The organism is Parvibaculum sp. (assembly GCF_039973015.1).
In the GTDB taxonomy this organism is placed as follows: Bacteria; Pseudomonadota; Alphaproteobacteria; order Parvibaculales; family Parvibaculaceae; genus Parvibaculum.
Genome location: NZ_JBDWLT010000007.1, coordinates 115,344 through 170,222, shown reverse-complemented (window position 1 = coordinate 170,222; position 54,879 = coordinate 115,344). Strand labels below are relative to the sequence as shown.

Genomic DNA, 54,879 nt, shown 5'->3' with positions numbered 1-54,879 from the left:
ACGAAGATCGCTGCGACCACAGCAAGAAACATATACATCAGCGAGCCTCGACGGCGGTGACGCGCTTACCCATATCGGCAAACCCTTCAGGCGCGGCAAAGTCCTCGGTCAGAGCGTGGACAAGGAAGCGTCCGTTTCCGCTCTCCACGGTCACCGTCCCCGGTGTGAGGGTGATGGAATTGGCAAAAATCACGTGTCCCATTTCCGTCTTCTGTGTGCAGGGAACGGCGATCAGCTGCTGGCTGATCGGCATCTCGCGCGCAAGGATCACCTTGGATACGGCAATGGAGGACTTGAACACTTCACGGCCGAGCCAACCCCAGTAAAGGAGAAGGGAAGGGCGCAACTGCAGCGGAACCGCTTCATCGTCGAGAAGCTTCATGCGCGAGGCCAGGTAGACTGTGAACAGGCAGGAAAGAATGCCGAGCGACAGCAAGAACGGCTTGAAGTAGCCGGACAAAACCAGCCAGAGCGCGAACAACGCAACCAGTAACCCGACGGCCTTTTTCATGATCTCCCTGCGGATATGTGGCCCGAATGGCCATAGAGGTTCGCCGGTTGCCCGGTCATTGTGCCGGTACCGAACGAATGCGCGGCGGACAAAGCCTCCATTGCCCGATGCGCCGGAAACCCGATTTGACGATTCCAATATGCAATGCAGCCGATGGGAGGGCAAGAAAGACCGGATTTCCTTTTGCCGATATCGCATATTCCTGCGCACTTTCAATGCTCAGGCAACGCTGTTATAGTTGTCATAATAAAGGGGGGTCCTTGGGGAGGGAACCACGGACCATTTAGGAATTCCGGTACGGTCAATATTGAGGCCATACCTGTATTGACTGTCCGGAAGTTGATCGTGGTGGGGATGGAAGAGCGTTTAGAAAGTGCGGCGGGCTCCGTAGACGTGTCTTTCGAAGTCACGGGCGTCGTCAAATGGTTCGATGCGGTCAAAGGGTATGGTTTCATCATTCCCGATGACGGGCGGGACGATGTTCTCGTCCACTTGTCTTGCCTGAAGCAGGCAGGGCATGAAGGGCTGGATGAAGGCACCACCGTTACTTGCGAAGCGGTGCGCCGGCCCAAAGGTAATCAAGCCATCAAGGTTCTCGAAGTCGATGATACAACAGCGGTCAAGCCGTCATCATCGGGCGCGGCAACGCGTGCTGCCGGGCAGGTTGTGCCCATTGGCGACTTTGAGGTCGTGACGGTGAAATGGTTCAACCGTGCGCGCGGTTACGGTTTCGTGACCCGCGGCGAAGGCACCCCGGATATTTTTGTCCATATGGAGACGCTGCGCCGATTCGGCGTACGTGACCTCATTCCGGGTCAGCAGATGAGCGTTCGCTTCGGCGAAGGCCCCATGGGGCTGATGGTCGCCGAGATGCAGCAGGACGACGTGCAGGGCAACTGACCCGTTTCATCTCCTTGCGAGCCCATGATATAGGACGGCGATCCACCGCCCGGTGGTGCTGCGCATCCCCACACCCGAATATGGCCCGATGAGCGAAACAGAAGACGACAATGCGCCGGACGGCTTCGTCCTTTCGACGAGCCGCGGCCCATATACAAGCCATAACGGGCCTTTTTACCACAAGGTGACGCCTGAGGGATTCGTTCACGGCGTCCGCGTGAAAAAGCGCCATTGCAACTCGCGGGGCATCACGCATGGCGGCATGCTGATGGCTTTCGCAGACGGGCTTCTGGGGACGGCGGTTTGGCGGGAAACGCAGACGATTGCGCTAACGGTTCGCATGAATTCGGATTTTCTGTCCTCCGCGCGGCCCGGCGAATGGCTTGAAGGCAAAGCACGGGTGACGCGGGCAACGAAGTCCATTGCGTTCTGCGAGGCGGACCTCTATGTCGGCAACCGGGCGGTCCTCAAGGCGAGCGGCGTTTTCAAGCTGATGCCCAGACACAAGACCAAGGATTGAGTGTTTGCCCTAACGGGTGTATTTGCTCGGCAATGTCGGGGCGTAGCGCAGCCTGGTAGCGCATCTGGTTTGGGACCAGAGGGTCGGGAGTTCGAATCTCTCCGCCCCGACCATCGAATTTCAATCATATCCGCACAATGAAACAGGCGATCCCGACGGGATCGCCTGCGAATGCGCGATGTCTTTCCTACCGCCTCAGGCGGCTTCGGGCATGGCAATGCCGAGTTCGGCCGGGGCCAGCCACCAGGCCCGGGCCGCAAGCCGCTCTACAGCTGCTGCCGGCCAGACAGGGGCCCCCTGGCGCAGGATCGGGCCCGTGAGGTCGAGGATGCACTCGATATCGAGCGTGTTGAAGCCTTGAACGGCAAGCAGAGATACGGCGGTAGCGCGGTCGAGATAGCGGGGGGGAACATTCATCTTAAACTCCTTCATCGCAGAAGGACTGCGGCAATCCTGATTTTGCGAGTCGCCTTGGCTGTGGCGATGATCTTGTTATCGCTTGCAAATTCGTCGCTTTTGGGGCGATAAGAACAAGGTTTCGCGACGGTCCCCGCTTCAGGGACCAGGAGTTTCGAGGGATCCGATTTGGCACGCGCTCGCATCTACAAACCAGCCAAGACCGCCATGCAGTCCGGTCGGGCCAAGACCCGGAAATGGGTGCTCGACTTCGAGCCAGGCAGCGCGCGCAAGGTAGAGCCGCTAATGGGCTGGACGAGTTCGGGTGATACCAATGCGCAGGTGACGCTTCGTTTCGATACGAAAGAGGAAGCTATTGCCTATGCGAAGAAGCACGGCATCGAATACCAGGTTTTCGAGCCGAAAACCCAGCGCCGTTCGATCAAGGCTTATGCCGACAATTTCAAGTTCGGCCGCCACAGCCTCTGGACGCATTGAGGCCGCTTGCCGGTCCCGTAGCTCAACCGGATAGAGCATCGGCCTTCTAAGCCGAGGGTTGCAGGTTCGAGTCCTGCCGGGATCGCCATTGCGGCCTTCACCCTTCCACGTCGAGCGCGCGCAAAGCCGAGGCTTTGAGGGATTGGCGCAGCTTGCCATAGCCCTTCCAAGGGGCAGCGCGCCGCCTGGAGAATGCCGTTTTTACTGTCATCTCATTCGCCGCTTTTACCTTTGCAAGCTCTGCCCACGATAATGGCCATGCGACGGGCGCGCCTGCACGCGCGCGAGGCGAGTAGGGGGCGATCGCGGTCGAAGCGCGATCATTTCGCAGATAGTCGATGAAGATGCGGCCCTTGCGGGCGGCCTTGCTCATCTTCGCCACGTAGCGCTCCGGTTCCTGCACGGCCATGCGCGAAGCAACCGCTGCGGCGAAGGCTTTCACCGTTGGCCATTCATGGCGGCGGACAAGCGGCGCTACCACGTGGATGCCCTTGCCGCCGGTGAGCATCGGGAAGCTCTGTAGGTCAAGCGCATCAAGTACATCGCGGGTTTCGCCTGCGGCCTTCTTCACCTCCTCAAACGAGACCGCCGGGTCGGGGTCGAGATCGAAGACGAGCCGGTCGGGCCGTTCGATATCATCCACGCGTGAGCCCCAGATGTGGAACTCGAGCACACCCATCTGGGCTGCCGAAACAAGGCCTTTCACGTCCGTGATGTAGAGATACTTCTCGCGTTCCTTTGAGCCCTTCACCTCAAATTCCTGAAACCCGTCGCCAAGACCCGCGCCGGCGTGGCGCTGAAAGAAACATTTCTTCTGCCGCCCCTCGGGGCAACGGACAAGACTGACGAGCCGGTCTTCGATTTCCGGCATCATCACTTCGGCCACCTTTTCAAGATAACGGGCGAGCTCGATCTTGGTGATGCCCTGCTCGGGAAAAAGGACGCGGTCAGGATGCGAGATGCGGACGCCGGCAACCACGGGTGAGTTCTGTTTGTCGGCAGGCATATCCTCGATCTCCTCGACGGGGGTGGCTTCCTCACGGATCACGGCTGCGGCTTTTTTGTCCTCACGCAGGCCAAGATAGCGGGCGTGGCGGACCAGGCCATCTTTCGTGAACCCGGCAAATCCGATCTGCGCGACAAGCTCGGGCTTCAGCCAATATGCCTTGCGCGCAATGGATGCGGGAACCTCGCCTTTAACCGGAGCGGTTTTACGCCCGAGTTTATCGAACATGGCCGAAAGGCGATCCAGTTCGTCATTGGAAAAGCCGGTGCCCACGCGGCCCGCATAGCGAAGGTCTTTTCCCTCCCGCACGGCTAGCAGAAGTGAAGAAAACGGACGATTTCGCGTCGATGGCGACCATCCGGTGATAATGAATTCCTGTTCGTGCCCGCACTTGATCTTGAGCCAGGACTTGCCACGGCCTGAACGGTAGGGATGTTCGGCGCGCTTCGCGATAATGCCTTCGAAGCCTTTTCCGCACAGGGTCTGATACATGCGACCGCCATCGTTTTCGATGTGATCCGTATAATAGACCGGCCCCTTTTTACCTTCGGCCCCCAACAGCTCTTTCAGCTTTTTCTTGCGCTGCGAGAGTGGTTTCTTGCGCCAGTCCGTACCATCCGCATAAAGAAGATCGAAGACGAAATAGGAGAACGTGGCACCCTTTTCCTTCAGGGCAGCTTGCAGGGCGCCAAAGCTCGACCGGCCATCCTTGTCGAGGACTGCGATTTCGCCGTCGAGTAGCACACCGTTCAGGCTGAGCTCCGCAAGGGTTTCAGGCAAGGCGCCGAAGCGGTCCGTCCAGTCGAGTCCGCTCCGCGTATAAATGCGAACCCTGTCGCCGCTTACCGATGCGAGCGCGCGATAACCATCGAACTTCATTTCGAAAAGCCAATTCTCGCCGGAGGGAATATCATCCACCAGCGTGGCAAGTGCGGGCTTCACGAAGCGAGGGAGTTTTGCTCTTTTTCCTTGCCTTCTTGCGGGTTTTTTCGACGAAGCGCCGTTCTCCTTTCCATCGCGGGCCGACCATTCGCGTCCGGGACTTTCGGCGATTTCTTCATTGTTTTTTCCCGTGACTACGCTCGTCCTGTATTCGCCGACGACATCTTCGTCCTCGCTCGCCTCGTCGTCACGCTCCTTGATGAGCAGCCAGTTTTCCCGTTTATCGTTTTTCTTTCCCTTGAAACGAACCAGTGCCCAGCGTCCCTTCAGCCGTTCGCCCCGCAGGTGGAAAGCGAGCTTTCCCTTCTCAAGGCCTTCATGCGGATCGCCGACCGGCGCCCATTCACCGCGATCCCAAAGAAGCACAGAGCCGGCGCCGTAATGTCCTTCAGGGATGACGCCTTCAAAGGTGATGTAATCAACGGGGTGGTCCTCGGTGCGCACCGCCAGGCGCTTGTCGGATGGGTCGAGACTCGGGCCACGCGTTATGGCCCAACTCTTCAACACGCCGTCAAGTTCGAGACGCAGGTCATAATGCAGTCGCCTCGCGTCATGCATCTGGATTGCGTAACCACGCCCTTTGCGCCGGGTCTTGCGGCCTCGCGGTTCCGGCGTCTCGTTGAAATGGCGCCTGGCATGGTAGGCATCGAGGCTCGATCCCGGTTTTCCGCGCGCCATCTGCTCAGCCCGCTTTCCGTCTGGACGAAGAACTCTTCGATGCGGAACTGCGCTTCGATGACCTTCGGCTTGTGCTCTTTGCCTTGCTGGATTTGGTACTACCGGATCTGGCATTACTACGTACGGATCGTTTCAGCGCATCGACAAGGTCGATAACCTGCGCCCCTCCGGTAGGCGCTTCGTCTTCGACTTCGACGTGCTTTCGGTTTTTTGCCTTGGCGTCGATCAGTTCACGTACGGCTTCCGTGTACTGATCCTTGAATTGACGAGGGTCGAAAGGTGCGCTTTTCCGTTCGATCAGCTCCTCCGCAAGCAAGAGCAGCTCCTTGTCCAGCTCTTCGTCGCTCATCTCGGTGAAGTAGGGGGAGGCGCTGCGCACTTCGTCGGCAAATCGGAGCGTTTCCAGCAGGAGACCGTCGCCGCAGGGTTTCAAGGTTGCAACATGTTCCCGGCCGCGCATGACGAACTGGCCGATTCCGACCTTTCCGCTTTCTCTCAAAGCATCGCGGAGGACGCGGTAGCCTTCCTCGGCAAGTTCATCTTCCGCTACGACGTAGTAAGGGCGGTCGAACCACAGAGGGTCGATCTCGCCTTGTTTCACGAACTGGACGAGATCGAGTGTCTTTTTCGTCTCCAGTTTCAGGTCTTCGATCTCTTCCGGGTCGATAAGTACATACTGGCCCTTTTTGAGTTCGAAACCCTTCACGATTTCGTCGGTGTCTATCGGACCGATACCTGGAACGACCTTCTCGTAGCGGATGCGTTTTCCTGAAGGCTCATGTACCTGGTGGAACTGGATCCGGGCGCCACTTTTGGTGGCCGGAAAGATTTTCACGGGAATGGAAACAAGTGCGAGCCTCAGATTTCCGCTCCACACCGCACGGGCCGAGGAAAGAGCACTGGCAGGGGACTTGTGCGAGGTTTTCCGGCGCGACGTTGCCTTTTTTGCGGTGCTTTTTCTGGTGGTGCTTCGTTTTGCCATTACGTGAATCACTTTCCTGCCATTGCCTCACTGAGGCAAAACGCTGCAGGGAAGGCGCGGTTCCGGCGGTCGGCTTGCGCTGAAAGGGCTGCAAGCCGGGTGATTGCCCCGGTACTGCCTTATTTCTCCTTAATCGTTCGAGGGCCGGGAACCTGACCAAGCTGTAACTTGAGAATGATGGCGGGCTTCCTGATCATCGAGGCAATGAAAGGGCTTTTGAGGGGCGCGAAGACACCCGGAAGCATGGAGGAGGAAAATTATGCATCGGAATAGAAACGCAGTTGCCGCTCGAGGCCTGAACAGCCAGGCGCGGGTAATTGGCCTTGCGTTGCTCGTCGTTCTGGCGGGGCTGGTCTTCTCGATGAGCATCGGGGCGGCCGGGGCCAATGTCCTTTCCGATCCGAGCAAACCGGACCCGTCCATCGCAGGTGCGCCCAACGAAGCATCCGGGCAGGATCTCTATCAGCGCGGCTACTACCCCGAGGCGCTTGCCGAATGGGATCGCGCGGTCGAGAAAAACAAGGATGGCGGCGCTGCGTTTCAACTTGCCGAAGCCTATTTCGACGCTGCGGTCGTCGAACGCGATATCGTGAAAGCCGTGAAGTACTACACATTGGGTGCCGAATGGGGCGATGCCCGTGCTCAGGAAGATCTGGGCACGCTGTTCGACAAGGGCTGGGGTGTGAAGAAGGATCTCTCCAAGGCGGCGAAATGGTATGAGGCCGCGGCGAAGCAGGGCCATCCGAGCGCGCAATACAACATCGCCACCATGTATGAAGAAGGGGTGGGCGTCGAAGCGGACAAGGTGAAGGCCTATATGTATTACCAGCTCTCGATCGAGGGCGGCTTTCCCAAGTTTGCAACGGAAGCGCTGGAAACACTTTCCACCGAGATGAAGCCAACTGAGATCAAGGAGGCGACCAAGCTGGTCCGCGCCTTCAAGCCGATGACGGCCGGGGAAAGCGCCGCGGCGACAAAGGTGACGGTGAAGACTTCCGCCGGTGAAGACGCCAGCACGGAATAGGTCGCGATGCAGGTGCGGACGGCAAAGCCCTGGCCTTGTGCCGGGGCTTTTGTTTTTTCGCGCGGTGCCTGTTCGCTTTCGCTATCATTCGCTTGAGAGACAAGTGGAGGCGGCATGACTGATGTTTGGTCGAACTGGTCGGGATGGGTGAAGGCCTGGCCAAAAGCGCTGGCGGCGCCCATGACGGAGGAAGAGGTTGCCGAGGCTGTGAAAGGCGGTGTCGCGCCGGTTCGCGCCGCTGGCCGCGGCCACTCATTCACGCCTCTGGTGGAGTCCGACGGCACGATCATGACCCTGTGGGGGCTGAACGGCGTCGTCGATCATGACGAGGCCCGGCAGACGGCGCGCATCAAGGCGGGCACCACGATCCGCGATCTCGGGCCGGAGCTCTTCGAGCGTGGCCTTGCGCTGATCAATCAGGGCGATATCGACCGGCAGGCGCTTGCGGGTGCCGTCGGAACGGGTACGCATGGCACGGGGGGAGCGCTCGGCTCGGTATCGGCGGCTGTCGAGGGCTTCAGGCTGGCGGTCGCGAACGGAGAGATACTCACCTGCAATCGCAGTGAAAACCCGGATGTCTTCAATGCCGGGCGCGTGAGCTTCGGCAGTCTCGGTATCATGACCGAGATCACCATGAAGTGCCGCCCCGTCTATGCGCTGGAAGAGACGGGCGGACGCATGCCCATTGACGAGGTTCTCTCCCGCGCGGCGGAACTTCGTGACAGCGAACGGCATTTCGAGTTTTTCTGGTTTCCCTTCGCGGACCAGGCGCTGGTGAAGTTCCTGAAGGAAACCGATCAGGAAGCGCGACCGCGCCGCCGCCGCCCGGACGGCGAAATTGCGGCAAGCGACAAGACGATGATGCGCGCCTGCGAGGTTTCACGCTATCTGCCTTTCTTACGTGGACCTTTGCAGAAGTTGCTCACTTCGGCGAGCGGTTCGCGCTATTCGGGCGGTGGCGAAGGAGAGGAGAAAGCGAAAGTGCGCTGGTCGCACGATGCCTTTCCGAGCGACCGCAATGTACGCTTCAATGAAATGGAATATGCGGTGCCTGCCGAGAAGGGGCCGGACTGTATTCGCGAAGTCGGCGATTACATGCGCAAGTGCGGGATCAACTTTCTTTTCCCGCTCGAGTTTCGCTATGTCGCGGCGGACGATGCCTGGCTCAGCCCCTTCTACAATCGCGACAGCGTCACGATTTCAGTGCACCAGTATCACAAGCAGCCTTACAAGGAGCTGTTTGCTGGCGTCGAAGATATTTTCCGGCGCTATGAGGGACGGCCGCATTGGGGCAAGCTGCACACGCTGGGTGCGGCGGACTTCGAAACACTTTATCCGAAGTGGAACGAGTTCCAGGATGTGCGGCGGCGGCTTGACCCCACTGGCAAGTTCCTCAACGCGCATCTGAAGCAGATTTTCGGTGAGGTCTAGCTGGTTTCGACGATGGCGACGACTTGTCCTTCCGAAACCGCGTCTTCCTCGGCGACGAGAATTTCGACAATGCGGCAATCGGCAGGGGCGGAGACGGGGATCTCCATTTTCATTGATTCGAGGACAAGGATTGGATTCTCTTCGTCCACATGATCGCCCGGTTTCGCTTCGATCTTCCAGACCTTGCCGGTGATCTCGCTCTTCACTTCCCTGGTGGGCACGGTCTTCTCCCTGCTGTCTTTACCGATCAAGATCGGCCATGCGGTTCTCGCTTGCGCTTCCCGCGATGGCGACTGTCTTTATCAGGCCCCATACAGGCATACCGGTTTCAAGGTTGAGCAGGCGCGCAGCTCTGCCTGTCACAAGGGCGTGAAGGAGCGTCTCTCCCTCGCGCGTCCTGATGCTTACATCGACCTGACCCGTGCCTGCCTCTTCCAGGGCCTCGATGTTTCCTTCTATCACGTTTTGTACGCTCAGGCCGTGGGGGGCGGCCGTCGCGATGGTGACGTCACGCGCGCGCAGGCGCAGCCGGACGGATGCACCTGCGGATTGAGGCAGGCGCTGCACGAAAAGGTTGAAACCATTTCCGGCGACTTCTGTCAGGTTTTCGGCGTCGTCATGGCTTTCGATACGGGCATTGAGGATGGTGCCAAGACCATCGTCTCCGCTTTCACCGAGGATAAGGTTCTGCACGTCGACGCGGTTCAGGACTTCCGCCATGTCGCCCTTGGCCGCGACACGCCCGCCTTCGAAAACGACGACGCGGTCGGCGAGACGGACGACTTCTTCCATGTTGTGACTGACGAAGATGACCGGCAGGCGAAGCCTTTCATGCAGCGCTTCCAGAAAGGGCATGATCTCGCGGCGTCTTGCGATGTCGAGATTGGCGAGCGGTTCGTCCATGAGAAGCAGATGCGGGGCGGAGAGCAGCGCACGTCCAATGGCAACGCGCTGCGCTTCGCCGCCCGATAGTCCATGCGGGCGGCGGTCCAGCAAGTGCCGAAGGCCGAGCAGGCCGATCACTTCCTCGCGCGGGATCGGCGTATCGGGACCGCGGCGCGTGAGGCCATAATCAAGATTGCCCGCGACGGTGAGATGCGGGAAGAGCCGCGCTTCCTGAAAGACATAGCCGATGTGACGCTTCTCGGGCCCGATGAAGATATTGCGCGCGGTGTCGGTGTAGATATCGCTTCCGAGCGCGATGAGGGCGCTTTCAGGACGGCTCAGTCCGGCAATTGCCTGCAGCGTCATCGTCTTGCCCGCGCCCGAGCGGCCTATAATGCCGGTGACGCCGGGCGGGGCGTCGAAGGCGACGTCGAGGGTGAAGTCTTCAATCTGCCGTTTGATCTCGACCGAGAGCGTTGCGTTCATGTCGCGCGCTCCGTTCGGGTGCCGAATATGCGGCGGCGCATGCGAGCGGCGAAGATCTCGGAAGCGGCAAGCGCTCCTATGGCGAGGACGACGGAAAGCACGAGCAGGCGGAGTGCGCGTATCTCGCCGCCGGGTGATTGCAGCGCGCTATAGAGCGCGATCGGCAGCGTTTGTGTTTCGCCCGGAATATTCGCAACGAATGTTATGGTGGCACCGAACTCGCCAAGGCCACGCGCGAAGGCGAGCAGCAGCCCGGTCAGCAGTCCCGGCATGATGAGCGGCAATGTTATGCTTCGTAAAACGTCCCATTGCGTTGCGCCGAGGGTGCGGGCCGCCTGTTCGAGTTTCCTGTCCACTGCATCGAAAGAGAGCCGCAGCGCCCTCACGAGGAGCGGGAAGCCCATGATGGCGGCCGCAAGCGCCGCACCCTTCCAGTTGAAGGCAATCGTCAGCCCCAACGTTTCCTGCATCCATTGGCCGAGAAGGCCACGGGTACCGAAGGTGAGGAGGAGCAAATAGCCGGTGACCACGGGCGGCATGACGAGCGGCAGATGAACGAAGAGGTCGAGGGCGAATTTGCCGGGAAAACTTTTCCGCGATAACAGCCATGCGGCCAGCAGCCCGAAGGGCAGGCTGAGCAATGCACCGGCGAACCCGATCTTGAGCGAGAGCCAGAGGGCTTGCGCCTCCGCCGGGGTGAGCAGCATGTCGCTCATCTGTCAGTTGACCGGTGTTTCAAGCGGCGTGAAGCCATATTCCGCAAAAACACGCGCACCGGCGGGCCCCCTGAGATAGGCAAGGAAGTCTCGCGCAGTCTCGTTTGCGCGCCCGGCGACAAGGGCAACGGGATAGCGGACCGGATCATGCGTTTCTTCCGGCACTGCGGCGGCGATTTCGACATCGGGAGAGATGCGCGAATCCGTACGGTAGACGATACCGGCGCGCGCTTCACCCCGCGCGACCCAGACAAGTGCAGCGCGTACGTCTTCCGCTGCGACGATGCTTGTCACAACGCCGTCCCAAAGGCCCATTTGCGTGAGTGCCTGCTTTGCATAAATGCCGGCGGGAACGCCATCAGGATTGGCGATGGCCAGCCGCTCTCCAGCGAGCGCGGCGGCAAGGTCCGTATCTTCATCGAAGCTGAAATCGAGCTTCTGTCCTTTCTGTACGACAAGAACGAGCTCATTGGCGAGAAGATCGCTGCGCGTACCGGGCATCACGAAGTTTTCCTTCTCCAACTCGTCCATCCAGCTTTCATTGGCCGAGAGGAAGATGGAGGCCGGTGCACCCGCCTCGATCTGTTTGGCGAGTATGGACGAACCTGCGAAAACAGCCGTCACCTTGCACCCGCTTTTCGTCTCGAAAGCTTGCGCTATGCCGGTCACGGCGTCGGTCGTGCTGGCCGCCGCGAAGATGAAGACGGGCTCGCAGGCGAGTGCTTGCTTAGACCCGAAGGCCATCAGGAGTGCGAGGCAACATAGCGTCACGCGCATCGATTTCTCCCTCAGCTTTCTGCCACGCGCAGCCGCTCGAAACCTGCTTCGAGATCCGCAATGAGGTCGTCGATGTCTTCAAGGCCTGCATGGAAGCGAAGGATCTGGCCTTCGGCCTTCCAGCCCGTCGCGGTCCGCATCTTCTTTGGATATTGCGGAATGACGAGGCTTTCGAACCCCCCCCAGGAATAGCCCATGCCGAAAAATTCGAGCTCGTCGAGGAAAGCAGCCAGCGCCTTTTCGGAACAGGGTTTCAACTCCACGGAAAAGAGTCCGCAGGCGCCGGTGAAGTCGCGCTTCCAGATGGCATGACCGGGATCGCCGGGGAGCGCCGGGTGAAGAACGCGCGCAACTTCCGGGCGCTGCTTGAGCCATTCGGCCAGTGCGACACCGGTTTTCATATGGCGTTCGAGGCGCGTGGACAGCGTGCGGATGCCGCGAAGCACAAGATAGACGTCGTCGGGCGCGGCGCACTGGCCAATGGCGCCGTGTGTGTCCAGCATTTCTGTCCACGCCGCTTCACTCGTCGTGATCGAGCCCATCATCACATCCGAATGGCCGCAGAGATACTTCGTCACCGCCTGGATCGAGACGTCGACGCCATGTTCGAAAGGCTTGAAGTAGAGCGGTGATGCCCATGTGTTATCGAGCATGACGGTGACGTCTTTGCGGTGCGCCACCTCGGCAATGGCCGGAATGTCCTGTACCTCCAAGGTCACGGAACCGGGCGATTCCGTGAAGATCACCTTTGTCTCCGGGCAGATGAGCTGTTCGATGCCGGCACCGATTAGCGGATCGTAATATTCCACGTTGACGCCGTAGCGGGTCAGTACCTTGTCGCAAAAATGGCGCGAAGGCTGGTAGACGCTATCCACCATCAGCAGATGATCACCGGCCTTGAGAAAGGCGAGGAGGGCGGTCGTCACTGCCGACAGGCCGGAAGAGGTGAGCGCCGTCTTGTAGCCGCCCTCCAGCTCGGCAATCGCTTCTTGAAGCGCAAATGTTGTCGGAGTGCCCCGGCGGCCATAGGTCACCGGCTGGGTGCGGCTCTTCACGGCTTCAAGCGTCGGGTAAAGAACAGTGGAGGCGTGGTAAACTGGCGGGTTGACGATACCGAAGTTCGCCTCCGGGTCGCGGCCGGCCGTTACGATCAGCGTATCCTGTTTTTTCTTCGTCATTCGCTCCGCCGCTGCCGATATCCGGATTTGATCCCGGCATTTAAGGGGAAAACAGGGAGCGAAGCAAAATCCCGTGAACTTTGCCCCGGGGGTTTGCGATGCCGGGCGCGGCGGGTAGTCTGGAAGAATCATAATCCGCTTTGCGAGCGTCTTCGCAACCATCCCCAAAGGGAGACGAATGAAGAACCCTCTGGTCGCCCTGATCGTCGGAATCCTGATCGGTGCCGGCGGTCTCTATTTTTTCCTGCCCTATGACCCCCTGTTGCTGATCAGCCAAAATGCGCAGGTTGCCTCCACGCAGGGTGGCGAGGGCGAGGACCGGGCATCGGCGGGCGACACGCTTCAGCGGGTGCGCAATCGCGGGTTTCTGCAATGCGGCGTCAGCCAGGGGCTGCCGGGCTTTTCCAGCCCCGATGAACAGGGCAACTGGTCCGGCATCGATGTGGATTTCTGCCGGGCGCTGGCCGCGGCCATTTTTCACGATCCGGCGAAAGTCCGTTTCCGGCCTTTGTCCGCGAAGGACCGTTTCACGGCGCTGCAATCGGGTGAGATCGACATTCTCTCCCGCAACACGACCTGGACCATGTCGCGCGATACGCAGCTCGGCTTCGATTTTATCGGCGTCACCTATTATGACGGGCAGTCCTTCATCGTGCGCAAGGATGCGGGAATCGATACGGCAAAAGACCTTGCGGGCGGTACGATCTGCACCGAGACAGGCACGACGACCGAGCTCAATCTGGCCGACTTTTTTCGGAGCCGCGGGCTGAGCTACAAGGTTCTTTCCTTCGAAAAGAACGACGAGGCCGTCGTGGCCTATGACCGCGGCCGCTGCGATGCCTATACGACTGACGCCTCCGGTCTCTATGCACAGCGTCTCAAGCTCACCAACCCGGACGCCAACAAGGTTCTGGACGATGTCATTTCAAAAGAGCCGCTTGGCCCGGCCGTGCGTCAGGGCGATCCGCAGTGGGAGGATATCGGGCGCTGGACGCTTAACGCGCTGCTCAATGCGGAAGAACTGGGCGTAACCTCGGCCAATCTTGACGACATGCTTGAGAGCGACAACCCGCGCGTGAAGCGCCTCCTGGGCCGTGAAGGTGCCTATGGCGAGGCCATCGGGCTTGCGCCGGACTGGGCGGTCCATGCAATCCGGGCCACCGGTAATTATGGCGAGATGTTCGAGCGTAATGTCGGTACGCAAACGCCACTCGGCATAAAACGCGGTCTCAACGCTCTCTGGACGGATGGTGGTGTGCAATATGCGCCACCGGTCCGCTAAGGGGCATGAGCATGGGGCAGGGGCATAGCAAGGGAGCGCGCCCGCGCAGTGCGGCACCGCTCGGATGGAACAATCCGCGCGTCCGCTCCTTCGTCTATCAGGCGTCGGTCCTCATCGCCGTCATTTCCGTTGTCTGGTTCTTTGCCGCGACAGCGCAGGAAAACCTCGAACGGCTGAACATCTCGTCCGGCTTCGGCTTTCTCGACAATACGGCCGGCTTCGGCATCATCCAGACCCTCGTTCCCTATAGCGAGCAATCGAGTTACGGCCGTGCCTTTATCGTCGGCCTGCTGAACACGCTCGTTGTCGCCGTTATCGGCATTGTGCTGGCGACGCTGCTCGGCTTCCTGATCGGCGTTCTGCGGCTCTCGAACAACTGGCTGATTGCGAAACTCGCCGCCGCCTATGTCGAGATCATGCGCAATATTCCGCTGCTGCTGCATCTCTTCTTCTGGTACTTCGCGGTGCTTCGCCCCTTACCGGGCCCTGCCGACAGCCTCAATCCGCTGCCCGGCGTTCTGCTCAACAATCGCGGGCTGATCCTTCCCGCACCGATTTTCGATGCGGGCATCATTGCTTTTCTGGTTGCATTCGCCGTGGCGCTCATCGGCGGTGTCTTTCTCGTCCGCTGGTCGCGCAAACGCCAGCGCGACACCGGTCAGCTATTCCCTGCCTGGCGTGTTTTTGCCGCGCTTATCGTTTTTCTTCCCGGGCTCACATGGCTTGTTGCGGGCGCGCCCTTCCATCTCGATTTCGCGGTCGAGGGCGCCTTCGACTACACGGGCGGCATGCGGCTTTTGCCGGAGTTTGTCGCTCTCGTTCTCGGCCTTACACTCTATACGGCGGCTTTCATTGGCGAGATCGTTCGCGCAGGCATTCAGTCTGTCGGCAGGGGGCAGCGCGAGGCGGCAGCTTCTCTCGGCCTCAAGGAAGGCACGACGCTTCGTCTCGTCGTCATTCCCCAGGCCCTCCGCCTCATCATTCCGCCGCTTACGAGCCAGATACTAAACCTCACGAAAAATTCCTCGCTCGCGGTCGCCATTGCCTATCCCGATCTTGTCGCTGTCTTTTCCGGCACGGTGCTCAACCAGACGGGGCAGGCGATCGAGGTCATCACGATCACGATGGCGGTCTATCTCACGCTGAGTCTTCTCACATCGCTTGCGATGAACTGGTACAACGCGCGCGTAGCGCTGCAGGAGCGTTGAACGATGGCGATGGAAGATGTGACAGGCCGTCCGCCGCCCAAAAACCAGATGCGTATGTCGCCGGTTGTCTGGGCGCGGCGCAATCTGTTTTCGAGCATAGGCAACACCATCCTTACGCTGGTTTGCCTCTATCTGCTCTGGCTTGCGATTCCGCCCTTTCTCGACTTCACGATTTTCAGTGCCGTCTGGTCGGGCACCACCCGGGAGGCTTGCCTCGGTGACGGCAAGGGGGCCTGCTGGCCCTTCGTCTGGGCGAATATCGGGCAGTTCATCTATGGCCGCTATCCGCAGGACGAGCTATGGCGCGTGAACATCGTCTTCGCGCTTGGTATTCTTGCCATCGTGCCGGCGCTCATTCCCTCGGCGCCCGCCAAGCGCTTCAACCTGATCTTTCTGCTCGTCATCTATCCGCTGATTGCGCTTGTGCTGCTCGCGGGGGACCGGCCGGGGCTCCGTCCCGTTCCGACAAGCGAGTGGGGCGGGCTGCTCGTCACGCTCGTCGTAGCGCTCACCGGTATCGTCGTGTCGCTGCCTCTCGGTATCGTTCTTGCGCTGGGGCGGCGTTCGTCCATGCCCGCCATACGGATGCTTTGCATCGTCTTCATCGAGTTCTGGCGCGGCGTACCGCTGATCACCGTTCTTTTCATGGCAAGCGTTATGCTGCCGCTCTTCCTGCCGGAGGGTATGAGCCCGGACAATCTCCTGCGTTGCCTCGTAGGTGTCGCGCTCTTCTCCTCGGCCTATATGGCGGAAGTGGTGCGCGGCGGCTTGCAGGCGATTCCTGCTGGGCAATATGAGGCAGCGCGCGCCGTTGGCCTCACCTATTGGCAGGCGATGGGGCAGGTGGTTCTGCCGCAGGCGCTGCGCCATGTCATTCCGGGCATCGTCAACACCTTCATCGGGCTCTTCAAGGATACGACACTGGTGCTGATTGTCGGCATCTTCGACCTTCTGGGGCAGGTCCGCGCGCAACTCAGCGATCCGTCATGGACGGTGCCGCAGGGGGCGCTCACCGGCTACATCTTCGCGGCGCTCGTCTTCTGGGTCTTCTGCTTCGGGATGTCTCAATATTCGAATTTCATGGAACGCAAGCTCAACGCGGCGCGCGAGCGCTAGGAGATAACGATGTCCGAGGGAACCGCAGCGCCGGTAAAAACGCCGAAACTCAAAGTCTCCGACAAGGTGATGATCGAGATGACCGGTGTGAACAAATGGTTTGGCGATTTTCACGTTTTGAAAGATATCGATCTGACGGTGAACGAAGGCGAGCGCATCGTCATTGCGGGGCCGTCCGGCTCGGGCAAGTCCACGCTCATCCGCTGCATCAACCGGCTGGAGCCGCATGACGAGGGCCGCATCGTCATTGACGGCATTGAACTCACCGAAGACCTGAAACGCATCGACGAGGTACGGCGCGAAGTCGGCATGGTGTTTCAGCAGTTCAACCTGTTCCCGCATATGACGGTGCTGGAGAACTGCACGCTGGCGCCGCTCTGGGTGCGCAAGATGCCGGAGCGCGAAGCGCGCGATCTCGCCATGAGTTTTCTCGAACGTGTGCGCATTCCCGAGCAAGCGATGAAATATCCCGGGCAGCTATCGGGCGGTCAGCAGCAGCGCGTGGCTATTGCCCGCGCTCTCTGCATGAACCCGAAGATCATGCTCTTCGATGAGCCGACCTCCGCGCTCGACCCGGAAATGATCAAGGAAGTGCTCGACGTCATGGTGGAGCTTGCGCAGGAAGGCATGACCATGCTCTGCGTCACGCATGAAATGGGCTTTGCGCGGGAAGTCGCAAACCGCGTGGTCTTTATGGATGCAGGCGAGATTATCGAGGAAGCGCCCCCGGAGGAATTCTTCAACGCGCCAAAACACGCGCGGACGAAGGAATTCCTCGCGCAAATTCTCGGGCATTGAGTTCGGCGCTCAGCCGATCTCTTCCAGCACCGCTTCTTCCTGTGCGTAGGGCGTGAAGCCCATGCGCTGATAAAGCGGCAAGGCGCGCGGATGATCGAGGGTGCAGGTCTGCACGATGAGACGCGTCGTCTCGTGCGACCAGGCCGTGCTGATCGCCTCGCGCAGCAGGAAGCTGCCAAGGCCGGCGCCGACCTGTTCGGGCATCAGTCCGAGGAAGGAAAGCTCGGCGCGCGGCAGCGCACGAAAGTCGAGTTCGAAATAGCCGGCCGGTACGCCGTTCACGTAAAGCACGTAGATTTCGACTTCCGGGTGCTGGACGATCTGTGCGAGGGCGGCATCCGACAGCCGCTTGCGGTTCACCCAGACGTAGTCGCGGCCAACCGCATCGTAGAGATAGCGATAGAAATGAACCGGCGGGTTTTCCGCGCGCATCAGGGCGTATTTTCCGGGCGGGCGCGGAACAGGGTGCAGGCGCGGCGGTGCCGTCATTTCGAGATGGGTGACGACTGTCTTGTGTTTTTTTCCCATCCCTCACGCCCGTTTCTTGTTCAGCTTTCGACGGGCATCTCCGCCGTCGCGCCCCATTCAGCCCATGACCCATCATAGACGGGAACCTGCGGCTTGCCGAGTACGGCAAGACCAAGCGCGAGAATAGAGGCGGTGATGCCCGAGCCGCATGTCGTGACGACGGGGCGGTTGAGGTCGATGCCCGCGCCCTCGAAAAGCTTTTTCAGTTCTTCGGGATTTTTCATTGTGCCGTCTTCGGCAATGAGCTTGCTTGCGGGCAAGTTCAAGCTGCCGGGAATATGACCGCCGCGCAGGTCCGGGCGAGGTTCGGGTTCCTTCGCATGGAAACGTCCGGCACTCCGTGCATCCAGCACCTGCTCGGCGCATGTATCGATATTCTGAAGGATCGCCTTGCGGTCGCGAATGAGGCCGGTGTTGCGCCGTGCCGTAAAGTGGCGCGCGGAGCTGCGCGGGCGCATGTCGTCGAGCGGACGTCCCTCTGCTTTCCATTTCTTCAATCCGCCATCGAGCACGGTCACATCGTCATGACCCATGACGCGGAACATCCACCAGACGCGGGCGGCGCTGAAAAGGCCGGCTCCGTCATAGACGACAACGCGGTTGCCGTCGCCGAGCCCCATGCCGCGGACACGCGACGAGAACTTTTCCGGGCGTGGCAGCATGTGGGGATAGGGGCTGTCGAGATCGCAAATCTCGTCGATATCGAAAAAGACAGCACCCGGAATGTGCTCGCGTTCATATTCCTCGCGGGCGTTTCGCTGCATCTGCGGCAGGTACCATGAGGCGTCTACCACGCGCACATCGGGCGCATCCAGATGCGTCGCCAGCCATTCGGTTGTCACAAGCGGAGAGGTGGCCTCGTACATGTCTCTCGTCCCTCGTTCCGCCTAGAGCCAATCCGGCGCAGGCAGGTTCTTTTCCTTGAGGAAAGCCGGGTTGAACAGCTTGCTCTGGTAGCGTGTGCCGTAATCGCAGAGCACGGTGACGATTGTATGACCGGGGCCCATTTCCTTCGCGAGGCGAATTGCCCCTGCGACATTGATGCCGCTCGATCCGCCGAGGCAGAGACCTTCTTCCTTCAGCAATCCGAAGATGATCGGCAGGGCTTCCTCGTCGGGAATCTGGAAGGCCTGGTCGATCGGCGCATCCTCAAGGTTCGCCGTGATGCGGCCTTGTCCGATACCTTCGGTGATCGAGGTCCCCTCGGATTTCAGTTCGCCATTCTTGTAATAGTTGTAGAGCGCGGCACCCATCGGATCGGCAATGCCGATCTGCACGTCCTTGCTTTTCGCCTTCAGCGCCATACCCGTGCCGGCCAGCGTGCCGCCCGTGCCGACGGCGCAGATGAAGCCGTCTACCTTGCCGTCCGTCTGCTTCCAGATTTCAGGCCCCGTCGTCTCGATATGCGCCTGCCGGTTTGCGACATTGTCAAACTGGTTCGCCCAGATGGCGCCGTTCGGCTCCTTCGCCGCAAGCTCCTCGGCAAGGCGGCCCGAATATTTCACGTAGTTGTTCGGGTCTTTGTAAGGCACCGCCGGAACCTCGATCAGCTCGGCGCCGCAGAGCCGCAACATGTCCTTCTTTTCCTGGCTTTGCGTCTCCGGGATCACGATCACGGAGCGGAAGCCGAGCGCATTGCCGACAAGGGCGAGCCCGATGCCCGTATTGCCAGCCGTACCTTCCACGATGACGCCGCCGGGCTTCAGTGCGCCGCGCTTCACCGCGTCCTCGATGATGTAGAGGGCGGCGCGGTCTTTCACCGACTGGCCGGGGTTCAGGAATTCGGCCTTGCCGAGAATCTCGCAGCCGGTTTCTTCCGATGCGTGCTTCAGGCGCAGCATGGGTGTGTTGCCGATCGAGTCGACGAGACCGTTCTTGATGTCCATGGGGCTGATTTCGTTATCTGTTTTTGTGCGTGTTGCACTGGAACATACGGAGGGGGTGCCCTTGGTTCAAGGCGTTAGCGAGAATGACCACTATTCATTTGAGCTGTGACTTGTTCAGCATAAGCCATTGAATAAGAAGGGTTGTTTTTGTGTCCTGGATGCGGCCGTCTTGCGTGGCGGCATAGGCTTGCGCCAGCGGCACGACCACCGCGCGGATATCTTCATGCTCCTCGGCAAGGCCGTGGATGCCGCCTATGCCCTCCAGAGCGGCCAGTCCAACGAAGAGATAGGCCCTTTCGCCATATCCGCCCGGCGAGGACCAGACGGTCGAGACCGGGTGAACGGCGCGCAGTTCACAGCCCGCTTCTTCCACCGCCTCGCGCCGGGCGACTTCCTCCGGCGTCTCGTCCTTGTCCCGCATCCCGGCCACGACCTCGAAGAGCCAGGTCGCTTCGCCCCAGGCGAGGCCGCAGGCGCGGAATTGCTCGATCAGCACCACGGCGTCGAGATCGGGATCGTAGGGAAGAACATTCACGGCTTCGCCGATGGTATAGACATCGCGTGTGACGGGATCGGACCATTCGCCGTCGAAGCGGCGATGGCGAAAGGTGAACCGGTCGAGCTTCCCCCAACCCTGGCCGATGGTGTCGCGCGATTGAAGATCGACATCGGCAAGACTGCGCGGCGTCGGGACGAGACGGGAATCCATAAAGGTGCTCCGCTTGGGATGAGAGGCGGAGCTTAGCAGTCGAGCGCCGCCGCTGCTATTGCCGGGCGAGCGTCACCTGCGTCACGTCGATGTTCCCGGCGCGGAATCCTGCCTCGCAATAGGAGAGGTAATATTCCCACATGCGGCGGAAGCGTTCGTCGAAACCCTGCGAGCGGATTTCCGGCCAGGCCGTGCGGAACCGTTCGCGCCACTGGCGCAACGTCTCTGCGTAGTCGAGGCCGAACTCCAGGTTGCCTGCCCAGGTGAGGCCCGCTTGCGCAACCTGCTGACGTAGCGCGCTTGGGGAGGGCAGCATGCCGCCTGGAAAAATGTAGCGCTGGATGAAGTCCGCGCGCTTGCGATAGGCGTCGAAGGCCCGGTCTTCGATGGTGATGATCTGGAGCCCGGCCTTGCCGCCCGGCTCCAAGCAGTCCCGTACCTTCTGGAAATAGGTCGGCCAGTATTCCTCGCCCACCGCCTCGAACATTTCGATGGAGGCTACCCGGTCGAACTTCTCGTCCACGTCGCGATAATCCTGGTAGCGGATGTCGACCTTGTGGGTGAGCTGCTTCTTCTCCATGCGCTCGCGCGCGAAGGCGAGTTGCTCCTTGCTGATGGTGATGCCGGTCACGCGGCAGCCAATCTCGCTCGCGGCATATTCCGCGAAGCCGCCCCAGCCGCTACCGATTTCGAGCAGGTGATGTTCGGGCCGGAGGCCGATCTGTTCGGCCAGCGAGCGGTACTTGTTGGTCTGCGCCTCGGAGAGCTCCTGACCCGGATGGGAAAAGCGAGCCGCCGAATAGGTCATCGTCGGATCGAGCCAGCGCGTATAGAAGCTGTTGCCGAGATCATAATGGTATTCGATGTTGCGCTTCGAGCCGCTCTTCGAGTTCCGGCGCATCAGATGGCCGAGGCGCGAGAACAGTCGCGCAATTGGCATACCGTTCAGCTTGTCCTGGAGAGCTTCCTTGTTACGCAGGAAAAACTGAAGGAAGGCGGTGACGTTCGGACTGTCCCACATGCCGTCGAGAAAGGCTTCGGCCGCGCCGAGGTCGCCGCCGGAGAAGAAGCGCCGGGTCATACGGAAATCGCGGATCACGAGTTCGGCGTCTTCGCCCGGTTCAGTGCCCCGGAAAAGAAGCCGCCGCCCGTCGGGCAGGGTAACGGTCATGGAGCCGTGGCGGATTTTCGCCAGCGCGCGGAAGACGATTCGCGCGAGTTGCGGAATACCGCCGATAGAAGACACGTTCTCCGGGGTAACGGCGAACGTTTCGGTTCGACTGGCCACTGCCTGCTGTTGCATGCGGTTCCACTCCATCCATTGTCCAGGAAGAGTATAAGCAGGAAAGCCCCTCCGCTCACTCACTCTTTACTGGATATTTGTACGCAATGGTGTGGCGGACGGTTCACGTCCAGAGGAACCGAAGGGGGGAATACCGCTATTTCCGGCCTGATTTCTTCTCTTCTTCTTGCAACTGCTTCACATAATCATCCATCTGGTCGAGCCTCGTCTCCCAGAGCTGCCTTTGCCGGTGCATCCAGTCTTCGGCGGCAGTGAGTTTCGTCGCATCCAGTGTACAGGTCCGTACACGGCCGGCCTTCCGGGTCTTCACGAGACCGGCGCGTTCGAGAATGCGCAGATGCGACATGAAGGTCGGCAAGGCGAGGGTGAAGCGCCGCGCGAGCTCGCTGACGCTTTGCGGGCCCTGTGTCAGCATCTCGATGACGGAGCGCCTTGTCGGATCGGCAAGCGCGATGAAGGTATGGTCGAATGCGGTCTGGCTTGTGGTCATGGCTCTCACCGGGAGGTTCGCTGTGAGCTACATACTTAGCATTAGCGCTAACAATTGTCCCGTTGGGGACAGCCTGACGCCGGAAAATGACCCTGAAATGAAAAAGCCGCGGCGCGTCCGGGTGATCTCCCATGACGCGCCGCGGCGAAACTGGCTCCCCGGGCCGGATTCGAACCAGCGACCGATCGGTTAACAGCCGATTGCTCTACCACTGAGCTACCGAGGAATAAGCGGTGGCGACCTTCACAGGCGCTACCGATTGGGCCTGCATATAGCAAAGACATTTGGCCCGTGCCAGTCCAAATGTCTTGCTATCGCCACCTTTCGGTCCTATCTGCCGAAACAAGTTCGGCGTATCAGGCCGCCGATTTTCGCGGAGAACGGCATTTCATGGCTGCGGTGCGATTCGGCGACAAGCGAATGCGGATTCCAGGTCCGCCAATCCTGCGAATCGTCGTCGGTATTCTTCTTATTCTCGGCGGCACGGTCGGCTTCCTGCCGGTGGTCGGTTTCTGGATGCTGCCGCTCGGTGTGCTTGTCCTCTCCGTCGACCTGCATCCGGTCCGGCGTTGGCGGCGACGCTTCGAGGTCTGGTGGGGCCGCAGGCGGCGGCGCAAGCAGGGCAGCTAGGCTCCATCGATCCCGAGCGAGCGGATGGGTTTTGCCAATGCGAAAGGCAGGCCGCTCAGCAGCGTCTCCAGCATTCGCCGGTCCTGAAAATCTCCATTGAGCGAGAGCCGCGGCAGGCTTGTCATCCGCTTTGCGTGGCGGGGCTGGACGAGGCCTTTGCGGGTCGTTGTTGCAGAGCGGAAGCCAAGCGCCCCGGCAAGTGCGAAATCGCGTTCATCGGCCGAGCCTGGATCGCCATAGGGATAGGAGAAGTGCTGCGGGCGGTATCCCAGTTCCGTTTCCATCCGCGAGACCCCGCGTTCGATGTCGCTGCGAGCCTCGCTGGCGGACAATCCCTTTTGCGCGAAATGGTCGGCCGTATGCGCCTCGACGCTTGCGAGCGGATGGGCGGCGAGGGTGCGCACCTCGTCCCATGTCATCGCCAGTTCGCGCGTGAGCGCGGCCATGTCGACGCCATGCATCATCGCCTGCTTGCGCACTTCGGCGCGCATTTCATGTTCGGGCAATTTGCGCAGCGTCCAATAGATCCTGTTCCAGGCCGCGTTCTTTTCATTGACGTCGCGCGTGAACATCGAAATCTCGTTGCCCGGAAGCGCGATGCGCACGGCGTTTGCCGCTGCAATCGCGCGCTCAAGCGCCACCCACCAGATTTCCGCGTGCCCGTCCGGCAGTCCCGTCGTCAGATAGACAGTGAAGGGAACGTCATGGCGCTCGAAAACGGGCAGGGCGTCCGTCAGATTGTCCTTGTAGCCATCGTCAAGCGTGAAGACCGCGAAGCGTTCGCCATGCTCGCCCTTTTCGAGACGTGTCACGGCCTCGTCGAGCGACATGCAGGTATAGCCGAGCTCGCGTACCGTCCCGATGGTCTCTTCGAGAAAGGAAGGCGTGATTTCGAGGATGCGGTTTGGCGCGAATGCCGCGCCATCGTCTTCGCGCACCCGGTGCAACATGAAGATGACGCCGATCCCCGCCAGCGATTTTGGCGCGAGCCGGTGTGCGCCGCTTGCATGGAGGGCGAGTAGTGTCCGGCCCATCAGCGACGGGCTGGCATCTCGGGATATGCGGGCGGTGTCGTTCATTACCCGCCATTTTCGGGGAAAAAGGTTAACGCGGTGCGACTAGCACAGGCTTTGCAACCTTCGGTCTGAGGCAGGATGGCGCGTCCAGATTCGGGAAACGGACGAACGCGGCACCCTGCAGGGAAACAGATACAAGGCGAGGCCGCCCATGACGCCGCTTACGAGCAAGTTCGAAGACCAGAGCCAGTTTCAGACCGGTTTCAAGGCTGAAACCCCTCGGAAAACTGCCATTTTTGGTGTGCCGGCGGGCCGTCCGGAAGTGCTCATCTCCGTTCATGACGAGATCGAGCCGCTCAAGGCGGTATGGCAGGCACTCGAAAAGTCCGGCGATGGCACGCCGTTCCAGACCTACGCATGGGTCTCCGCCTGGCAGCGTCATATCGGGACGAAGCAGGGCGTGAAGCCCGCCATTGTCGTCGGATGGGACAATGAAGGCGGTGCGCTGTTCATTCTTCCGCTCGGCATCGAAAACGGTGTGATCTGTCACAAGCTTTCCTGGCTCGGCGGCGATCTCAGCGACTACAACGCGCCGCTGCTTTCCCGCGATTTCCCGCGCTATATCTCGCCCGCGCAGTTCCCGGCGCTCTGGGACGAGATCCGCGACACGCTCCCCACCCATCACATCGTCACGCTCAGCCGTATGCCGCAGCGCGTCGGCGAGCAGGCCAATCCGATGATGACGCTTGGCGGTCTGCGCCAGAATGCATCTTCCGCTCACATGACGATGCTGAAGGAAGACTGGGCCACCTATTATGGCGAGAAGCGCTCGTCCGGCAGCAAGAAGCGCGACAAGCAGAAGCGCCGCAAGACCGAGGAACTCGGCGCGGTTTCGCTTGTCACGCCGGAGAGCGCGGATGAGAAGCTCCGCTCGCTCGATACCCTGATGGAGCAAAAGGCCATCACCTTCGCGCGCATGGGCGTGGCCAATCTTTTCGACAAGCCGGGCTATCGCGACTTCTATCGCGATGTTTCGACGAGCGAGGACGCGGAAGGGCTGATCGAGGTCAATCATCTTGCGGTCGGCGACACGGTCGCGGCGACGGCCTGGGGGCTCAACTATGGCGGCCGCTACCACTATGTGCTCGCGAGCTACGACGAGAAGTCGGAAGCCTCGCGTTTCGGTCCCGGCATGATCCTGCTCATGGAGCTCATGACGCGCGCGACCGAAACCGGCAAGGCGGCCTTCGATTTCACGATCGGCGACGAGGGCTACAAGGATCAGTGGTGCGAAGTCGAGGTCCAGCTCTTCGACCATGTCGAGCCGAACAATCTCGTCGGCTGGCTCGGTCTCGGCCCGCGCATCGCTTATCTCCAGGTTAAACGATTCATCAAGCAGACCCCGGTACTTTGGCAGGGGTTCACCCGGCTGCGCGCGGCGAAGGGCGTTTTCACCGCGACATTCACCGCCCGGGCTTGAGGGCTACAGCAATGAATCCGGACAGGCTCCCGCCGCGCTTCAGGCGCATCGGGCACATGATCGCCGGCAAGCTTGGCGATGCGCATCTCGCGGGCGTGGTCCGGGGGGCGGCCTTCGTCATGGGTATTCGTATCGCCGGCGCCGCCATCGCGCTGATCAGCCAGGTGCTGCTTGCGCGCTGGATGGGCGCTTTCGAATACGGCATCTTCGCCTATGTCTGGGTCTGGGTCGTGGTGCTTGGCATTGTTGTGCCGCTGGGCTTCGGCACGTCCGTGCTTCGTTTTATTCCCGAATACAGGGCGGCGGAAAAATGGCGCCGTCTTGCCGGCGTCCTCAAGGCGTCTTTCGGCATCGTTGCCGCGCTCGGTGCGGCGGCGGCGGCGGCCGGGCTGCTTCTTCTCTGGGCGCTCAACGGCTACATCCAGGATTATTATCTCTGGCCGCTCGCCATAGCGCTTCTTTGCGTGCCGGGCTTTGCGCTGATGGACTGGCAGGAGGGCGCGGCGCGCGCCTTCGGCTGGGTCAATCTCGCCTATGTTCCGAACTATATCGTTCGGCCGCTCGCTATCGTGATCATTACGGGCGGCATCATCTACTTCACCGGCAGCGCCACGGGCCTTCACGTAACGCTTGCTGCACTTGTTGCAACCTTTGTCACCATGCTCGGGCAGCGCTTCGTCCTGTCGCGCCGCGTCACACAGGTGGTGCCGGGTGCAAAACCCGTCTATCACGTGAAACACTGGGTCGCGATCTCCGCGCCGCTGGTGCTCGTCGAGGGGCTTTTTCTCCTTCTTACCAATACGGACATCGTGCTGCTCGGCTATTTCGTCGCGCCCGACGAAGTCGGCATTTATTTTGCCGCCACGCGCATCGCAAATCTCATGGCCTTCATTCAGTTCTCGGTCGCGGCGCTCGCCGTCCCGAAATTCGCGGAGCTGCATAGCGCGGGCAAGCGCGAGGAACTGGAGGCTTTCGTTCAGGGTTCGACCCAGTGGATCTTCTGGCCGACGGTGGCGGCAGGTGCCGTTCTTCTTCTCGGCGGCAATTTCGCGCTTGGCCTCTTTGGCGAGAATTTCGATGCGGGCTATCCCGTACTCTGCGTTTTGATGCTGGGCTTCCTTGCGCGCGCAGCGACAGGGTCCACGGAATATCTGCTCAACATGACGGGCAACCAGAACGCCGTCGGCTGGACCTATGGCGTTGCCGCGGTCGCGAATATCGCGCTCAATTTCCTGCTGGTGCCATCACTCGGGCTCATGGGCGCCGCAATCGCGACTGCCATCTCCATCGTTGCCTCGACGCTCTGGCTCGCCGTCATTGTTCGCCGCCGCCTTGGAATCACTGTCTTTGTTCTCGCTGGACCCGTCCGGCGCAAGCTTAACGCCACGAGGGCTGCATGACGGGTCTTGGCCAATATCCACTCTGGCAGGGTTTCGCGAAGAAACGCTCGCGCATCGGAAATGAACTCACGGTTGAAGTGCTGAGCCATGCCGCGCGCTATCTGCATGGCCGCCCGCCAAGCGCCGATGTCATCATCCTCGAAAGCGCGGATGCGATCATGCCGTTTCGCGCGGAAATCGACGCGCTCGCCGCTTTCGCGACCGACAGGAACGTGCAGTTTGAGAGCGCGACGCTCGCATCTGCGATGGAGCATCTCCAGAAAAAAGATGAAGCCCGCGTGGCGCTCCTCTGGAGCGAGGCCGACGGGACCGGCAACCGTCTGTTGGTCGGTCTCGTGCCTTACCGTGTCTCGCGGGGTCTCTATGGCTCGCCATTTCCGATCTGGCATGTCTGGCAGCACATCCATAGCTATATAGGAACGCCGCTGTTGCGCGGCGGATACGAGCAGCAGGCGGTTCGCCGGTTCTTCGCTCTTGCGGAAATGCAAGGTGCGGCGCTGGTCGACTTTCCGCTCTTCGAAGCCGAGGGCGCCTTCGACAAGGCGCTTCGCGAGATCATGGCGTCAGGCAATGTCCGCTTCCGCGAGACCGGGCGCCACCAACGCGCCTTTCTTCGCTCCGAGCTCGACGGGGAAGCCTACCTCGCGGCGAATATCCGCAAAAAGAAACGCAAGGAATTCAACAGGCTCTGGAACCGGCTGGCGGAACTGGGGGCACTCGATTTCACGGCGCATGAGGGCGGCGAAAACATTGACGAGTGGATCGCCCGATTCCTTACGCTCGAAGCACGGGGCTGGAAAGGCAAGCGCGGGACGGCAATGAAGATGCGTGCGAATGAGCGCGCCTATTTCGAAGAAATATGCCGCGGTGCGCATCGGGCGGGAACCTTGCATTGCACCGAACTCACGCTGGACGGAAAGCCGCTTGCGATGCTTGCCAGCTTCCGCTCGGGACGCGGCGTCTTCACCTTCAAGATCGCCTTCGACGAAAGCTATTCGCGTTATTCGCCCGGTACGCTTTTGATGCTGAAAGCCATCGGCGCTTTCCTCAGCGATGACAAGGTCGACTGGGTTGATTCCTGCGCCGTGCCCGGCCATCCGATGATTGACCACATCTGGGCGGAACGCCGTACCATGAGCAGTATGCTCGTTACGACGGATCACGCTTTCAGCGCGCCGCTTGCCGGTTGGATTACATTTGCCCAGCGCGCCGAAGCGGCTGCGCGCGCCAAACTCCGCGTTCTTTACGACCGTCTGCAAGGAGATGGAAATGAACAAGCTGATTGAAGTCGAAACGGGATGCGTCACGGAAGAGATGCCGCGCTCGACATTTCGGGTGGCGCATTCGCTCGACAATCATCCGTTGTTCACGCTTGAGCGGCTTGCGCGCCTCGCGGCATCCTTGCCTGCCGATCAGGTGGAGTTCAACGGTCCGGTTTCGCCCAATCAGGATCCTTCGCTTACGCCCTCGAACGGCATGACGCCGGAAGAAACCGTTCACCGTATCGAAGAAGCAAAGTCCTGGATGGTCATCAAGAACGTCGAGGCCGATCCGGAATACAAGGAGCTGCTCGATGCCTGTCTCGACCAGGTGGCTGAGCAGACCGGCGGGCTCATGGGTGCGGGGATGATGCGTCAGGCTTTCATTTTCGTCACTTCACCCGGCAATGTCACACCGTTCCACATGGACCCGGAGCTGAACTTCCTGCTTCAGCTGCGCGGGGGGAAGCGTATGTCGCTCTTCGATCCGAGCGACCGTGAGGTCGCAAGCGCCGAGGACATGGAGCTCTTTCCCGGCAAGCACCGCAATCTGCCCTATGCCGACGCGCTCGAGGCGAAGGCCACGCAACAGCATATAGAACCGGGAGAAGGTATCTTCGTGCCGCTCTTCGCGCCGCATTGGGTGCAGAACGGCGACGAGGTTTCCGTCTCCTTCTCGATCACCTGGCACACCGAGGCTTCGCAGCGTCTGGTGAAGCTCTCCTACATGAATGCAGGCTTGCGCAAGCTCGGCTTCCCGCAGGCAGATGCGGGCGAACATCCCTTGTGGGACCGGGTGAAGATTGCGGCCTATGATGTGCTGCGCCCGGCCTACGACACGGTGAAGCGTTTCGTGGGTGACAGGCACAAGGCCGTTGCGATTTTCTTTGGACGGAAGGCGCAGGCGGTGGCGGGCTGATCAGGCCCGATGTGCCGCAACCCGCTGCTGGACGGGGTGCGCGGGATATTCCCGTAGCGCCTCGTCGCCATAGCGGCGGTAGCGGCGCAGGTTGACCCGCGTCAGCAGGATCCCCACGCGGCGGCTGCTTGCCGCCGAGAGAAGCTTCAGCGCACGGGCAACGATGCGGCGTCCTGTCGACGACCATTTCACCACAAGTATCGTAACGTCTGCGGTTTTTGCGAGCACTTGCGCGTCTGCGGCCGATAGGGCCGCGGGCGAGTCGATGATCACATAGTCATAGGTCTGCTGCAGCGCGCTGAGCACCCACTGCATCTGCGAGGAGGCAAGGGCGCCGGTCGGGTTGGCGATGGGTGTGCCTGCCTGCATGATGTGGGCGGGGCTCATGGAATCCTTGCGGATAACGTGCTGGAAGGCTGCACGGCTCATCAGCAGGTCGGCCAGGCCAGGGCGGCGCGCGACATTCATTGCTTCGTGAACGGACGCATCGCGCATGTCGGCGTCGACGATGATCGTTCGATATCCGCCGAGCGCAAAAACACGGGCGAGGCTTGCGGCCGTCTCCGTCTTGCCTTCGCCTTCGAGTGCGGAGGTGACGAGCACGGTGCGGGCGCGCCGGTCGCCGACGCGGGCGAGCAGAACATGTCCTTGAAGGGCGCGGATGGATTCCGCGTAGGGCCCGGAGGGATTGCGGAGAATGTCGTCGGCGGGTGCGAGGGTGCCACGCTTCATTTCCGCTTCCGGCACGAGACCGAGAAAGGGCATCCCCGTTGTCCGTTCGGCCTGCTCGCCGGTGCGGAAGCCGCGCGAGAAGACCTCGATCAGGAAAGTGACGAGGAACGCAAAAATGACACCCGCGATGGTGGCGAATGTGAGCGCGGATGACATGCGCGGGAAGGTCGGCTCGGCTGGCTGCTGGGCGCGCGAGACGATGCGTGCATTCGCTGCCTGTGCGTCCGCTTCGGCGCGAGCCGTTGCCTGCTGATAGCGCAGCAGGAAGGATTCGAGCAGCGCGCGGTTCGAAGCCGCGTCGCGCTGGAGCGCCCGCAGTTTCACCTCGTCCTGATTCAGTTCGCCCATGCGGCGCTGTAGCCGGGTCAGGCTTGCGCGGAGCGAGTTCACGCGCGCAGAGGCCACCCGCGCCTCGTTCTCCAGCGCCTCAATGATCTTCAGGACCTCCTTTTCGATCTGGCGCTCCAGGTCGGCGAGGTTTGCCTGTTCTGCCTGAAGGCGCGGATGCGTCGGCAGCATCGTCTCCGACATCTGCGCGATCTGGGCGCGGAGTGCGACCTCCTGCTGACGCAGGTTCTGGATCAGCGGCGACTGCAGCACTTCGGCGGCGGAGTTCACCGCATTGCCCGATGCAAGAAGCTCGCGCGCATTGCCGAGTTTCGCCTGTGCGGCGGCACGATCTGCCTCGGCGGAGGAAAGCTGGCTGTTAAGCTGCGTGAGCTGCTGCTGGGGCAGGGTGGAACCGTCGGTGAGGAAGAGCCCGGAGCGTGTGCGGAATGTTTCCACGGCAGCTTCGGACTTCTGCACCTTGCCGCGCAGTTCCTCGATCTGTTCGGCGAGCCATTTCGTGGCTTCGCTGGTCACGCCCGTCCGCTGCTCGATCTGCTGCTCGATGTAAAGTTCGGCAAGCCGGTTGGGAACGATAGCCGCCATACGCGGATCGACGGAGGTAAAGACGATGGCGATGACGCGCGAATTTGTCTTCTGATAGACCTCCAGCCGCGAGAGCACGACGTCAGTGATTTCCTCGATATCGGTCGAAGGGGTGCGCGCGCGCATGCCGAAGGCAACGGCGACGCGGCCGAGAAAACCCGGCGAGCGAAGCGCCGGATTGAATTCGGGATTGGAGGCAAGGCCGAGATCGGTGATGAGGCGCGCCACCAGCAGGCGCGAGGTCAGTACCTGGATTTCGGTCTGAAGGGTCTGCGCATCCGGGAGCAGCGGCGAACTCTCATTGTCGAAAGTCGAGATTTCGCCTGCGCGCGGCGCGAGCATCACGCGGGTTTCGACGGTATATGTCGGTGTTGCCGTAAACAGCCAGAACGCGGCGACGACCATGAAGGCCAGGAATACGCCGAGAATGATTTCCTTGCGGGCCCATACGCCGCGCAGCACTTCCCACGGCGAAATATCGCCTGCTGCGCTCTCGTTTGGCGCATTGCGGCGGCGGTCGCCGAAAGTGACTACGGAGTTCGGATGGGTGTCGGTCATGCGTTCCGCTCTGGAGGTACTTGCCCGCTTGCCCGAAACGAGGTGCCGGGCAGGCAGGGACACTGCGTCCAGTGCCGCTTGGCAGTAGACGGCCTTTAGGTAACGGAAGCCTTAACGCGGTGCCCTGAAGCGGCCGGGAAAGCAGGTTTTCACCCGTTTTTTCACCTTGTTCACACAGCCGGACATGCTGGCAATTGCGAAAAAATTAACCCTTCCGCCTCTAGTCTCCAGAGGCACGAAACCTTTCCAGAGAGTCTGTCCATGAAGCTTCGTCTCGCCCTTTTCCTGATGGCGATTTTCGCCGCAGTCTCCGGCTGCGCGGAGCGGGGGGTCATTGCAGAACGTCCAGTCTCCACCGAAAACGACACCTATCGCCTCGATACGGGCGACAAGCTGCGCATCGTCGTTTTCGGTCAGGCCGAACTCAGCGGCGATTTCACCGTGGACAGTTCCGGCGCCGTCTCCATGCCGCTGATGCCGCCCATTCAGGCACGCGGTCTCACCACCGACGAGTTCGAGGATGTCGTCGCCGTCCAGCTCAGCAATACCCTGCTGCGCAATCCCAATGTCAGTGTGCAGGTTACGGAGTTCCGGCCCTTCTTCATTCTCGGTGAAGTGCAGCGCGCCGGTCAGTACCCTTACGTGAACGGCATGACGGTTCAGAGCGCGGTCGCGGTTGCGGGCGGCTTTACCTATCGCGCCGACGAGGACCGGGTGAAGATCACGCGCAATCGCGGCGACCACATCGTCGAAATCGGTGTCGACAGCACGGCCCCCGTCCTGCCGGGCGATACGATCCTCGTGCGGGAGCGCTATTTCTGATGGCCGCCGCTGCGCATAGCGGCCGGAACGGTCGGAAAGATGCGCGCAAGAGCGTGCGCAGGGCCGTTCATGTCATGCGCCTGCCGATGGGCGGTCTCTTTCGTCATGTGCGCGATCTCGTCGCCGGACAGCAGGAAGCGGGTATCGCGGTTGGCGTGATCTGCGCCGAGCCGCCGGACGAGCGCGCCGCGGCGGCGCTTGCGAAGCTCGCGCCCCAATGCGGTCTCGGCCTCCATGTCGTTCGCATGTCGCGCCTTCCCGGTCTTGGCGACATCGTGAATATTCGCGAAGTATCGCGCCTGCTGCAGTGGTTGAAGCCCGATATCGTTCACGGCCACGGTGCCAAGGGCGGTATGCTCGCGCGTCTTGCGGGCGGCGCGCCGGATGCGCTCCGCATCTACACACCGCATGGCGGATCGCTGCATTATGGCGCGGCAAGCCTCGAGGGTATGGTCTATCTCGGGGCCGAGCGTCTGATGCGTCAGCGTACAGACGGCCTCATCTTCGAATCCGAATTCAGCCGCAATGCCTATCGCGCCAAGGTCGGCAGGCCCGCCGCACCGACCGTCGTCATCCATAACGGTCTCTCCGAGTCAGAGTTCGAGCCGGTGGCCCCGGCCAGCGACCTCGCCGATTTTCTTTTCATCGGTGAGCTTCGCATGCTGAAGGGCGTGTCGACGCTCATTCAGGCGGCCTCCTTCCTTCCGCGGCCTGTCCGCCTTCGCATTGTCGGCGCCGGGCCGGACCGTGCCGAATTCGAGAAGATGGCGGCGGAAGCAGGCGGCGAAGCGACGATCGAATTCATGGGGGCGATGCCCGCACGCGAGGCCTTCAGCCTGGCCCGCGTGGTGGTGATGCCGTCCTGGCATGAATCGCTGCCATATGTGGCGCTTGAAGCCGCCGCGGCGGGAATACCGCTGATTGCAACGAAGGTTGGCGGCGTGCCGGAGATTTTCGGTTCTCTCAGTTCCCGCCTCGTGCCGCCGGGAGATGTGCCTGCGCTTGCCGCTGCACTCGCGCGCGCACTCGGCGATCCTCAGGCTCTCGAAGCCGATGCCATTGCGCTTCGCGACCGCGTTCGCGAATTCTTTTCCGTTGCCCGCATGGTCGATGGCGTTGACGGCTTTTATGCCCGCCTTCTCGATATGCGTGAGGCCGGAGAGGAGATGGCGCGCAAGGGCAGGGCGGAGGCGCCCGCTCGTCCGGGCTTCACCGGCGCGGAACGCTGAACCATGGACGGCTGGCAGATCGACATCGGTGACAGACGCAAGGGGGCCCCGTGCCGTCCGCTTGCGGTGCTTCTCGCCGAATGTCTTGTCGTGCTTGTCATCCTCACGAGTTTCTATGTCCGCTCGGACCAGACACAGGACAACCCCTCGCCCTATGACCTGATGATGGCGGGCACGATAGCTCTTCTCTTTCTCCTCGGACTTCGCTTCCCGCGCCGTCTCGGTCCGCCTGCGGCGTTTTGGGGGCTCATCGTCGCGGGCTTCGGCATCGGGGCGATGGATGCTCTCTACATGGAGCGCGTCAAGCCCGCGCTGATGACGACGGTCTATCTGGTAGGCAGCTTTCTTTTCTTTGCGTCATGGGTCTATGCGGACCCGATGCGGCGGCTCTCGCAAATCTTCTGGGCCTATACGGCGGCGGCGGCGATTGCGGCCGCACTCGGCATTGTCGGCTATTTCGGCCTGTTGCCGGGGGCGGAAATCTTCACCGAATATGGCCGCGCGCGGGGCACCTTCAACGATCCGAACGTCTTCGGTCCCTTCCTGGTCGCACCCGTTCTCTTTCTCGCCTGGAAGCTCAGCACCGCGCAGTCGGTCCGCGCGCTCTGGATGGTCTTGCCGCTCGGCGTGCTGGTGCTTGCGCTCCTGCTCAGCTTCTCGCGCGGCGCCTGGGGCAATCTTCTCTTTGCGGGCCTCGTCTTTTTCGGCCTGACGCTCTCGACCTCGAAATCCTATCTCCAGACGATGCGGCTCATCTTCTTCGGTGCGCTGGCCGTGGTGGTCATGGTGGGTGTGGTCGGCTTTGCGCTGTCGAGCCCCAAGGTGGCGGATCTCTTTGCCCAGCGCGCCTCGCTGACCCAGAGCTACGACACAGACCCCGATCATGGACGCTTCCAGAGCCAGTCACGCGCCCTGGCGATGGCGCTCGAAAAGCCGCTTGGCCTCGGCCCGGCGCAATGGGCGATGATCAACAAACTGGACACCCATAATGTCTATCTGCACATCCTTGTCGGCGGCGGCTTTCTGTCGGGGCTTGCCTTTATTGCGCTGATAATCGTCACCCTGGTAAGGGGATGGCGCGCCATTGGCCGTGACAGCCCGGAGCAGGGCATCCTCATCGTCATTTACGCGGCGGTCCTCGGCCATGTCGGCGAAGCCGTCATCATCGATATCGATAACTGGCGCCATTTCTATCTTTTGATGGGAACGCTCTGGGGCGTGATGCTCGCCGTCGAGGAGCGCGGCGGCGTGAGGCGGCGCATTCTGCGGATGCCGTCGCGGGGAGCGCCGGATATTGCCCCCGGCGCATCCGGCTTCCAGACATAAGCAAGACACAGGAATACGGGCCCGCCGGGGCGGGTTTCTTGCTCGTTCATCGATATGAGGTGATTGGAGGCCACGCCCGGAATCGAACCGGGGTATACGGATTTGCAGTCCGCTGCGTCACCACTCCGCCACGTGGCCAATCTCCCCTTGGTGTCCGGCTGGGTGCCGGCCTGATATTGAGGCGAATCTCCGATCGTCCGGGGGTTCGTAGCCGCAATCTCGGGGCGGGCGGGGTATAGCAATTCCCCGGCCCGGGTACAACGACCAATACGCCATAGGGCTTTCCGTACTCTTAATCTCCTGACATTCCGCCCCGCGACATTCCGCGAATTGAGTTTGAACGCCGGGGCCAGTATAAACGCGGGCAAATCGCCTTACATGAGGGCCGTCTCGGGCCCAAGCCTCTGGATGAGATCATGACCGACTTTGCCGCAGCCCGTCACAACATGGTCGAGAGCCAGGTCCGTGTGAATTCCGTTACGGATGAGCGCATCATCGACGCCATCGCCGATATCCCGCGCGAGCGTTTCGTCCCGACCGCCCGGCAGGGCATCGCCTATATGGACGAGGATGTGAAGATCGTTGACGGAACGCCGCCGCGTTTTCTCATGGAGCCCCGCGTCTTTGCGAAGCTCGTCCAGCTAGCCGAAATCGGCAATGACGATCTCGTCCTCGATGTCGGTTGCGGCACGGGCTACTCCACTGCCGTCCTGTCGCGCATCGCGGGCACGGTCGTCGCCCTCGAATGCGATGAGGCGCTTGCCGCGCAGGCGGGCGCCACGCTCTCCGATCTCAGCGTCGATAATGCGGTCGTCGTGACGGGGGCTTTGCCGGAAGGCTATGCGAAGCAGGCGCCCTATGACGTCATCTTCATCAACGGCATGGTCAGTTCGGTCCCGGAATCATTGCAGAAACAGCTTCGCGAGGATGGCCGTCTCGTCTGTGTGCTGGGAGACGGCGTTTCGGGCCGGGCGCGGCTCTATGTCCGCTCGGGCGGTTCGTTCAGCGGGCGCGACGCATTCGATGCGAATGTTCGCTTTCTTCCGGGCTTCGAGCCTGTCGAAAGCTTTGTTTTCTGACTTTTGCTGGCAGATTGCACCTATTCAGGGAAAATACTTCTCAATCTGGGAATAGCAATTCTCCTTTCCTACATTTAGCCTGCCGGTCTTGAGGTTCACCTGCGGATGCGTTGAGGGACGAAGCCGCCTCTTTCGCGGAGAAGTAAGAAGAATGAAACGATCCAGCACCACGTCCCTGACACGTATCCTGTCCCTCGCTCTTGGCACCACCGCGCTGACCGGCCTTCTGGCCCTCACGCCTGCCAGTGCTGAAAGTCTCACCGACACGCTCACAGCCGCCTATGCCACAAATCCGACGCTGGCTGCGCAGCGCGCTCAGTTGCGCGCCACCGATGAAAGCGTGTCACAGGCGCTTTCGGGCTGGCGCCCGACCGTGCAGGCGCAGGGTACTTACGGCGCAACGCATACGGAAACGACCCTCAACAGCGGCATCAAATCCGATGGCGACATTGAGCCCTATACGGGTTCCGTGACACTTAGCCAGAACGTCTTTGCAGGCGGACGCACAGTGAATGCGACCGATCAGGCGGAGTTCGGTGTGCTGGCGGGCCGCGAAGCCTTGAAGAGCGTGGAGCAGGCGACACTCTTCAATGCCGTTCAGGCCTATATGAACGTCATCCGTGACCAAAGCACCGTCGAACTCAATCGCAGCAATGTCGAAGTGCTCCAGCGTCAGTTGGAAGCCACCACGGACCGCTTCCGCGTGGGCGAACTCACCCGGACGGATACGGCGCAGGCCGAGGCCCGCCTTTCCTTGTCGAAATCGAACCTTACGGCCGCCGAAGCGCAGCTCACCGCGAGCCGCGCCTTCTATGAGCGCGTCGTCGGTCAGATGCCGGGTACGCTGGAAAAGCCGCCTGCTATCGCTACCCTTCCCGAAAGCGAGGAAGCTGCGCGCGCCATTGCCGAGCGGAACAATCCCACGCTCCAGTCCGCGCGCTATGCCGAGCGGGCAAACAGTGAGGCGATTTCCGTTGCGAAGGGTGTGCTGCTTCCGAGCGTCGATATCCAGGCGCAGTACCAGTATGGGCGCGACCCGTCGCTGACCGTTCGCGATGTCGAGGAAAGTTCGCTCCTCGGTGTGCTCACCATTCCGCTCTATCAGGGCGGCGCGGAATATTCGCAGGTGCGCGAGGCGAAAGAACTTCACAACCAGAGCCGTCTTCAGGTCGCAGCCGCCATGCGCGAGGTGGATGAAGCCGTCCGCAATGCATGGGACACGCTGCGTTCGTCGCGCGCGCGCATCATTTCCACCAAGGAAGGCGTGAACGCCAGCGAGATCGCGCTCGAAGGTGTGCGTCAGGAGTCGGAAGTGGGTGCGCGCACCACGCTCGATGTGCTGAACGCCGAACAGGAAACGCTCAATGCCCGCGTTTCGCTTGTCAGCGCCGAGCGAGACCTTGCGGTTGCCGAATACGGACTTCTCGCCGCTATGGGCCTTCTGACGGCTCAGGCTCTCGATCTTCCGGTGCAGTATTACGATCCGACCCGGAATTATGATGAAGTTCGCGACAAGTGGGTCGGCTTCGGCACCGCCGGAGACGAATAAGCGGCGTCAGGCTCCGCTTTCAGGTTCGACCGGTTAAAGAGAAATTAAGGGGAAGTTGGCAAATCCGTTCAACTTCTCATAAGGTTCTCTTGCTATTTGTCTTATCTGGACAAGGCGAAACACGTGTGAGCAGGGCGTAGGAATGAGCAATCAAGGCCAGGCACAAGAACCGACGATGGAGGAGATTCTCGCCTCCATCAGGCGGATCATTTCGGAGGACAGCGGCCCTGAAGACGAGGCGCCGTCTGCATCCGCCGAGGCTGCGCCGCCTCCGCCTGCGGAACCCGCGCCTGCGCCGGAACCCGCGCCCGAACCTGCCGCTGCTGAACCTGTTGCCGCGGAAGAAGACGATATTCTCGAACTGACGGAAGCGCTGCCGGAAGAGGCTGCCCCGGAAGAGCCTGTCTACGAGGCGCCGGCTGCGGAGCCTGTGCAGGCGGCGCCGGCCTATACACCGGAACCCGAACTGGCCGCTGACGATATTCAGTTCGCCGAGCCCGACCCCGAACCGGAGCCCATTCAGGAGCCCGCGCCGGAACCGGAGCCTGTCTACGAGCCGATTCCCGAGCCCCGGCTCGAAGCTGAAGCCGAGCCGGAATTCGCGCCTGAGCCGGAGCCCGAAGTGGCGCCGTCCCTTGCCGCAGGTATTGCGCCGCAGCCCGATTCCGTGATCGAGGCCGACGACACCGATGTTGAGGAGCCCGTTATGAGTGCCGATCAGTCCCCGCTTCTGTCGAGCGATGCCGAGACCGCCACTTCAGCGGCATTCGGCGCCCTTGCGAACTCGCTTGCCGATTCTTCCGGCGGCCGCACGCTCGAGGACATCGTGGCCGACATGCTGCGTCCGATGCTCAAGGACTGGCTCGATGAGAACCTGCCGGCGCTGGTCGAACGGCTTGTGGCGGAAGAAATCGAGCGAGTAGCGCGGCGCAAACGCTGACGCTGCCGCTATCGCGGGGCCATATCGGCCCGGCCTGATCAGTTCCGAATGCTTGATAGGGTGGCGCTGCCTGTGTAACACAGGCCCGCGCCGCCCTTTTTTGCGCCCTTTTTCACGGATGTGACCCCCAATGCTCGACAAGACCTTCAACCCGCAGGAAGCCGAAGCCAGGCTCTATGAACTCTGGGAGGAAAGCGGTGCTTTCCGTGCTGGAGCGGGTGGCCGGGTAGAAGCAGGTGGCAAGCCCTACAGCATCGTCATTCCGCCGCCCAACGTCACCGGCAGCCTGCATATGGGCCATGCACTCAATAATACGCTTCAGGACGTGCTGATCCGCTTCGAGCGGATGCGGGGGAAAGACGTCCTCTGGCAGCCGGGCCTCGATCATGCGGGCATCGCGACCCAGATGATCGTCGAGCGCCAGCTCGAAGCCGAAGGCAATATGGGCCGCCGCGAGATGGGCCGCGATGCTTTCATTGAGCGCATCTGGAAGTGGAAGGGCGAGAGCGGGGGCACCATCATCGGCCAGCTTCGCCGCCTCGGGGCGTCCTGCGACTGGAGCCGCGAGCGTTTCACGCTGGATGATGGCCTGTCCAAAGCCGTGCTCAAGGTTTTCGTGGAGCTGTACCGCGAAGGCCTGATCTATCGCGACAAGCGTCTCGTCAACTGGGATCCGAAGCTCCAGACCGCCGTTTCCGATCTCGAAGTCGAGAACATCGAGGTGAAGGGGCATTTCTGGCATTTCCGTTATCCGCTCGCCCCGGAAAACGGAAAGCCCGTCACCTATGAGTGGCCGATTTTCGACGAGGAAGGCAATCCGGCGGGCAGCGAGACGCGGGACTACATCGTCGTCGCCACCACGCGCCCCGAGACGATGCTGGGCGATACCGGCGTTGCCGTGAACCCGGAAGACGAGCGCTACAAGCCGCTCATCGGCAAGTTCGTGGAACTGCCGCTTGTCGGTCGCCGTATCCCGATCGTCGCCGACGAACACGCCGATCCCGAGCAGGGTTCCGGCGCGGTGAAGATCACACCCGCGCATGACTTCAACGACTTCGAGGTCGGCAAGCGGCAGGGTCTCGAACAGATCAACATTCTCAACCCCGACGGCACGATCAATGACGAGGTGCCGGAGGCCTATCGCGGTATGGACCGCTTCAAGGCGCGCGAGAAGGTCGTCGCGGATATCGAGGCGCTCGGACTTCTCGAACGTATCGAGGACAAGCTCGTCATGGTTCCCCATGACGAAAAGTCGAAACTGGTCGTGATCGAGCCCTATCTTACCGACCAGTGGTATGTCGATGCGGCGACGCTCGCGAAGCCCGCCATCGCGGCGGTGGAGCGCGGCCAGACCGTTTTCGTGCCGAAGAACTGGGAAAAGACCTATTTCGAATGGATGCGCAACATCCAGCCCTGGTGCATTTCGCGCCAGCTCTGGTGGGGCCATCGCATTCCCGCCTGGTACGGGCCGGATGGCGAAGTCTTCGTTGCCTATAGCGATGAAGAAGCCGCCGAACTCGCGCAGAAGCATTACGGCAAGACGATCGAACTCGCGCGCGACGAAGATGTGCTCGACACCTGGTTCTCGTCGGGCCTCTGGCCGTTCTCGACGCTGGGCTGGCCGGACAAGACGCCGGAGCTCGACCGCTACTATCAGACGGACGTTCTCGTCACCGCCTTCGACATCATCTTTTTCTGGGTCGCCCGCATGATGATGATGGGTCTGCACTTCATGGAAGAAGTGCCGTTCCACACCGTCTATATCCACGCCCTTGTCCGCGACGAGAAGGGCCAGAAGATGTCGAAGACGAAGGGGAACGTGATCGATCCCCTGAAGATCGTCGACGAATATGGTGCGGATGCACTGCGCTTCACGCTTGTCGCGATGGCGGCGCAGGGCCGCGACATCAAGCTCGCGACCTCCCGCGTCGAAGGCTATCGCAATTTCGGCACCAAGCTCTGGAACGCCGCGCGCTTCTGCGAGATGAACGAATGCGTGCGTGTCGAGGGTTTCGACCCCGCGAAGGTCAAGGAGACCGTCAACAAGTGGATCGCGGGTGAGGCCGAGCGCACCTCCACCGAAATCACCGAGGCCATCGAGGCCTATCGTTTCAACGATGCGGCGAACGCCGCCTATCGCTTCGTCTGGAACGTCTTCTGCGACTGGTATCTTGAATTCATCAAGCCGCTGCTGATGGGCGAGAACGAGGAAGCGAAGGCCGAAACGCGCGCAACCGCCGCCTGGGCGCTCGACCGCATCCTGCTCATGCTCCATCCCTTCATGCCCTTCATCACCGAAGAACTGTGGGAGCGCACGGCCGAAAAAGGTCCGGCGCGCGAGAGCATGCTCGTCACCGCAAATTGGCCGGCGCGCATCGGTCTTGGCGATGCCGCCGCCGATACAGAGATGGACTGGGTCATCCGCTTCATCACGGAAATCCGTTCGGTCCGTGCCGAGATGAATGTGCCCGCCGGCGCCAAGGTCGCGCTTCTCATCAAGGATGCGAGCGCGGAGAGCCTCGCGCGGCTTGAGCGTCACCGCAGCCTGATCGACCGTCTCGCGCGCCTGTCCAGCGTCGAGGTCGCGACGGAGGCGCCGCATGGTGCGATCCAGATTGTGCTCGACGAAGCAACGCTCATTCTGCCGCTCGCGAGTCTCATTGACGTCGAGGCCGAAACGGCGCGTCTCCGCAAGGAGCTCGGCAAGCTCGAAGGCGAGGTGAAGAAGATCGACGCGAAGCTCGGCAATGCGAAATTCCTCGCCGGTGCGCCGGAGCAGGTTGTCGAGGAACAGCGCGAACGGAAAGCCGATGCCGAAGCGGCGATCGCCAAGTTCACCGATGCCTTGAAGCGGCTTGAAGGGGCGGCGTAAGTTTCACCTCCTCAGCAGCGCCGCCCAGATCATGAGGGCGACGGCGATGCCGCCCGCCGCGGCAAGTATTGGTATCGCGAAAAGGTAGAGCAGGAAGAAGTAGACGAAGGTGCCTGCGAAGAGGCCAGCGGCGATCCAGAGGACGGTGATCCCGAGCCAGAGCAGGACCGGCAGCAGGATGATCAGCGCGATCACCAGAATAATGAGGGTAATCGGATCGGGGTGAATGATGATGCTCTCCTTTGCCTGTTGTTGACCCTCCCCACATGGTTTTTGAACGTGCGTCCTTCGTGAAACGTTCCTGTCACTCAATCACACAAGCGTGAACGAAAAAGGCGGCCCCTCGGGGCCGCCTTTCCACATTGCGGGACCGGTCGCGGTCAGTTGTCGAACACGATCACCGAGCGGGCAAGTTCGCCGCGCTTCAATTCGTCGAAGGCTTCGTTCACGTCTTCGAGCTTGATGCGCCGCGAGATCATCTCGTCGAGCTTCAGCTTGCCGTTCATGTAGAAGTCCACGAAGCGCGGCATGTCGATGGGGAAGCGGTTCGAGCCCATCGTGGAGCCCTGAATGCGCTTCTCGGCGAGGAAGTCGACGCCGTGCAGCTCGATATTGACGCCGACCGGGATCATGCCGATCACGTTTGCCGTGCCGCCGCGTCCGAGCATGCGGAAGGCCTGTTCCGTCGTTGCCTTCAGGCCGATGGCCTCGAAGGAGTGGTGCACGCCGAGCCCGTTCGTGAGTTCCATCACCTGCTGCACAGGGTCGCCGTCCTTCGGGTTCACGACGTCCGTCGCGCCGAATTCCTTGGCGAGGTTCAGCTTCGAGCCCTGCATGTCGATGGCGATGATGCGGCCCGCGCCCGCAATCGCCGCGCCATTGACGCAGGCAAGGCCGACACCGCCCGCACCGACAACGGCGACCGTCTCGCCCGGCCGCACCTTCGATGTGTGGATCACCGCGCCCACGCCCGTCGTCACGGAGCAGCCGATCAGCGCCGCCCGATCGAGCGGCATGTCCTTTCGGATCGCCACGCAGGCATGTTCATGGATCAGCATCTGCTCTGCGAAAGACGACAGGTTGAGGAACTGGTTCATGCCGCCGGGTGCGGTGCCGAGGCGCGGCTCTTCCTCCGCCCCGCGCTTCGTTTCGGGGCTCACGCAGAGTGACAGATGCCCCGTCAGGCAATGTTCGCAATGGCCGCAGAAGGCCGAGAGGCAGGTGATGACGTGGTCGCCCGGCTTCACCGTGCGTACTTCCGAGCCCACCTGTTCCACCACGCCGGCGCTTTCATGGCCGAGCACGGCGGGCAGCGGGTAGGGGTAGGAGCCTTCCACGAAGTGAAGGTCCGAATGGCAGACGCCGGCGGCCGCGGTGCGGATCAGCACCTCGTGGGGGCCCGGCTTGTTGATCTGGACATTTTCAATGGTGAGCGGCTTGCCCACCTCGCGCAGAACGGCGGCTTTCATGGCTGCTATCTCCCTGTTTTCCGGTTTTTGTCGATTCTGTTTTCCGATTGAAGGGATGTTCCCCCGCGGCTGCCGCCGGGTCAACTCAACTCGCGGCTAAAGTCTGAGCAAGCGGGTAAGGCTTTATCGGGCGTGGCCCAGCGCATACTATCCGGCCAGCAAAAAGGGAGTGCTCGCATGGACAAGAAAACATTCGACAAATCGAAGCTGCCAAGCCGCCATGTGAGCGTCGGGCCGGAGCGTGCGCCGCATCGCTCCTATTATTATGCGATGGGCCTCTCCGAGGAGGAGATCAACCAGCCCTTCGTCGGGGTCGCGACCTGCTGGAACGAGGCCGCGCCCTGCAACATCGCGCTCATGCGCCAGGCGCAATCCGTGAAGCGTGGCGTTGCCCAGACCGGCGGCACGCCGCGCGAGTTCTGCACCATCACGGTGACGGACGGCATCGCGATGGGCCATCAGGGCATGAAATCCTCGCTGGCCAGCCGCGACCTCATCGCGGATTCCGTCGAGCTCACCATGCGCGGCCATTGCTATGACGCGCTGGTCGGTCTTGCCGGTTGCGACAAGTCGCTGCCGGGCATGATGATGTCGATGGTCCGCCTCAATGTTCCATCCGTCTTCATGTATGGCGGGTCGATCCTGCCGGGTCACTTCAAAGGCAAGGACGTCACCGTGCAGGACGTCTTCGAGGCGGTCGGCCAGCACTCTGCGGGCAACATGGCCGATCAGGAACTGCATGATCTCGAATGCGTTGCCTGTCCCTCCGCCGGGGCTTGCGGCGGCCAATATACGGCCAACACGATGGCCTGCGTGTCGGAGGCGATGGGGCTTGCGCTGCCGGGCTCGGCCGGTGCGCCCGCGCCTTATGAGAGCCGCGATGAATATGCCGAAGCCTCCGGCCGCGCTGTCATGCAGCTTCTCGCAAACAACATCCGTCCGCGCGATATCGTTACGCGCAAGGCGCTCGAAAATGCGGCGGTGATCGTCGCGGCCACGGGCGGCTCCACCAATGGCGGGCTTCATCTCCCGGCCATTGCGCATGAGGTCGGCATCGATTTCGATCTCATGGAAGTCGCCGAGATATTCAAGAAGACGCCCTATATCGCGGACCTGAAACCGGGCGGCAATTATGTCGCCAAGGATCTCTTTGAGGTTGGCGGCGTTTCGCTCGTCCTCAAGGCGCTGCTCGATGGCGGCTATCTGCATGGCGATTGCCTGACCGTTACCGGCCAGTCGCTGGCCGACAACCTGAAAGACGTGACGTTCGATACGGAACAGAAGATCGTCCGTCCCGTGACGAACCCGCTCTCGCCGACCGGCGGTGTCGTCGGCCTTCAAGGCTCGCTCGCGCCCGATGGTGCCATCGTCAAGGTCGCGGGTATGGCGCCGGAGAAGCTGAAGTTCCGTGGCCCCGCCCGCTGTTTCGACAGCGAGGAAGAGGCCTTCGCCGCCGTCGAGGATCGCAACTACAAGGAAGGCGAGGTTCTCGTCATCCGCTATGAGGGCCCGAAGGGCGGCCCCGGCATGCGCGAAATGCTCTCCACCACCGCCGCGCTCTACGGGCAGGGCATGGGCGACAAGGTGGCGCTCATTACGGATGGACGTTTCTCGGGCGCGACGCGCGGCTTCTGCATCGGCCATGTGGGCCCCGAAGCAGCCGTCGGCGGTCCCATCGCACTCATCGAGGATGGCGATATGATCGAGATCGACGCCGCGAAGGGCACCATCGAGCTTGAGGTGGACGAGGCAGTGCTCGAAAAGCGCCGCGCATCGTGGCGCCCGCGCGAGACCATGTACGCCTCGGGCGCGCTCTGGAAATATGCCCAGCTCGTCGGCCCGGCCCGCAAAGGCGCGGTCACGCATCCCGGCGCGAAGGCGGAGAAGCATGTCTATGCGGATATTTGAGCGAATTTGCTAGCGTCCCACCCGCCCTTGGGGGCGGGTCGATAAAATTCGAGCAAAGCGAAGAATTTTTCGGGGCGGGGGAAACGGCTCGGCACAGCCCCCGCCCCGAAATTTGCATGCTGCGCCGCAAATTTCGACCCTCCCCGAGGGGAGGGTGGGTAGCCATCTCTCAGCTAACCCCATGACTTCGCCACATTTTTCCGGCAAACTGCCCCTCCCGCTCACCGAGGAGAACCCATGACCGTCCGCAAGAGCCTCGCCGTCCTCGCCGCCGCCTTCGGCCTCAATCTGGCCGTTACCGGCGCCGTCTTCGCGGAGCCCTCCCATGAGGCGCAGGCCGCCTATGAGCGCGGCGTCGCGGCGCAGCAGTCGGGCGATATGGAGAGTGCGGTCACCGAGTGGAAGGAGGCCGCGGAAGGCGGTCATACGGGTGCCGCATGGATTCTCGCCAATCTCTACGACAAGGGCGTCGGCGGCGTGCAGCAGTCCGATGCGAAGGCCTATGAATTTCTCCTTCTCGCCGCGCGCGGTGGCCAGCCCGCCGCCGCTGTCCGTCTCGGCGAGGTCTATCTCCAGGGCAACGAGAAGATCGGTCTGAAGCAGAATTACGCGCAGGCGCTGAAGAGCTTCGAGGCTGCCTCGCTCGCCCAGCGCGGCGATGCCCAATATTACGTGTCGATCATGCACCGCAATGGCTGGGGTACGCCGGTCGACCGCACGGAGAGCCTGCGCTGGCTTCTCCTCTCCGCGAACAAGCGTTACGCGCCTGCCTTCGCCGAGCTTGGCCGTGTTCACATGGAAGGCGAGGGCGTCGCCAAGAGCCGCATTGACGGCTGGGGTTATCTGATGCTCGCCAACCGTTTCGGCGATGCCGGGCAGCGCGCGGCAGCCGATGAACTCATGGAAAAGTACGAAGGCTGGATGAAGCCGGGCGAAAAGGAGAAGGCGCAGGAAATGGCCAATACCTGGGTCGCCTCCCACGGCGGGACGTGAAACCTCACCCGAACACCACTTTCTCTTCGCCGAACCAGAGCGGCGATTTCGCGAAGTCGATGAATTTCGCCTCGTCCTCCAGAAGCTGGCGTCCGGCTTCCGCTCCCTCGGGGGTCGACATGGCGGAAGCGATATCCTCCATGCTGTCCCACCAGAGCTGTGCCACGCCGTCATAGACCGCAGGAGCCTTTTCGAGAGAGCCGCCGCGCGACGTGCGCAAGGCTTCGGCAAGTGCCGGATCGGCGGAATGCAGCTGCACATAGCGCTTGATGCGCAGCGCTTCGCGATGGCTCTTCACCAGCGGCGCATGCTTGTTCCACCAATAGTCCTGAAATTCCTCGACCGTCAGTTTCGGCAGCCTCGTCAGGCAGAAGGTGAGCTTGATCATGGTGGTTCTCCCTGTTGTTTCTTCTGATTTCGTTGACCGCGAGTTTGCAACGTCCTTCACCAAAACCAAAGATGTCATCCCGGGATTTATTCCCGGGACCCATTGGCCGCCGTTCTTGCCGGAGAGGTGGATTGGGTCCCGGTCATCCCGGCCTTCGCCGGGACAGGCAAGTGCCGGGATGACACTTGAGTTTCGGGACAGGCCCTGCATCATCGGGGGAGCCCGCGATCAGGGGACATGACGAATAGAAAGTGATTTCTCAATGCGCATTGCCGTTGGCGGCTTCCAGCACGAGACAAACACCTTCGCGCCCACCAAGGCGGATTATGCCGCTTTCGAACAGGCGGATTCATGGCCCGCGCTTCAGAGGGGGGAGGGACTTCTCACCGCCTTCCAGGGCATGAACGTGCCCGTCGCCGGTTTCATCGATGCGGCGTCTTCCGGCAACACGCTTCTGCCCCTTGTCTGGTGCTCGGCGACCCCGTCCGCCCATGTCACGGAAGATGCCTTCGAGCGCGTCATGGCGATGATGCTTGAAGAGCTGCAAGGCGCGGGCAATCTGGATGCCGTCTATCTCGATCTGCACGGCGCGATGGTCACCGAGCATTACGACGATGGAGAGGGCGAGATCCTCGCCCGTGTCCGCGCCGCCATCGGCTCGGATATTCCGCTTGTCGCTTCGCTCGACCTTCATGCCAATGTGACGGAGCGGATGGTCGCGGAGGCCGATGCGCTCATTGCCTATCGCACCTATCCGCATGTCGACATGGCAGAGACGGGCGCGCGCGCTGCGGCGCATCTCACTCATCTCGTGAAGTCCGGCACACGTCAGGCAAAGGCGATGCGCCGTCTCGATTATCTCATTCCGCTCACCGCGCAATGCACGCTGATCGAACCGGCTGCCCATCTCTACGGTCTGGTCTCCGAGACGGAAGGCCGCGTCACCGGCAATGGCCGTGTCAGCAGCGTTTCCTTCACCACGGGCTTCCCGCCCGTCGACATTCCCGAATGCGGGCCTGTGGTCATTGCCTATGGCGATACGGAGGCAGCGGCGGCGGAAGCCGCCGAGCGCATCGCCGCTGCGGGCCGGGAGGCCGAGCCCGATTTCCGTGAGAAGCTCTGGTCCGCGCGTGACGCCGTCGCTCACGCCATTGCGCATTCATCGCCCGGCAAGGGGCCTGTCGTCCTTGCCGACACGCAGGACAATCCCGGCGCGGGTGGCAATGGCGACACGATCGGCATTCTCGCGGAGCTGATCGGGCAGGACGCACAGAATGCCTGTCTCGCCGTTCTTTTCGATCCCGGAAGTGCTGCCGGTGCGGCGGAGGCAGGGGAGGGTGCCACTGTCTCCCTGGCGCTTGGGGCGAAGACGGGCGGCGCCCCCGAGGAGCGTCCCCTTGAAGGCGAGTTCGAGGTGATGCGCGTCACCGATGGAAAGTTTCTCGCCACCGGCCCCTTCTATGGCGGCTCGCAGATGTCACTCGGCACGACCGTCCGTCTGCGGACGGGCGGCGTTCAGATCGTTGTCTCCTCGCGCAAAGGCCAATGCGCCGACAAGGAAATGATCCGCCACACCGGGCTCGACCCGGCGGACCTCGCCATTCTCGTGGTCAAAAGCTCGGTTCACTTCCGGGCCGATTTTGGGCCCATGTCGAGCGAGGTGCTTGTCGTTGAAAGTCCGGGACCGAATACCGCCGACCTTGCCAAGCTTCCCTTCACGCGGCTCCGCAGGGGGCTCCGCGTCACGCCGCTGGGCGAGAGCATCGGCGAATAGTCATTCATGCCGCGCAGCCCCGCGCCTCGATTGTCGTCATGGCCGAATAGCGCATGAAACGATGCAGCGTCAGGTCGCCGTCGACCAGCGTTTCGGCGCGTTCGCTGAAAGCCGTGAAATGCGGCGTGTCGAAATGCGCTTCCATGTCCTCCGCCGAGCGCCAGTTTTCATAGAGGAACCAGATATCGGGGTCATCGCCGGACTGATGGACCTCATAGCCGATGCAGCCTTCCTCCTCCCGCGTCGGGGTGACGAGGGCGCAGAGCTCCCGTCCGAGGTCGAGCGACCTCCCGGGCAGGGCGCGGATGAAGGCGATATTCGTAAGTTCCGATAGGGTCTGGGTCATCTGGTCACCTCGTAACGAAGAGGGAAGTGCTGCTGCACCTGCGGCGGCGCGCGTAACGCGGGGCAGGGCGGCCTGCCTATTGTGGGCTGTCCGGGGTGCGATCTGAATTACCTGGAAGGTAGCGAAGTCTCGCCCTTTCAGGATCGCGGGATCGTCTCCGGGGATGATATTGACCTCCGGCGGCTGGCGGCGGTAGACCGGAACTCGGCGGTTCTTGCACGATCCTCCACAATTCGCTCCTGCGGAAGGACGGAGAGGCATTCGGCGCTTATATTGAAACTCGCGCAGTTGCACCCAACCTGCTGTTTTTACTTACCTCCATGAGGCTTCCGCCAATGGGCAGGCTTTCCGAACTTGTTTCCCTGATTGATCAATTCGCGCCGGAAGACGGCGCCGCGCCGACCGCCTTGCCGCGTCTTCATCTCGCCCGCGTTACCAATCCAACCGAGCCCATGCATGCCCTTCAGGAACCGGCACTTTGTATTGCCGGTCAGGGGCGCAAGCAGATGATCCTCGGTGACCGCATCTATGGCTATGAACCGTCGAACTATCTGCTCGTCTCTGCGGACCTTCCCGTCGTCGGCTGCGTGATGGAGGCAAGCCCGGAGAAGCCCTATCTGGGCATGCGGCTCGACCTCGATCCGGCGGCTCTCTCCGCACTGATCCTCGACATGGACAGGCAGGGCAAGGTCAGCGATGCGCCGGGTTCCGGCATTTTAATGAGCCCGCTCGATGACTCGCTGCTCGACGCAGCGATCCGTCTGTTGCGGCTTCTGGCGCATCCGGCCGATGCGCCCATTCTCGCACCCCTCATAGAACGCGAGATCCATTACCGTCTTCTCGGCGGCGATCAGGCAGTGCGGCTTCGTCAGATCGCACTCGCGGACAGCAAGTTCAATCAGGTGAACCGCGCGATCAACTGGATCAAGCAGAACTACACACGGCCCTTCCGGATCGAGACCGTGGCGGCGGAAGCGCGCATGAGCCCTTCGTCCTTACACGAACATTTCAAGGCAGTGACGGCCATGAGTCCGCTTCAGTATCAAAAGCAGATAAGGCTTCAGGAAGCGCGACGCCTCATCATGGCGCAGGCGGTCGATGCGGCCACTGCCGCGCACCTCGTCGGTTATGACAGCCCCTCGCAGTTCAGCCGGGAGTATAACCGGCTTTTTGGTGCCCCACCCATGCGGGACGCGGAGCGGTTGCGCACTTCGCCGGCGGCAGAGGCCGCGGTCTGAAAACGGGGACAATATTCTGTTGATTTTTTCCGGGGATATTCGCCGCGTTTGCAACGGTTCTGTGACGTTTCGATGACGGTGGACCGTGTTTATCCGCAGGGGCGGGGATAATCTGGCTCAGTCGAAGTCGAGTTCAGCCCAGATCGGAACATGGTCGGAGGGCTTCTCGCGCCCCCTGATATTGCGGTCGATATCGCTCGCTTTCAGCCTGTCCGCCGCCTGCGGAGAGAGCAGGATATGGTCGATCCTGATGCCGTTGTCCTTGGACCAGGCGCCTGCCTGATAGTCCCAGAATGTATAGCGATGCGCCTCGCGGTGGCAGGCGCGGAAGGCATCGGTGAGGCCGAGATTGATCAGTTCACGGAACTTTGCGCGTGTCTCGGGCCGGAACAGCGCGTCGTTCGCCCATGCCTTTGGGTCGTGTACGTCGTCTGCCGTCGGGATCACATTGTAATCGCCGAGCAGCGCCAGCGGCTCTTCGTAGGAAAGGAGCTTTCCCGCGTGGTCGATCAGCCGGTCCATCCAGCGCAGCTTGTATTCGAACTTGTCTGTGTCCACTGGATTACCGTTGGGCAGATAGATCGACGCCACGCGTAGTGCGCTCTTGCCTGCCGGAATTACGGTTTCGATGTAGCGTGCGTGATCGTCGCTGTCATTGCCGGGCAGGCCGCGCGTGATGTCATCCAGCGGAAATTTCGAGAGGATGGCGACACCATTATAGGTTTTCTGTCCATGCGTCGCGACGTTGTAGCCGAGGTCTTCGATCTCGCTGCGTGGAAAGGCTTCGTCGACGCATTTCAGTTCCTGCAGGCAAACCACGTCCGGCGCGGCTTCCTTCAGCCAGTCGGTGAGGTTTCCAAGACGTGCCTTGACCGAATTGACGTTGAAACTGGCGATCTTCATGACACTCCCTCAGCTCTTTACGGCTGCTTGCGGCGCTTGCGGTTGTGTTCCCCAGTCAGAATTCATCAGCCTACACCTCTACACAAACAGAATCGCCAACAGGGCGTGAGGATACGCTCTGAAGTCGGTAGGTAAAATCTCAATTGTTCCTGAAAGGACGCAATTCTGCGGCGGACAGCCTTCTCAAATGGAGAAAGATGTGCCACAGCCGCATGAGGCGGTCGCGTTCGGGTTGTTGATTTTGAAGGCGGCGCCGATCAGATCGTCCACATAGTCGATCTCGGAGCCCGCCAGATAATCGACGGAAACGGAGTCGATCAGCACCGTCACGCCGTTCTTTTCGAGCACGAGATCGTCATCCGTTTTCGTGTCGTCCAGCGTGAAGCCATATTGAAACCCGGAGCAGCCGCCACCCTGCACGGAGACGCGCAACACGGTGCCTTCATCCTCGCCCTGGAGAATTTTGCCAATCTGCGTCGCCGCACGGTCCGTCAGTGAGATCGGTATGTTCGTGGTGGCAGGATCGATTGTTGCGCTGTCCGTCATGTCTGTCCTTGGGGCCTTCGCTCTACTCCAAGCTTTCGGCTTTCAACCATACTAGAATTGCCTTAGCAGATATGTAAGAGCCTGTATGCCGGATTTCAAACCGGATACTGGCTAACACCATAAGGAATCGAGGGTTTTCGTGCCGATCGCCAATCCTGCCGCCACAGCTTCCTACGCCACAAGGGCCGAGGAGACCCGCGGCCGCCTCTTTGAGGAGGATGAGAGCGCCACGCGAACCGCTTTCCAGCGCGACAGGGACAGGATTATCCATTCCGGCGCCTTTCGCCGTCTGAAATACAAGACGCAGGTCTTCGTCTATCACGAAGGCGACAATTACAGGACGCGGCTTTCTCACTCGCTGGAAGTCTCGCAGATCGCACGCTCCATTGCCCGTGTGCTTGGTCTTGACGAAGATCTCGCGGAGACCCTGGCGCTTGCCCATGACCTTGGCCACACGCCCTTCGGACATGCGGGCGAGACGGCGCTCGATGCCTGCATGAAGGGGTTTGGCGGCTTCGATCACAATGCGCAGACGCTTCGCATTGTGACCAAACTCGAACACCGCTATGCGCGCTTCGACGGCCTCAACCTCACCTGGGAAACGCTCGAAGGTCTGGTGAAACACAACGGGCCTCTGACCGGCCCAGGCCGCAGCCTCGAAGATCTGCCGCGAGCCATCGTCGAATATGCGGAGACGCAGGATCTCGAACTTGGCAGCTTCGCGGGACCGGAAGCGCAGGTCGCCGCGCTCGCCGACGATATCGCCTATAACAACCATGACATCGACGATGGTTTACGCGCCGGACTTTTCTCGATCGACGATCTAATGGCCCTGCCGCTTGTGGGCGATGTCTTCAGCCGCGTGATGGACCGCTATCCGGGTCTCGAAGAGCCGCGCGTGACACATGAGGCGGTGCGCGAACTCATCGGCACCATGATCTCGGATCTCCTGTCTGAAACGAAGCGCCGGCTTGAAGTGGCGAAGCCTGCTTCCGCCGCGGAGATCAGGGCACTCGATCGGCCCATTGCAGCCTTCACGCAGGAGATGACGGAAAACAACGCGGCGCTTAAATCCTTCCTCTTTCAGCGCATGTACCGCCACTACCGCGTCAACCGCTCAATGGGCAAGGCACAGCGCATCGTTCGCGACCTGTTCACGCTGCTTCACCGTGCACCAGACCAGCTCCCCCCCGAGTGGCAAAAGGGCTGTGACGGACCGGAAGGGTTCAAGACGGCACGCCGGGTCTGCGATTTCATTGCCGGCATGACCGACAAGTTCGCCATCGAGGAGCATCAGCGCCTTTTCGACCTCCACGACCCCCGAGCCTGACAGGGCTGGAAACGCGGGGGAGCGGCGGCTAGAGTGCGCGCCGCCGGGGACGGGTTCCCGGTCAGGGACACAAGCGACGGCGGCAATGAATATTTTTCGGTATTTCGAGGAACGTGTAGAGGCGGCTTTGGGCGCGCTTGTAGAGGAGGGCGCGCTGCCGCCCGGCCTCGATATGGCGCGCGTTGCTGTCGAGCCCCCGCGCGATCCGTCTCATGGCGACCTTTCCACCAATGCCGCGATGGTGCTGGCCAAGCCCGCAGGCGCGAAACCTCGCGAGCTGGCGGAGAAGCTGGCCGCGCGCCTGTCGACGGAGGAAGCCGTGACGGAGGTGTCTGTCGCGGGGCCTGGCTTTATCAATCTGCGCCTCGATCCGGCATTCTGGGTTGCTCGTTTGCCGGACATGCTGCGCGCCGGCGCTTCTTATGGCGCGGGCGATCTCGGTAAGGGCGAAGGCGTCAACGTCGAATATGTGTCCGCTAATCCTACAGGTCCGATGCATGTCGGTCATGTGCGCGGCGCGGTTTTTGGCGATGCACTCGCGAACCTTCTGGAGAAGGTCGGCTACCGCGTTTGCCGTGAATATTACATCAACGATGCGGGCGGACAGATCGAGGTTCTCGCGCGAAGCGCGTTGCTGCGTTATCGCGAGGCGCTGGGAGAAAACATCGGAGCGATCCCGGAAGGGCTTTATCCGGGCGACTATCTCAAGCCTGTCGGCGAGGCGCTCGCGGCGGCACACGGCAAGAGCCTGCTTGAGATGGAAGAGGGTGACGCACTCAAGATCGCGCGTGAGACGGCCGTCGAAGCGATGATGGAGCTTATTCGCGGCGATCTGGCGGTGCTCGGCATCGTGCATGAAGTGTTCTATTCCGAGCTGTCGCTCCACCGGTCGGGAGCCGTCGAAAAGACGTTGAAAATGCTCGAAGACAAGGGGCTCATCTATATCGGTACGCTGGAGCCGCCCAAGGGCGAGGTGCCCGACGATTGGGAAGCGCGGCCGCAGACACTTTTCCGCTCGACGGAGTTCGGCGACGATGTAGACCGGGCGCTGAAGAAGTCCGATGGCAGCTGGACTTATTTCGCACCGGATATCGCCTATCATCTCGACAAATTCGAGCGTGGCTACAGCACCTTGATCGACGTCTGGGGGGCGGATCACTCGGGCTATATCAAGCGGATGCGGGCCGCGATTGCGGGCGTGACCGGCGGGCAAGCCGAGTTCGATGTTAAAGTCTGCCAGCTCGTTCGCCTTTTCCGCAATGGTGAGCCTGTGCGTATGTCGAAGCGTGCAGGCGACTTCGTCACATTGCGCGATGTTGTGGATGAAGTCGGCAAGGGCGTCGTGCGGTTCATGATGCTTACGCGCAAGAACGATGCGCCGCTAGATTTCGACTTCGCCAAGGTGATGGAGCAATCGCGCGACAACCCTGTCTTCTATGTTCAATACGCACATGCCCGCATCCATTCGGTACTGCGGAAAGCGGCGGCGGAGGGAGACTACGACCTTTCCGACGCGGCGCTTGCCAATGCGCCGCTCGAACGGCTCACCGACGAGGCGGAGCTGGCGCTTGTTCGGCTGATGGCCGGTTTTCCGCGGCAGGTCGAACTGGCGGCCCTTGCCCATGAGCCGCACCGCATCGCCTTCTATCTCTACGACCTTGCTTCCGCCTTCCATGCCCTGTGGAACAAGGGAAAGGACGAACCTGCGCTTCGGTTCATCCTGCCCGAAGACAAGGATGCTACGCTTGCGAGGCTTGCGTTGATTCGTGCAGCGGCTCACGTCATAGCCGCCGGTTTGGGGATTTTGGGGGTCGAACCGATCGAGGAGATGCGCTGATGTCCAACAGGGATGGCGGCTGGGACGAAGAACCGGAATACGACATCGATCCCGATATCGAAGACTACGAACGATACGAGGATGAAGATGGCGCGCCTGGCGGCAAGCGCCGGAGTCTAATGCTTCTCAGCGTCATCGCGCTGCTAGCTGTGTTCGCAGGTGTGGTCTTTCTTGCCTATCGCCAGGGTACGCAGCAGGGCCCGAATGGTGCGCCGCCGATCCTTCGTGCAGACGGCGAGCCAACGAAAGAGCTTCCCGAAAATCCCGGCGGCAAGAAGTTTCCGCATCAGGATGCCGGGGTCTACAATCGCATCACGGGCGATGGCGAAAGCGAACCCAGCGAGGGTGAGCAGTTGCTGCCCCCCGCGGAGGAACCCCTCGCGATAGACAATTCCGCGATCCCTGAGCCGCAGGATCAGCAGGCGCTTGACCGTATGGCGCAGTCGCTTGAAACCGGCGGTATCCAGAGCCGTCCGCTTGACGATGCGTCTTCCGGGGCGTCTTCCACGGCACCGGTGCAGCAGGCGGCCCCTGCCGAGGAGGTGCCCGCCGCCAAAGCATCGGAGCCGGTCGAGCAGACAACATCTTCTCCGGTTTCTTCTACCTCCTCTTCGGGCGGCTATGTCGTTCAGCTTGCCGCCTTCCGCGATGAGCCGTCGGCGCGCGAAGCTTTCAAGAAGCTGCAGGCAAAATATCCAAACCTGCTTGGGGCGCGGGCGATTGATATTCAGCGTGCCGATCTCGCCGAGAAGGGCATCTACTACCGTCTCCGTGCGGGCTATATGGACAAGGCTACGGCGGACGGGCTTTGCGCCGATCTCGATGCGCAGGGGCAGGGGTGTCTGGTGAGGCCGAAGTGAGCCTCACGTCGGCGATCTATGGATGTGCCGGCACCGAACTCAACGATGCTGAGAAAAGCTTTTTTCGCGAGGCGCAGCCCTGGGGCTTCATCCTCTTCGCGCGAAACATTGCCGACCCCGGACAGCTTCTCCGGCTTACATCTTCATTGCGGGAAGCCGTGGGCCATGACGCGCCAATCCTGATCGATCAGGAGGGTGGCAGGGTGCAGCGACTGCGTCCGCCTCATTGGCGCGCGTGGCCGGCCGGGCGGCGCTATGGCGAAATTTATGAGCAGGATTCCGAAAGAGGCCTT

Annotated in this window: 53 protein-coding genes and 4 tRNA genes (2 of these 57 running past the window's edge); 31 read left to right on the top strand and 26 right to left on the bottom strand. The window is 61.4% G+C overall.

The genetic code is table 11. From position 1 onward, the window contains the following. Together ABJO61_RS05540 and ABJO61_RS05535 are read right to left on the bottom strand one after the other, a co-directional pair. A protein-coding gene (locus ABJO61_RS05540; RefSeq protein WP_348327561.1) for a monovalent cation/H+ antiporter complex subunit F crosses the window boundary here: on the bottom strand, nt 1-38 show its 5' end (the start). Its footprint begins 250 nt before the window's first position; the window shows 38 of its 288 coding nt (coding positions 1-38); the start codon lies at nt 36-38; the stop codon falls past the left edge of the window. Further along, entirely contained in the window at nt 38-511 is a 474-nt protein-coding gene (locus ABJO61_RS05535; protein WP_348327558.1) for a Na+/H+ antiporter subunit E, read from the bottom strand. The genes ABJO61_RS05540 and ABJO61_RS05535 overlap by 1 nt, the downstream gene beginning before the upstream one ends. Before the next feature lie 354 nt (nt 512-865). Here ABJO61_RS05535 and ABJO61_RS05530 point away from each other — a divergent pair, with 354 nt between their 5' ends. The 3 genes from ABJO61_RS05530 (at nt 866) to ABJO61_RS05520 (ending at nt 2,044) form a co-directional block, all read left to right on the top strand. Next, nucleotides 866-1,411: a cold-shock protein gene (locus ABJO61_RS05530; protein ID WP_348327597.1), complete on the top strand. Its 546-nt coding sequence runs from the start codon at nt 866-868 to the stop codon at nt 1,409-1,411. A gap of 88 nt (nt 1,412-1,499) precedes the next feature. Further along, nucleotides 1,500-1,931 carry a PaaI family thioesterase gene (locus tag ABJO61_RS05525; protein ID WP_348327555.1) on the top strand — a complete coding sequence of 144 codons (432 nt, stop codon included), beginning with the start codon at nt 1,500-1,502 and terminating at the stop codon, nt 1,929-1,931. Between the two features lie 36 nt (nt 1,932-1,967). Further along, a tRNA-Pro gene (locus ABJO61_RS05520) sits at nt 1,968-2,044 on the top strand. A gap of 82 nt (nt 2,045-2,126) precedes the next feature. On the opposite strand, the gene ABJO61_RS05515 is transcribed toward ABJO61_RS05520, so the two are convergent. Further along, complete coding sequence (locus tag ABJO61_RS05515; RefSeq protein ID WP_348327552.1) at nt 2,127-2,348, bottom strand: hypothetical protein; 222 nt, start codon at nt 2,346-2,348, stop codon at nt 2,127-2,129. Between the two features lie 168 nt (nt 2,349-2,516). Between ABJO61_RS05515 and ABJO61_RS05510 the strand changes: the two genes are divergently transcribed. Both ABJO61_RS05510 and ABJO61_RS05505 read left to right on the top strand, forming a co-directional pair. After that, nucleotides 2,517-2,825, top strand: a complete 309-nt coding sequence (locus ABJO61_RS05510; RefSeq protein WP_348327549.1) for an ETC complex I subunit — start codon at nt 2,517-2,519, stop codon at nt 2,823-2,825. A gap of 11 nt (nt 2,826-2,836) precedes the next feature. Next, nucleotides 2,837-2,913: transfer RNA gene (locus tag ABJO61_RS05505), tRNA-Arg, on the top strand. Nucleotides 2,914-2,922: 9 nt separating this feature from the next. Here the strand turns inward: ABJO61_RS05505 and ligD are convergent. Together ligD and ABJO61_RS05495 are read right to left on the bottom strand one after the other, a co-directional pair. Then, nucleotides 2,923-5,451, bottom strand: coding sequence for a DNA ligase D (gene ligD, locus ABJO61_RS05500; RefSeq protein ID WP_348327546.1), 2,529 nt, complete (start codon nt 5,449-5,451; stop codon nt 2,923-2,925). Nucleotides 5,452-5,455: 4 nt separating this feature from the next. Then, nucleotides 5,456-6,433: a Ku protein gene (locus ABJO61_RS05495; protein WP_348327543.1), complete on the bottom strand. Its 978-nt coding sequence runs from the start codon at nt 6,431-6,433 to the stop codon at nt 5,456-5,458. A 259-nt stretch (nt 6,434-6,692) separates the two neighbouring features. Between ABJO61_RS05495 and ABJO61_RS05490 the strand changes: the two genes are divergently transcribed. Continuing rightward, the gene (locus ABJO61_RS05490; RefSeq protein ID WP_348327540.1) at nt 6,693-7,457 is read left to right on the top strand and encodes a tetratricopeptide repeat protein; all 765 of its coding nucleotides are present in this window, start codon (nt 6,693-6,695) and stop codon (nt 7,455-7,457) included. 114 nt (nt 7,458-7,571) lie between these two features. Then, nucleotides 7,572-8,888, top strand: a complete 1,317-nt coding sequence (locus ABJO61_RS05485; RefSeq protein WP_348327536.1) for a D-arabinono-1,4-lactone oxidase — start codon at nt 7,572-7,574, stop codon at nt 8,886-8,888. Here ABJO61_RS05485 and ABJO61_RS05480 read toward each other — a convergent pair. From ABJO61_RS05480 to metC, 5 genes are read right to left on the bottom strand one after another with little or no spacing between them, the layout of a single operon-like run. Then, nucleotides 8,885-9,109 (bottom strand): acetyl-CoA carboxylase biotin carboxyl carrier protein subunit, encoded by a 225-nt coding sequence (locus tag ABJO61_RS05480; protein ID WP_348327533.1) that lies wholly within the window; start codon nt 9,107-9,109, stop codon nt 8,885-8,887. The two genes, ABJO61_RS05485 and ABJO61_RS05480, sit on opposite strands and share 4 nt — an antisense overlap. 19 nt (nt 9,110-9,128) lie before the next feature. Beyond that, nucleotides 9,129-10,259, bottom strand: coding sequence for a molybdenum ABC transporter ATP-binding protein (gene modC / locus ABJO61_RS05475; protein ID WP_348327530.1), 1,131 nt, complete (start codon nt 10,257-10,259; stop codon nt 9,129-9,131). Further along, nucleotides 10,256-10,975 carry a molybdate ABC transporter permease subunit gene (gene modB / locus ABJO61_RS05470; RefSeq protein ID WP_348327527.1) on the bottom strand — a complete coding sequence of 240 codons (720 nt, stop codon included), beginning with the start codon at nt 10,973-10,975 and terminating at the stop codon, nt 10,256-10,258. The genes modC and modB overlap by 4 nt, the downstream gene beginning before the upstream one ends. A gap of 3 nt (nt 10,976-10,978) precedes the next feature. Then, nucleotides 10,979-11,752, bottom strand: a complete 774-nt coding sequence (gene modA, locus ABJO61_RS05465; RefSeq protein ID WP_348327524.1) for a molybdate ABC transporter substrate-binding protein — start codon at nt 11,750-11,752, stop codon at nt 10,979-10,981. A gap of 11 nt (nt 11,753-11,763) precedes the next feature. After that, entirely contained in the window at nt 11,764-12,930 is a 1,167-nt protein-coding gene (gene metC, locus ABJO61_RS05460; protein ID WP_348327521.1) for a cystathionine beta-lyase, read from the bottom strand. Nucleotides 12,931-13,108: 178 nt separating this feature from the next. Between metC and ABJO61_RS05455 the strand changes: the two genes are divergently transcribed. The 4 genes from ABJO61_RS05455 to ABJO61_RS05440 are packed head-to-tail and all read left to right on the top strand — an operon-like array spanning nt 13,109 to nt 17,334. After that, the gene (locus ABJO61_RS05455; RefSeq protein WP_348327518.1) at nt 13,109-14,212 is read left to right on the top strand and encodes an amino acid ABC transporter substrate-binding protein; all 1,104 of its coding nucleotides are present in this window, start codon (nt 13,109-13,111) and stop codon (nt 14,210-14,212) included. 5 nt (nt 14,213-14,217) lie between these two features. After that, nucleotides 14,218-15,420, top strand: a complete 1,203-nt coding sequence (locus tag ABJO61_RS05450; RefSeq protein WP_348327515.1) for an amino acid ABC transporter permease — start codon at nt 14,218-14,220, stop codon at nt 15,418-15,420. Between the two features lie 3 nt (nt 15,421-15,423). Continuing rightward, nucleotides 15,424-16,536: an amino acid ABC transporter permease gene (locus ABJO61_RS05445; protein WP_348327512.1), complete on the top strand. Its 1,113-nt coding sequence runs from the start codon at nt 15,424-15,426 to the stop codon at nt 16,534-16,536. Between the two features lie 9 nt (nt 16,537-16,545). Beyond that, entirely contained in the window at nt 16,546-17,334 is a 789-nt protein-coding gene (locus ABJO61_RS05440; protein ID WP_348327509.1) for an amino acid ABC transporter ATP-binding protein, read from the top strand. A 9-nt stretch (nt 17,335-17,343) separates the two neighbouring features. On the opposite strand, the gene ABJO61_RS05435 is transcribed toward ABJO61_RS05440, so the two are convergent. The 7 genes from ABJO61_RS05435 to ABJO61_RS05405 form a co-directional block, all read right to left on the bottom strand. Next, on the bottom strand, nt 17,344-17,862 hold the full coding sequence (locus ABJO61_RS05435; RefSeq protein WP_348327506.1) for a GNAT family N-acetyltransferase: 519 nt from the start codon (nt 17,860-17,862) through the stop codon (nt 17,344-17,346). A gap of 20 nt (nt 17,863-17,882) precedes the next feature. Next, nucleotides 17,883-18,728, bottom strand: coding sequence for a 3-mercaptopyruvate sulfurtransferase (gene sseA / locus ABJO61_RS05430; protein ID WP_348327503.1), 846 nt, complete (start codon nt 18,726-18,728; stop codon nt 17,883-17,885). A 21-nt stretch (nt 18,729-18,749) separates the two neighbouring features. After that, a complete protein-coding gene (locus ABJO61_RS05425; protein WP_348327500.1) occupies nt 18,750-19,748 on the bottom strand; it encodes a cysteine synthase A in 999 nt (332 codons plus the stop codon). Between the two features lie 94 nt (nt 19,749-19,842). Further along, entirely contained in the window at nt 19,843-20,457 is a 615-nt protein-coding gene (locus ABJO61_RS05420; protein WP_348327497.1) for an NUDIX domain-containing protein, read from the bottom strand. A 55-nt stretch (nt 20,458-20,512) separates the two neighbouring features. Next, a complete protein-coding gene (locus ABJO61_RS05415; RefSeq protein WP_348327494.1) occupies nt 20,513-21,760 on the bottom strand; it encodes a cyclopropane-fatty-acyl-phospholipid synthase family protein in 1,248 nt (415 codons plus the stop codon). Nucleotides 21,761-21,896: 136 nt separating this feature from the next. Continuing rightward, nucleotides 21,897-22,250, bottom strand: a complete 354-nt coding sequence (locus tag ABJO61_RS05410; protein WP_348327491.1) for a metalloregulator ArsR/SmtB family transcription factor — start codon at nt 22,248-22,250, stop codon at nt 21,897-21,899. Nucleotides 22,251-22,401: 151 nt separating this feature from the next. Continuing rightward, nucleotides 22,402-22,476: transfer RNA gene (locus ABJO61_RS05405), tRNA-Asn, on the bottom strand. A gap of 164 nt (nt 22,477-22,640) precedes the next feature. Here ABJO61_RS05405 and ABJO61_RS05400 point away from each other — a divergent pair. Further along, nucleotides 22,641-22,880, top strand: a complete 240-nt coding sequence (locus ABJO61_RS05400; protein ID WP_348327488.1) for a hypothetical protein — start codon at nt 22,641-22,643, stop codon at nt 22,878-22,880. Here the strand turns inward: ABJO61_RS05400 and ABJO61_RS05395 are convergent. After that, complete coding sequence (locus tag ABJO61_RS05395) at nt 22,877-23,959, bottom strand: polysaccharide deacetylase family protein (protein WP_348327485.1); 1,083 nt, start codon at nt 23,957-23,959, stop codon at nt 22,877-22,879. The genes ABJO61_RS05400 and ABJO61_RS05395 overlap by 4 nt on opposite strands. Nucleotides 23,960-24,107: 148 nt before the next feature. Between ABJO61_RS05395 and ABJO61_RS05390 the strand changes: the two genes are divergently transcribed. Genes ABJO61_RS05390 through ABJO61_RS05375 form a run of 4 tightly spaced genes read left to right on the top strand, consistent with a single transcriptional unit; the run spans nt 24,108 to nt 28,954 of the window. Continuing rightward, nucleotides 24,108-25,376 carry a GNAT family N-acetyltransferase gene (locus ABJO61_RS05390; RefSeq protein ID WP_348327482.1) on the top strand — a complete coding sequence of 423 codons (1,269 nt, stop codon included), beginning with the start codon at nt 24,108-24,110 and terminating at the stop codon, nt 25,374-25,376. A 56-nt stretch (nt 25,377-25,432) separates the two neighbouring features. Further along, nucleotides 25,433-26,776: a polysaccharide biosynthesis C-terminal domain-containing protein gene (locus ABJO61_RS05385; RefSeq protein ID WP_348327479.1), complete on the top strand. Its 1,344-nt coding sequence runs from the start codon at nt 25,433-25,435 to the stop codon at nt 26,774-26,776. Next, nucleotides 26,773-28,062 (top strand): GNAT family N-acetyltransferase, encoded by a 1,290-nt coding sequence (locus tag ABJO61_RS05380; RefSeq protein ID WP_348327476.1) that lies wholly within the window; start codon nt 26,773-26,775, stop codon nt 28,060-28,062. The genes ABJO61_RS05385 and ABJO61_RS05380 overlap by 4 nt, the downstream gene beginning before the upstream one ends. Beyond that, on the top strand, nt 28,046-28,954 hold the full coding sequence (locus ABJO61_RS05375; protein WP_348327473.1) for a cupin-like domain-containing protein: 909 nt from the start codon (nt 28,046-28,048) through the stop codon (nt 28,952-28,954). The genes ABJO61_RS05380 and ABJO61_RS05375 overlap by 17 nt, the downstream gene beginning before the upstream one ends. Here ABJO61_RS05375 and ABJO61_RS05370 read toward each other — a convergent pair whose 3' ends face one another. Beyond that, on the bottom strand, nt 28,955-31,177 hold the full coding sequence (locus ABJO61_RS05370; protein WP_348327470.1) for a polysaccharide biosynthesis tyrosine autokinase: 2,223 nt from the start codon (nt 31,175-31,177) through the stop codon (nt 28,955-28,957). A gap of 261 nt (nt 31,178-31,438) precedes the next feature. Between ABJO61_RS05370 and ABJO61_RS05365 the strand changes: the two genes are divergently transcribed. Genes ABJO61_RS05365 through ABJO61_RS05355 form a run of 3 tightly spaced genes read left to right on the top strand, consistent with a single transcriptional unit; the run spans nt 31,439 to nt 34,554 of the window. Continuing rightward, on the top strand, nt 31,439-31,999 hold the full coding sequence (locus tag ABJO61_RS05365) for a polysaccharide biosynthesis/export family protein (protein WP_348327467.1): 561 nt from the start codon (nt 31,439-31,441) through the stop codon (nt 31,997-31,999). Continuing rightward, entirely contained in the window at nt 31,999-33,228 is a 1,230-nt protein-coding gene (locus ABJO61_RS05360; RefSeq protein WP_348327464.1) for a glycosyltransferase, read from the top strand. Before ABJO61_RS05365 ends, ABJO61_RS05360 begins: the two co-directional genes overlap by 1 nt. A gap of 3 nt (nt 33,229-33,231) precedes the next feature. After that, nucleotides 33,232-34,554, top strand: coding sequence for an O-antigen ligase family protein (locus ABJO61_RS05355; RefSeq protein WP_348327461.1), 1,323 nt, complete (start codon nt 33,232-33,234; stop codon nt 34,552-34,554). Nucleotides 34,555-34,618: 64 nt separating this feature from the next. Here the strand turns inward: ABJO61_RS05355 and ABJO61_RS05350 are convergent. Next, nucleotides 34,619-34,692: transfer RNA gene (locus ABJO61_RS05350), tRNA-Cys, on the bottom strand. Between the two features lie 278 nt (nt 34,693-34,970). Between ABJO61_RS05350 and ABJO61_RS05345 the strand changes: the two genes are divergently transcribed. The 4 genes from ABJO61_RS05345 (at nt 34,971) to ABJO61_RS05330 (ending at nt 40,994) form a co-directional block, all read left to right on the top strand. After that, a complete protein-coding gene (locus tag ABJO61_RS05345; RefSeq protein ID WP_348327458.1) occupies nt 34,971-35,633 on the top strand; it encodes a protein-L-isoaspartate O-methyltransferase in 663 nt (220 codons plus the stop codon). Nucleotides 35,634-35,784: 151 nt separating this feature from the next. Further along, on the top strand, nt 35,785-37,182 hold the full coding sequence (locus tag ABJO61_RS05340; protein ID WP_348327455.1) for a TolC family outer membrane protein: 1,398 nt from the start codon (nt 35,785-35,787) through the stop codon (nt 37,180-37,182). Nucleotides 37,183-37,324: 142 nt separating this feature from the next. Continuing rightward, nucleotides 37,325-38,122, top strand: coding sequence for a DUF2497 domain-containing protein (locus ABJO61_RS05335; RefSeq protein WP_348327452.1), 798 nt, complete (start codon nt 37,325-37,327; stop codon nt 38,120-38,122). 130 nt (nt 38,123-38,252) lie between these two features. Next, nucleotides 38,253-40,994, top strand: coding sequence for a valine--tRNA ligase (locus tag ABJO61_RS05330; protein WP_348327449.1), 2,742 nt, complete (start codon nt 38,253-38,255; stop codon nt 40,992-40,994). 3 nt (nt 40,995-40,997) lie between these two features. Here the strand turns inward: ABJO61_RS05330 and ABJO61_RS05325 are convergent, their stop codons facing one another. Together ABJO61_RS05325 and ABJO61_RS05320 are read right to left on the bottom strand one after the other, a co-directional pair. Next, nucleotides 40,998-41,189, bottom strand: coding sequence for a hypothetical protein (locus ABJO61_RS05325; protein ID WP_348327446.1), 192 nt, complete (start codon nt 41,187-41,189; stop codon nt 40,998-41,000). A gap of 185 nt (nt 41,190-41,374) precedes the next feature. Continuing rightward, nucleotides 41,375-42,463, bottom strand: a complete 1,089-nt coding sequence (locus tag ABJO61_RS05320) for a Zn-dependent alcohol dehydrogenase (RefSeq protein WP_348327443.1) — start codon at nt 42,461-42,463, stop codon at nt 41,375-41,377. A 177-nt stretch (nt 42,464-42,640) separates the two neighbouring features. Between ABJO61_RS05320 and ilvD the strand changes: the two genes are divergently transcribed. Together ilvD and ABJO61_RS05310 are read left to right on the top strand one after the other, a co-directional pair. Beyond that, nucleotides 42,641-44,371: a dihydroxy-acid dehydratase gene (gene ilvD / locus ABJO61_RS05315; RefSeq protein WP_348327440.1), complete on the top strand. Its 1,731-nt coding sequence runs from the start codon at nt 42,641-42,643 to the stop codon at nt 44,369-44,371. Nucleotides 44,372-44,608: 237 nt separating this feature from the next. Continuing rightward, nucleotides 44,609-45,364, top strand: coding sequence for a tetratricopeptide repeat protein (locus ABJO61_RS05310; protein WP_348327437.1), 756 nt, complete (start codon nt 44,609-44,611; stop codon nt 45,362-45,364). Between the two features lie 4 nt (nt 45,365-45,368). On the opposite strand, the gene ABJO61_RS05305 is transcribed toward ABJO61_RS05310, so the two are convergent. Continuing rightward, complete coding sequence (locus ABJO61_RS05305) at nt 45,369-45,752, bottom strand: EthD domain-containing protein (RefSeq protein WP_348327434.1); 384 nt, start codon at nt 45,750-45,752, stop codon at nt 45,369-45,371. Nucleotides 45,753-46,014: 262 nt separating this feature from the next. On the opposite strand from ABJO61_RS05305, the gene ABJO61_RS05300 reads away from it, so the two are divergent. Next, nucleotides 46,015-47,526, top strand: coding sequence for a M81 family metallopeptidase (locus ABJO61_RS05300; RefSeq protein ID WP_348327431.1), 1,512 nt, complete (start codon nt 46,015-46,017; stop codon nt 47,524-47,526). Between the two features lie 4 nt (nt 47,527-47,530). Here the strand turns inward: ABJO61_RS05300 and ABJO61_RS05295 are convergent, their stop codons facing one another. Further along, complete coding sequence (locus tag ABJO61_RS05295; RefSeq protein WP_348327428.1) at nt 47,531-47,872, bottom strand: putative quinol monooxygenase; 342 nt, start codon at nt 47,870-47,872, stop codon at nt 47,531-47,533. A gap of 335 nt (nt 47,873-48,207) precedes the next feature. Here ABJO61_RS05295 and ABJO61_RS05290 point away from each other — a divergent pair, with 335 nt between their 5' ends. Then, nucleotides 48,208-49,110 carry an AraC family transcriptional regulator gene (locus ABJO61_RS05290; RefSeq protein ID WP_348327425.1) on the top strand — a complete coding sequence of 301 codons (903 nt, stop codon included), beginning with the start codon at nt 48,208-48,210 and terminating at the stop codon, nt 49,108-49,110. 117 nt (nt 49,111-49,227) lie between these two features. Here ABJO61_RS05290 and xth read toward each other — a convergent pair whose 3' ends face one another. Together xth and erpA are read right to left on the bottom strand one after the other, a co-directional pair. Beyond that, entirely contained in the window at nt 49,228-50,013 is a 786-nt protein-coding gene (gene xth, locus ABJO61_RS05285) for an exodeoxyribonuclease III (protein ID WP_348327421.1), read from the bottom strand. A gap of 183 nt (nt 50,014-50,196) precedes the next feature. Continuing rightward, a complete protein-coding gene (gene erpA / locus ABJO61_RS05280) occupies nt 50,197-50,559 on the bottom strand; it encodes an iron-sulfur cluster insertion protein ErpA (RefSeq protein ID WP_348327418.1) in 363 nt (120 codons plus the stop codon). 139 nt (nt 50,560-50,698) lie between these two features. Here erpA and ABJO61_RS05275 point away from each other — a divergent pair, with 139 nt between their 5' ends. The 4 genes from ABJO61_RS05275 to nagZ form a co-directional block, all read left to right on the top strand. Then, nucleotides 50,699-51,889, top strand: a complete 1,191-nt coding sequence (locus ABJO61_RS05275) for a deoxyguanosinetriphosphate triphosphohydrolase (RefSeq protein ID WP_348327415.1) — start codon at nt 50,699-50,701, stop codon at nt 51,887-51,889. A gap of 85 nt (nt 51,890-51,974) precedes the next feature. Further along, a complete protein-coding gene (argS, locus tag ABJO61_RS05270; RefSeq protein WP_348327412.1) occupies nt 51,975-53,726 on the top strand; it encodes an arginine--tRNA ligase in 1,752 nt (583 codons plus the stop codon). After that, complete coding sequence (locus tag ABJO61_RS05265; RefSeq protein ID WP_348327409.1) at nt 53,726-54,586, top strand: SPOR domain-containing protein; 861 nt, start codon at nt 53,726-53,728, stop codon at nt 54,584-54,586. Before argS ends, ABJO61_RS05265 begins: the two co-directional genes overlap by 1 nt. Continuing rightward, nucleotides 54,583-54,879: the 5' end (the start) of a beta-N-acetylhexosaminidase gene (gene nagZ, locus ABJO61_RS05260; RefSeq protein ID WP_348327406.1), read on the top strand. It continues 717 nt past the right edge of the window; only the first 297 of its 1,014 coding nucleotides appear in the window; it begins with the start codon at nt 54,583-54,585; the stop codon falls past the right edge of the window. Before ABJO61_RS05265 ends, nagZ begins: the two co-directional genes overlap by 4 nt.

What these genes read in the sequence shown, in the direction of transcription:
- ABJO61_RS05320 (WP_348327443.1), bottom strand. Translation starts at nt 42,463, where the DNA reads ATGAAAGCCGCCGTTCTGCGCGAGGTGGGCAAGCCGCTCACCATTGAA.
- ABJO61_RS05290 (WP_348327425.1), top strand. Translation starts at nt 48,208, where the DNA reads ATGGGCAGGCTTTCCGAACTTGTTTCCCTGATTGATCAATTCGCGCCG.
- ABJO61_RS05455 (WP_348327518.1), top strand. Translation starts at nt 13,109, where the DNA reads ATGAAGAACCCTCTGGTCGCCCTGATCGTCGGAATCCTGATCGGTGCC.
- ABJO61_RS05305 (WP_348327434.1), bottom strand. Translation starts at nt 45,752, where the DNA reads ATGATCAAGCTCACCTTCTGCCTGACGAGGCTGCCGAAACTGACGGTC.
- modB (WP_348327527.1), bottom strand. Translation starts at nt 10,975, where the DNA reads ATGAGCGACATGCTGCTCACCCCGGCGGAGGCGCAAGCCCTCTGGCTC.
- ABJO61_RS05490 (WP_348327540.1), top strand. Translation starts at nt 6,693, where the DNA reads ATGCATCGGAATAGAAACGCAGTTGCCGCTCGAGGCCTGAACAGCCAG.
- ABJO61_RS05310 (WP_348327437.1), top strand. Translation starts at nt 44,609, where the DNA reads ATGACCGTCCGCAAGAGCCTCGCCGTCCTCGCCGCCGCCTTCGGCCTC.
- ABJO61_RS05440 (WP_348327509.1), top strand. Translation starts at nt 16,546, where the DNA reads ATGTCCGAGGGAACCGCAGCGCCGGTAAAAACGCCGAAACTCAAAGTC.
- ABJO61_RS05415 (WP_348327494.1), bottom strand. Translation starts at nt 21,760, where the DNA reads ATGCAACAGCAGGCAGTGGCCAGTCGAACCGAAACGTTCGCCGTTACC.
- argS (WP_348327412.1), top strand. Translation starts at nt 51,975, where the DNA reads ATGAATATTTTTCGGTATTTCGAGGAACGTGTAGAGGCGGCTTTGGGC.
- ABJO61_RS05375 (WP_348327473.1), top strand. Translation starts at nt 28,046, where the DNA reads ATGAACAAGCTGATTGAAGTCGAAACGGGATGCGTCACGGAAGAGATG.
- modC (WP_348327530.1), bottom strand. Translation starts at nt 10,259, where the DNA reads ATGAACGCAACGCTCTCGGTCGAGATCAAACGGCAGATTGAAGACTTC.
- ABJO61_RS05435 (WP_348327506.1), bottom strand. Translation starts at nt 17,862, where the DNA reads ATGGGAAAAAAACACAAGACAGTCGTCACCCATCTCGAAATGACGGCA.
- sseA (WP_348327503.1), bottom strand. Translation starts at nt 18,728, where the DNA reads ATGTACGAGGCCACCTCTCCGCTTGTGACAACCGAATGGCTGGCGACG.
- ABJO61_RS05535 (WP_348327558.1), bottom strand. Translation starts at nt 511, where the DNA reads ATGAAAAAGGCCGTCGGGTTACTGGTTGCGTTGTTCGCGCTCTGGCTG.
- ABJO61_RS05445 (WP_348327512.1), top strand. Translation starts at nt 15,424, where the DNA reads ATGGCGATGGAAGATGTGACAGGCCGTCCGCCGCCCAAAAACCAGATG.
- ABJO61_RS05300 (WP_348327431.1), top strand. Translation starts at nt 46,015, where the DNA reads ATGCGCATTGCCGTTGGCGGCTTCCAGCACGAGACAAACACCTTCGCG.
- ABJO61_RS05355 (WP_348327461.1), top strand. Translation starts at nt 33,232, where the DNA reads ATGGACGGCTGGCAGATCGACATCGGTGACAGACGCAAGGGGGCCCCG.
- ABJO61_RS05385 (WP_348327479.1), top strand. Translation starts at nt 25,433, where the DNA reads ATGATCGCCGGCAAGCTTGGCGATGCGCATCTCGCGGGCGTGGTCCGG.
- modA (WP_348327524.1), bottom strand. Translation starts at nt 11,752, where the DNA reads ATGCGCGTGACGCTATGTTGCCTCGCACTCCTGATGGCCTTCGGGTCT.
- ABJO61_RS05360 (WP_348327464.1), top strand. Translation starts at nt 31,999, where the DNA reads ATGGCCGCCGCTGCGCATAGCGGCCGGAACGGTCGGAAAGATGCGCGC.
- erpA (WP_348327418.1), bottom strand. Translation starts at nt 50,559, where the DNA reads ATGACGGACAGCGCAACAATCGATCCTGCCACCACGAACATACCGATC.
- ABJO61_RS05410 (WP_348327491.1), bottom strand. Translation starts at nt 22,250, where the DNA reads ATGACCACAAGCCAGACCGCATTCGACCATACCTTCATCGCGCTTGCC.
- ABJO61_RS05265 (WP_348327409.1), top strand. Translation starts at nt 53,726, where the DNA reads ATGTCCAACAGGGATGGCGGCTGGGACGAAGAACCGGAATACGACATC.
- ABJO61_RS05345 (WP_348327458.1), top strand. Translation starts at nt 34,971, where the DNA reads ATGACCGACTTTGCCGCAGCCCGTCACAACATGGTCGAGAGCCAGGTC.
- xth (WP_348327421.1), bottom strand. Translation starts at nt 50,013, where the DNA reads ATGAAGATCGCCAGTTTCAACGTCAATTCGGTCAAGGCACGTCTTGGA.
- ABJO61_RS05400 (WP_348327488.1), top strand. Translation starts at nt 22,641, where the DNA reads ATGGCTGCGGTGCGATTCGGCGACAAGCGAATGCGGATTCCAGGTCCG.
- ABJO61_RS05380 (WP_348327476.1), top strand. Translation starts at nt 26,773, where the DNA reads ATGACGGGTCTTGGCCAATATCCACTCTGGCAGGGTTTCGCGAAGAAA.
- metC (WP_348327521.1), bottom strand. Translation starts at nt 12,930, where the DNA reads ATGACGAAGAAAAAACAGGATACGCTGATCGTAACGGCCGGCCGCGAC.
- ABJO61_RS05420 (WP_348327497.1), bottom strand. Translation starts at nt 20,457, where the DNA reads ATGGATTCCCGTCTCGTCCCGACGCCGCGCAGTCTTGCCGATGTCGAT.
- ABJO61_RS05525 (WP_348327555.1), top strand. Translation starts at nt 1,500, where the DNA reads ATGAGCGAAACAGAAGACGACAATGCGCCGGACGGCTTCGTCCTTTCG.
- ligD (WP_348327546.1), bottom strand. Translation starts at nt 5,451, where the DNA reads ATGGCGCGCGGAAAACCGGGATCGAGCCTCGATGCCTACCATGCCAGG.
- ABJO61_RS05450 (WP_348327515.1), top strand. Translation starts at nt 14,218, where the DNA reads ATGAGCATGGGGCAGGGGCATAGCAAGGGAGCGCGCCCGCGCAGTGCG.
- ABJO61_RS05340 (WP_348327455.1), top strand. Translation starts at nt 35,785, where the DNA reads ATGAAACGATCCAGCACCACGTCCCTGACACGTATCCTGTCCCTCGCT.
- ilvD (WP_348327440.1), top strand. Translation starts at nt 42,641, where the DNA reads ATGGACAAGAAAACATTCGACAAATCGAAGCTGCCAAGCCGCCATGTG.
- ABJO61_RS05330 (WP_348327449.1), top strand. Translation starts at nt 38,253, where the DNA reads ATGCTCGACAAGACCTTCAACCCGCAGGAAGCCGAAGCCAGGCTCTAT.
- ABJO61_RS05515 (WP_348327552.1), bottom strand. Translation starts at nt 2,348, where the DNA reads ATGAATGTTCCCCCCCGCTATCTCGACCGCGCTACCGCCGTATCTCTG.
- ABJO61_RS05495 (WP_348327543.1), bottom strand. Translation starts at nt 6,433, where the DNA reads ATGGCAAAACGAAGCACCACCAGAAAAAGCACCGCAAAAAAGGCAACG.
- ABJO61_RS05295 (WP_348327428.1), bottom strand. Translation starts at nt 47,872, where the DNA reads ATGACCCAGACCCTATCGGAACTTACGAATATCGCCTTCATCCGCGCC.
- ABJO61_RS05390 (WP_348327482.1), top strand. Translation starts at nt 24,108, where the DNA reads ATGACGCCGCTTACGAGCAAGTTCGAAGACCAGAGCCAGTTTCAGACC.
- ABJO61_RS05335 (WP_348327452.1), top strand. Translation starts at nt 37,325, where the DNA reads ATGAGCAATCAAGGCCAGGCACAAGAACCGACGATGGAGGAGATTCTC.
- ABJO61_RS05485 (WP_348327536.1), top strand. Translation starts at nt 7,572, where the DNA reads ATGACTGATGTTTGGTCGAACTGGTCGGGATGGGTGAAGGCCTGGCCA.
- ABJO61_RS05530 (WP_348327597.1), top strand. Translation starts at nt 866, where the DNA reads ATGGAAGAGCGTTTAGAAAGTGCGGCGGGCTCCGTAGACGTGTCTTTC.
- ABJO61_RS05425 (WP_348327500.1), bottom strand. Translation starts at nt 19,748, where the DNA reads ATGGACATCAAGAACGGTCTCGTCGACTCGATCGGCAACACACCCATG.
- ABJO61_RS05395 (WP_348327485.1), bottom strand. Translation starts at nt 23,959, where the DNA reads ATGAACGACACCGCCCGCATATCCCGAGATGCCAGCCCGTCGCTGATG.
- ABJO61_RS05365 (WP_348327467.1), top strand. Translation starts at nt 31,439, where the DNA reads ATGAAGCTTCGTCTCGCCCTTTTCCTGATGGCGATTTTCGCCGCAGTC.
- ABJO61_RS05370 (WP_348327470.1), bottom strand. Translation starts at nt 31,177, where the DNA reads ATGACCGACACCCATCCGAACTCCGTAGTCACTTTCGGCGACCGCCGC.